52 protein-coding genes, 8 tRNA genes and 4 pseudogenes (2 of these 64 cut by a window edge) are annotated in these 57,671 nt (G+C 44.8%); 19 read left to right on the forward strand and 45 right to left on the reverse strand.

Annotated features, from left to right (window positions below; genetic code table 11):
• From OYT88_RS15535 to agaF, 6 genes are all read right to left on the reverse strand, one after another.
• Window positions 1–56 carry the beginning of a PTS system mannose/fructose/sorbose family transporter subunit IID gene (locus tag OYT88_RS15535; protein WP_274401256.1) on the reverse strand. The gene continues 817 nt to the left of window position 1, outside the view, so the window shows 56 of its 873 coding nt (coding positions 1–56); its start codon is at window positions 54–56; its stop codon lies beyond the left edge, outside the window.
• The gene (agaW, locus tag OYT88_RS15540; protein WP_274401257.1) at window positions 46–852 is read right to left on the reverse strand and encodes a PTS N-acetylgalactosamine transporter subunit IIC; all 807 of its coding nucleotides are present in this window, start codon (window positions 850–852) and stop codon (window positions 46–48) included. Before agaW ends, OYT88_RS15535 begins: the two co-directional genes overlap by 11 nt.
• 43 nt (window positions 853–895) lie before the next feature.
• Window positions 896–1,135, reverse strand: a complete 240-nt coding sequence (locus tag OYT88_RS21085; protein ID WP_527194299.1) for a PTS sugar transporter subunit IIB — start codon at window positions 1,133–1,135, stop codon at window positions 896–898.
• Window positions 1,136–1,170: 35 nt separating this feature from the next.
• Window positions 1,171–1,386, reverse strand: a complete 216-nt coding sequence (locus OYT88_RS21090) for a PTS sugar transporter subunit IIB (RefSeq protein ID WP_338000559.1) — start codon at window positions 1,384–1,386, stop codon at window positions 1,171–1,173.
• 52 nt (window positions 1,387–1,438) lie between these two features.
• On the reverse strand, window positions 1,439–2,611 hold the full coding sequence (locus OYT88_RS15550) for an AgaS family sugar isomerase (protein ID WP_274401258.1): 1,173 nt from the start codon (window positions 2,609–2,611) through the stop codon (window positions 1,439–1,441).
• A gap of 267 nt (window positions 2,612–2,878) precedes the next feature.
• Complete coding sequence (gene agaF / locus OYT88_RS15555; RefSeq protein ID WP_274401259.1) at window positions 2,879–3,313, reverse strand: PTS galactosamine/N-acetylgalactosamine transporter subunit IIA; 435 nt, start codon at window positions 3,311–3,313, stop codon at window positions 2,879–2,881.
• Between the two features lie 603 nt (window positions 3,314–3,916).
• Here agaF and OYT88_RS15560 point away from each other — a divergent pair.
• On the forward strand, window positions 3,917–4,102 hold the full coding sequence (locus OYT88_RS15560) for a hypothetical protein (RefSeq protein WP_274401260.1): 186 nt from the start codon (window positions 3,917–3,919) through the stop codon (window positions 4,100–4,102).
• Window positions 4,103–4,175: 73 nt separating this feature from the next.
• On the opposite strand, the gene OYT88_RS15565 is transcribed toward OYT88_RS15560, so the two are convergent.
• The 4 genes from OYT88_RS15565 to OYT88_RS15580 form a co-directional block, all read right to left on the reverse strand.
• Window positions 4,176–4,892: a GntR family transcriptional regulator gene (locus tag OYT88_RS15565; RefSeq protein WP_274401261.1), complete on the reverse strand. Its 717-nt coding sequence runs from the start codon at window positions 4,890–4,892 to the stop codon at window positions 4,176–4,178.
• Between the two features lie 1,271 nt (window positions 4,893–6,163).
• Entirely contained in the window at window positions 6,164–6,412 is a 249-nt protein-coding gene (locus OYT88_RS15570; protein WP_274401262.1) for an Imm59 family immunity protein, read from the reverse strand.
• A 16-nt stretch (window positions 6,413–6,428) separates the two neighbouring features.
• Entirely contained in the window at window positions 6,429–6,707 is a 279-nt protein-coding gene (locus tag OYT88_RS15575; RefSeq protein WP_274401263.1) for a hypothetical protein, read from the reverse strand.
• Between the two features lie 399 nt (window positions 6,708–7,106).
• Window positions 7,107–7,379, reverse strand: a complete 273-nt coding sequence (locus tag OYT88_RS15580; protein WP_274401264.1) for a hypothetical protein — start codon at window positions 7,377–7,379, stop codon at window positions 7,107–7,109.
• A 106-nt stretch (window positions 7,380–7,485) separates the two neighbouring features.
• Between OYT88_RS15580 and OYT88_RS15585 the strand changes: the two genes are divergently transcribed.
• The 5 genes from OYT88_RS15585 (at window position 7,486) to OYT88_RS15605 (ending at window position 10,828) form a co-directional block, all read left to right on the forward strand.
• Window positions 7,486–7,659 (forward strand): transposase, encoded by a 174-nt coding sequence (locus tag OYT88_RS15585; RefSeq protein WP_443217526.1) that lies wholly within the window; start codon window positions 7,486–7,488, stop codon window positions 7,657–7,659.
• A gap of 31 nt (window positions 7,660–7,690) precedes the next feature.
• Window positions 7,691–8,881: a restriction endonuclease subunit S gene (locus OYT88_RS15590; RefSeq protein ID WP_274401265.1), complete on the forward strand. Its 1,191-nt coding sequence runs from the start codon at window positions 7,691–7,693 to the stop codon at window positions 8,879–8,881.
• Window positions 8,882–8,975: 94 nt separating this feature from the next.
• Entirely contained in the window at window positions 8,976–9,902 is a 927-nt protein-coding gene (locus OYT88_RS15595; RefSeq protein WP_274401266.1) for a site-specific integrase, read from the forward strand.
• A gap of 237 nt (window positions 9,903–10,139) precedes the next feature.
• On the forward strand, window positions 10,140–10,487 hold the full coding sequence (locus tag OYT88_RS15600) for a hypothetical protein (protein WP_274401267.1): 348 nt from the start codon (window positions 10,140–10,142) through the stop codon (window positions 10,485–10,487).
• A 2-nt stretch (window positions 10,488–10,489) separates the two neighbouring features.
• The gene (locus tag OYT88_RS15605; protein ID WP_274401268.1) at window positions 10,490–10,828 is read left to right on the forward strand and encodes a hypothetical protein; all 339 of its coding nucleotides are present in this window, start codon (window positions 10,490–10,492) and stop codon (window positions 10,826–10,828) included.
• A 107-nt stretch (window positions 10,829–10,935) separates the two neighbouring features.
• Here OYT88_RS15605 and OYT88_RS15610 read toward each other — a convergent pair whose 3' ends face one another.
• The 5 genes from OYT88_RS15610 to OYT88_RS15630 form a co-directional block, all read right to left on the reverse strand.
• Complete coding sequence (locus tag OYT88_RS15610; protein ID WP_274401269.1) at window positions 10,936–12,162, reverse strand: restriction endonuclease subunit S; 1,227 nt, start codon at window positions 12,160–12,162, stop codon at window positions 10,936–10,938.
• Window positions 12,163–12,164: 2 nt separating this feature from the next.
• Window positions 12,165–13,784 carry a type I restriction-modification system subunit M gene (locus tag OYT88_RS15615; RefSeq protein ID WP_274401270.1) on the reverse strand — a complete coding sequence of 540 codons (1,620 nt, stop codon included), beginning with the start codon at window positions 13,782–13,784 and terminating at the stop codon, window positions 12,165–12,167.
• Window positions 13,785–14,032: 248 nt separating this feature from the next.
• Window positions 14,033–17,128 carry a type I restriction endonuclease subunit R gene (locus tag OYT88_RS15620; RefSeq protein ID WP_274401271.1) on the reverse strand — a complete coding sequence of 1,032 codons (3,096 nt, stop codon included), beginning with the start codon at window positions 17,126–17,128 and terminating at the stop codon, window positions 14,033–14,035.
• 483 nt (window positions 17,129–17,611) lie between these two features.
• Complete coding sequence (locus tag OYT88_RS15625; protein WP_274401272.1) at window positions 17,612–18,106, reverse strand: immunity protein YezG family protein; 495 nt, start codon at window positions 18,104–18,106, stop codon at window positions 17,612–17,614.
• Between the two features lie 9 nt (window positions 18,107–18,115).
• A complete protein-coding gene (locus OYT88_RS15630; protein WP_274401273.1) occupies window positions 18,116–18,712 on the reverse strand; it encodes a DNA/RNA non-specific endonuclease in 597 nt (198 codons plus the stop codon).
• 1,110 nt (window positions 18,713–19,822) lie between these two features.
• Between OYT88_RS15630 and OYT88_RS15635 the strand changes: the two genes are divergently transcribed.
• Window positions 19,823–19,993, forward strand: coding sequence for a hypothetical protein (locus tag OYT88_RS15635; RefSeq protein ID WP_274401274.1), 171 nt, complete (start codon window positions 19,823–19,825; stop codon window positions 19,991–19,993).
• Between the two features lie 295 nt (window positions 19,994–20,288).
• Here OYT88_RS15635 and OYT88_RS15640 read toward each other — a convergent pair whose 3' ends face one another.
• Entirely contained in the window at window positions 20,289–20,723 is a 435-nt protein-coding gene (locus OYT88_RS15640; protein WP_274401275.1) for a hypothetical protein, read from the reverse strand.
• A gap of 17 nt (window positions 20,724–20,740) precedes the next feature.
• Window positions 20,741–22,519 (reverse strand): hypothetical protein, encoded by a 1,779-nt coding sequence (locus OYT88_RS15645; protein WP_274401276.1) that lies wholly within the window; start codon window positions 22,517–22,519, stop codon window positions 20,741–20,743.
• Window positions 22,520–23,600: 1,081 nt separating this feature from the next.
• Between OYT88_RS15645 and vanR the strand changes: the two genes are divergently transcribed.
• Both vanR and vanS read left to right on the forward strand, forming a co-directional pair.
• Window positions 23,601–24,308, forward strand: coding sequence for a VanR-ABDEGLN family response regulator transcription factor (vanR, locus tag OYT88_RS15650; protein ID WP_443217522.1), 708 nt, complete (start codon window positions 23,601–23,603; stop codon window positions 24,306–24,308).
• On the forward strand, window positions 24,286–25,434 hold the full coding sequence (gene vanS, locus OYT88_RS15655) for a vancomycin resistance histidine kinase VanS (protein WP_443217523.1): 1,149 nt from the start codon (window positions 24,286–24,288) through the stop codon (window positions 25,432–25,434). Before vanR ends, vanS begins: the two co-directional genes overlap by 23 nt.
• A gap of 23 nt (window positions 25,435–25,457) precedes the next feature.
• On the opposite strand, the gene OYT88_RS15660 is transcribed toward vanS, so the two are convergent.
• From OYT88_RS15660 to OYT88_RS15700, 10 genes and pseudogenes are all read right to left on the reverse strand, one after another.
• Window positions 25,458–26,144 (reverse strand): VanZ family protein, encoded by a 687-nt coding sequence (locus OYT88_RS15660; RefSeq protein ID WP_274401279.1) that lies wholly within the window; start codon window positions 26,142–26,144, stop codon window positions 25,458–25,460.
• A 152-nt stretch (window positions 26,145–26,296) separates the two neighbouring features.
• A pseudogene (vanX, locus tag OYT88_RS15665) lies at window positions 26,297–26,903 on the reverse strand (D-Ala-D-Ala dipeptidase VanX).
• A pseudogene (vanA, locus tag OYT88_RS15670) lies at window positions 26,900–27,939 on the reverse strand (D-alanine--(R)-lactate ligase). Before vanA ends, vanX begins: the two co-directional pseudogenes overlap by 4 nt.
• Window positions 27,940–28,106: 167 nt before the next feature.
• Window positions 28,107–29,090 carry a D-alanyl-D-alanine carboxypeptidase family protein gene (locus tag OYT88_RS15675; RefSeq protein ID WP_274401280.1) on the reverse strand — a complete coding sequence of 328 codons (984 nt, stop codon included), beginning with the start codon at window positions 29,088–29,090 and terminating at the stop codon, window positions 28,107–28,109.
• Window positions 29,091–29,541: 451 nt separating this feature from the next.
• The gene (locus tag OYT88_RS15680) at window positions 29,542–29,955 is read right to left on the reverse strand and encodes a MerR family transcriptional regulator (RefSeq protein ID WP_274401281.1); all 414 of its coding nucleotides are present in this window, start codon (window positions 29,953–29,955) and stop codon (window positions 29,542–29,544) included.
• Window positions 29,956–30,016: 61 nt separating this feature from the next.
• Window positions 30,017–30,772, reverse strand: coding sequence for an SDR family NAD(P)-dependent oxidoreductase (locus OYT88_RS15685; RefSeq protein ID WP_274401282.1), 756 nt, complete (start codon window positions 30,770–30,772; stop codon window positions 30,017–30,019).
• A gap of 803 nt (window positions 30,773–31,575) precedes the next feature.
• Window positions 31,576–32,260: pseudogene (locus OYT88_RS20980) on the reverse strand (IS1634 family transposase); the annotation flags it as partial.
• Window positions 32,261–32,413: 153 nt separating this feature from the next.
• Window positions 32,414–34,315, reverse strand: a complete 1,902-nt coding sequence (locus OYT88_RS15690; RefSeq protein WP_274401283.1) for a beta-glucoside-specific PTS transporter subunit IIABC — start codon at window positions 34,313–34,315, stop codon at window positions 32,414–32,416.
• A gap of 2 nt (window positions 34,316–34,317) precedes the next feature.
• Complete coding sequence (locus OYT88_RS15695; protein ID WP_274401284.1) at window positions 34,318–35,607, reverse strand: glycoside hydrolase family 140 protein; 1,290 nt, start codon at window positions 35,605–35,607, stop codon at window positions 34,318–34,320.
• Between the two features lie 181 nt (window positions 35,608–35,788).
• The gene (locus OYT88_RS15700; protein ID WP_274401285.1) at window positions 35,789–36,799 is read right to left on the reverse strand and encodes a LacI family DNA-binding transcriptional regulator; all 1,011 of its coding nucleotides are present in this window, start codon (window positions 36,797–36,799) and stop codon (window positions 35,789–35,791) included.
• Between the two features lie 129 nt (window positions 36,800–36,928).
• Here OYT88_RS15700 and OYT88_RS15705 point away from each other — a divergent pair, with 129 nt between their 5' ends.
• The 7 genes and pseudogenes from OYT88_RS15705 to OYT88_RS21095 all read left to right on the forward strand — a co-directional run.
• Window positions 36,929–38,359, forward strand: coding sequence for an L-fucose/L-arabinose isomerase family protein (locus OYT88_RS15705; protein WP_338000560.1), 1,431 nt, complete (start codon window positions 36,929–36,931; stop codon window positions 38,357–38,359).
• Between the two features lie 42 nt (window positions 38,360–38,401).
• Complete coding sequence (locus OYT88_RS15710; RefSeq protein WP_274401325.1) at window positions 38,402–39,223, forward strand: transketolase; 822 nt, start codon at window positions 38,402–38,404, stop codon at window positions 39,221–39,223.
• Window positions 39,220–40,161, forward strand: a complete 942-nt coding sequence (locus tag OYT88_RS15715; RefSeq protein WP_443029765.1) for a transketolase family protein — start codon at window positions 39,220–39,222, stop codon at window positions 40,159–40,161. The genes OYT88_RS15710 and OYT88_RS15715 overlap by 4 nt, the downstream gene beginning before the upstream one ends.
• Before the next feature lie 9 nt (window positions 40,162–40,170).
• Entirely contained in the window at window positions 40,171–41,634 is a 1,464-nt protein-coding gene (locus OYT88_RS15720) for an FGGY-family carbohydrate kinase (RefSeq protein ID WP_274401287.1), read from the forward strand.
• A gap of 2 nt (window positions 41,635–41,636) precedes the next feature.
• The gene (locus tag OYT88_RS15725) at window positions 41,637–43,097 is read left to right on the forward strand and encodes a 6-phospho-beta-glucosidase/6-phospho-beta-galactosidase (RefSeq protein ID WP_274401288.1); all 1,461 of its coding nucleotides are present in this window, start codon (window positions 41,637–41,639) and stop codon (window positions 43,095–43,097) included.
• A 67-nt stretch (window positions 43,098–43,164) separates the two neighbouring features.
• Window positions 43,165–43,902 carry a transaldolase gene (locus OYT88_RS15730; protein ID WP_274401289.1) on the forward strand — a complete coding sequence of 246 codons (738 nt, stop codon included), beginning with the start codon at window positions 43,165–43,167 and terminating at the stop codon, window positions 43,900–43,902.
• 631 nt (window positions 43,903–44,533) lie between these two features.
• Window positions 44,534–44,690: pseudogene (locus OYT88_RS21095) on the forward strand (thiamine pyrophosphate-binding protein); the annotation flags it as partial.
• Window positions 44,691–44,954: 264 nt separating this feature from the next.
• On the opposite strand, the gene glmS reads toward OYT88_RS21095, so the two are convergent.
• From glmS to sigW, 6 genes are all read right to left on the reverse strand, one after another.
• The gene (glmS, locus tag OYT88_RS15735) at window positions 44,955–46,760 is read right to left on the reverse strand and encodes a glutamine--fructose-6-phosphate transaminase (isomerizing) (protein ID WP_274401290.1); all 1,806 of its coding nucleotides are present in this window, start codon (window positions 46,758–46,760) and stop codon (window positions 44,955–44,957) included.
• 481 nt (window positions 46,761–47,241) lie between these two features.
• Entirely contained in the window at window positions 47,242–48,600 is a 1,359-nt protein-coding gene (gene glmM, locus OYT88_RS15740; RefSeq protein WP_274401291.1) for a phosphoglucosamine mutase, read from the reverse strand.
• A gap of 112 nt (window positions 48,601–48,712) precedes the next feature.
• The gene (locus tag OYT88_RS15745) at window positions 48,713–49,993 is read right to left on the reverse strand and encodes a CdaR family protein (protein WP_274401292.1); all 1,281 of its coding nucleotides are present in this window, start codon (window positions 49,991–49,993) and stop codon (window positions 48,713–48,715) included.
• Complete coding sequence (gene cdaA / locus OYT88_RS15750; protein WP_274401293.1) at window positions 49,986–50,807, reverse strand: diadenylate cyclase CdaA; 822 nt, start codon at window positions 50,805–50,807, stop codon at window positions 49,986–49,988. The genes OYT88_RS15745 and cdaA overlap by 8 nt, the downstream gene beginning before the upstream one ends.
• Before the next feature lie 242 nt (window positions 50,808–51,049).
• Window positions 51,050–51,451 (reverse strand): anti-sigma factor family protein, encoded by a 402-nt coding sequence (locus OYT88_RS15755; protein ID WP_274401294.1) that lies wholly within the window; start codon window positions 51,449–51,451, stop codon window positions 51,050–51,052.
• A complete protein-coding gene (gene sigW / locus OYT88_RS15760; RefSeq protein WP_274401295.1) occupies window positions 51,438–52,025 on the reverse strand; it encodes an RNA polymerase sigma factor SigW in 588 nt (195 codons plus the stop codon). Before sigW ends, OYT88_RS15755 begins: the two co-directional genes overlap by 14 nt.
• Before the next feature lie 186 nt (window positions 52,026–52,211).
• On the opposite strand from sigW, the gene OYT88_RS15765 reads away from it, so the two are divergent.
• The 3 genes from OYT88_RS15765 to OYT88_RS15775 all read left to right on the forward strand — a co-directional run bounded on the left by OYT88_RS15765 (window position 52,212) and on the right by OYT88_RS15775 (window position 54,457).
• Window positions 52,212–52,364 (forward strand): aspartyl-phosphate phosphatase Spo0E family protein, encoded by a 153-nt coding sequence (locus tag OYT88_RS15765; protein ID WP_274401296.1) that lies wholly within the window; start codon window positions 52,212–52,214, stop codon window positions 52,362–52,364.
• Window positions 52,365–52,607: 243 nt separating this feature from the next.
• A complete protein-coding gene (locus OYT88_RS15770; RefSeq protein ID WP_274401297.1) occupies window positions 52,608–53,264 on the forward strand; it encodes a TetR/AcrR family transcriptional regulator in 657 nt (218 codons plus the stop codon).
• Entirely contained in the window at window positions 53,261–54,457 is a 1,197-nt protein-coding gene (locus tag OYT88_RS15775) for an Acg family FMN-binding oxidoreductase (RefSeq protein WP_274401298.1), read from the forward strand. Before OYT88_RS15770 ends, OYT88_RS15775 begins: the two co-directional genes overlap by 4 nt.
• A 146-nt stretch (window positions 54,458–54,603) precedes the next feature.
• Here OYT88_RS15775 and OYT88_RS15780 read toward each other — a convergent pair.
• From OYT88_RS15780 to OYT88_RS15835, 12 genes are all read right to left on the reverse strand, one after another.
• A tRNA-Ala gene (locus OYT88_RS15780) sits at window positions 54,604–54,676 on the reverse strand.
• 8 nt (window positions 54,677–54,684) lie between these two features.
• A tRNA-Gly gene (locus OYT88_RS15785) sits at window positions 54,685–54,759 on the reverse strand.
• Window positions 54,760–54,862: 103 nt separating this feature from the next.
• Window positions 54,863–54,948 (reverse strand) — tRNA-Leu (locus OYT88_RS15790).
• Window positions 54,949–54,961: 13 nt separating this feature from the next.
• Window positions 54,962–55,037, reverse strand: a tRNA-Lys gene (locus tag OYT88_RS15795).
• Window positions 55,038–55,058: 21 nt separating this feature from the next.
• A tRNA-Tyr gene (locus OYT88_RS15800) sits at window positions 55,059–55,143 on the reverse strand.
• Window positions 55,144–55,167: 24 nt separating this feature from the next.
• Window positions 55,168–55,243, reverse strand: a tRNA-Thr gene (locus OYT88_RS15805).
• A gap of 7 nt (window positions 55,244–55,250) precedes the next feature.
• Window positions 55,251–55,323 (reverse strand) — tRNA-Val (locus OYT88_RS15810).
• A 4-nt stretch (window positions 55,324–55,327) separates the two neighbouring features.
• Window positions 55,328–55,399, reverse strand: a tRNA-Glu gene (locus OYT88_RS15815).
• 300 nt (window positions 55,400–55,699) lie between these two features.
• The gene (locus tag OYT88_RS15820; protein ID WP_274401299.1) at window positions 55,700–55,855 is read right to left on the reverse strand and encodes a hypothetical protein; all 156 of its coding nucleotides are present in this window, start codon (window positions 55,853–55,855) and stop codon (window positions 55,700–55,702) included.
• A 101-nt stretch (window positions 55,856–55,956) separates the two neighbouring features.
• Complete coding sequence (locus OYT88_RS15825; protein WP_274401300.1) at window positions 55,957–56,718, reverse strand: M15 family metallopeptidase; 762 nt, start codon at window positions 56,716–56,718, stop codon at window positions 55,957–55,959.
• A gap of 209 nt (window positions 56,719–56,927) precedes the next feature.
• Entirely contained in the window at window positions 56,928–57,089 is a 162-nt protein-coding gene (locus OYT88_RS15830) for a hypothetical protein (protein ID WP_274401301.1), read from the reverse strand.
• Window positions 57,090–57,233: 144 nt separating this feature from the next.
• Window positions 57,234–57,671: the 3' portion of an AAC(3) family N-acetyltransferase gene (locus OYT88_RS15835; protein WP_274401302.1), read on the reverse strand. It continues 372 nt past the right edge of the window; the window shows 438 of its 810 coding nt (coding positions 373–810); the start codon falls outside the window, past its right edge; its stop codon occupies window positions 57,234–57,236.

Below are 57,671 nucleotides of genomic sequence, written 5' to 3' on the forward strand. Positions count from 1 at the left end.
GTATCAGGAATCTGAAGTTGATTAATATCCTTTGCTGTTTGTTCTTCAGATGCCATTGCTGTAGCCCCCTTCATCATTATCTGTATTCACTGCAGGCACAGCCTGAGGTGTATTTCCATCATGACTTGAACCTTTGAAGTAATCATATACAGCGATGCCCACTCCAATAATCGCGACCGCCAGAATCGGCAGACCGGCATAAGCTGCCATAACAAGTCCGAATGCAAAGAATGGCACGTACTCATTTTTCCACATGATCTTCAGCAGCATGGCAAAGCCAACAGCGGGCATCATTCCACCGGCAACCTGCAATCCTCCGAGGATCCATTTAGGAACTTCCTGAACCCAGACAGCAGCTTTGTCTGCGCCAAAGAATATGGGTAAAAATGAAATAATAAAATATCCGACAAACAGAATAGCGGGTTGGATCCAGGCCATGCGATCCAATTTTCTTGTATCGGCTGCAGCAGCAGCTTTGTCCATAGTGTGCATGACAGGAGAAAAAGCTGTGAACAGCAAGGTTATAATCCCTTGAACGGCAACCGCGAAAGGAACGGCGATCCCAACAGCAACCGTTGGTTTAACTCCTGTCAATATGGCAAATGCCGTTCCAATGATACCGCCGATAACCACATTAGGCGGCTGTGCCCCCGCAAGCGGCACCATTCCTGCCCAAACAAGCTCTAATGTCCCGCCGACAATCAGCCCTGTTTGAAAATCCCCAAGAATTAAACCAATAACAGCCCCGGTGACAATCGGCCGATGGATGTGAAATAATCCATTGTACAGATCAATTCCTGCAATACCGGCCCAGACGGCTATTAGTATTATCTGAATCACTGTGACATGCATTTTTCCAGCCTCCCAAACCAAAATCTAGCTCTACCTGTAAAGTTCACTGCACCTTTTTAAGCAAAGTCATCAGATCTGTCGCGTGTTCATTTGGAATTCCTTGAACTTCCAGTCGGATTCCCATGCTGTGCAAGCGATTGAATATTTCAACATCCTCTTCTGAAACTGATACAGTTGCCGACAATTGCTTCTTACCTTCCGCAAAATGAAGATTGCCGATATTAAGCTTTTTGATCGGGACACCGCCTTTAATCAGCGTAAAGGCGTCTTGAGGAGTTTTCATGACCAGTAAAATTTTTTGAAACGGTGCGGCTTTGCTTATGATTCGGATCGTCTTGTCCAAGTGAAAAAGCGAATGCCTACTGTGTCCGGAATCACCATTTCCATCAGATTCTGCTGAACTTCATCCTTAGCCACCGCATCGTTGGCGACTATAAGCAAATTTGCACCGATCGTGTTGACCCAGGTCATGCCGACCTGGCCGTGCACTAATCGATTGTCAATTCTTGCGACTAAAATATTTGGTGTTCCCACGCCGAAGCCCCCCATAATTGATTTCTATGCCCGCACCTTTGCAGCCGGCCGGTCATTCCGCTGAATACGGATACAGAGTTACACCCTTCACAACCCGATTAACCGTTCCATTTGAAGACGGTGTATCCGGTTTGTTGCCCACCTTAATAGAACTGAGCAGAGCTAAAGTCTGTGCAAATAAGATGTCCGGCAATGCCAGATAAACGTCAGGAAGATCCGGGTCGCCTGTTTCAAAAATAAAACTGTCGCCCGTGAAATTCTTACCCTTCCTGATACCGACAGCTACAGTACGCTTAGCAATCTGATCCTTACGGATCTCTTCCAAAATATCGATATCATACTGGCGGGTATAACGATCATTGCTAAGAAAGTCGAATACTAAGGTCTGTTGATTGATAAAAGATTTTGGCCCATGCCTAAATCCCATGGAAGAATCGAAGATCGTCGCTAACTTTCCCGCGGTCAACTCTAATACCTTCAACTGAGCCTCACGTGTGAGTCCGGCTAAACTTCCCGAACCCAAATAAGCAATTCTATTAAAGTCTTCATCTACCAAAGCCTGAATTTCAGATTCACGATCAATCAGTTCATGGGCCATTTCAACGAGTGTGTCAATATATTTTTTCTTCTTTTCCATATCGAGCTGATCAAAAACGAGCAGCGCCGTCAGGGTCATGCATGAAAAACTGCCCGTCATAGCAAAGCCCTGATCATTCGCTTCAGGCTGTAACAGAATTAAATTCTCAGCTTTGTTCTCCATCCGCTGAACTAACTTTCCTCCCGCATAACAAGTGATTGTAAGCTGGTACAGCTGCTTGACAATTTGCTCGGCCAGTTCAACAGCCGCTACACTTTCCGGAGAATTTCCGCTTCGCGCAAATGAAACCAAGAGTGTAGGCGTATCGGCCTCAAGGTAATCGTAGGGGGCAGAAACAATACTAGTCGATGGTATTGATTCGAAACTAAAGTGGCTCCGATCGCCATTTTTTGTTAAATAAGGTACTATTGTGTCTCCGACATAAGCAGACGTACCTGCCCCAGTAAAGATTACTCGAACACAGCCACTCGTTTCGGCTTTAATCTTATCTATAAAATTAGCAATATTTGAATTATTTTTGACGAAGTTCTGGAATGTTTCCTGCCAAAGCTCCGGCTGCTGTTTAATCTCTCTTGTCGTTATTTGTGCACCCATCGTGGTGAGTTCTGTCTCATCTGTATCAAACATTGATATATTCCTCCCAGTTTTTAATTTATCTATTAATGGGTAAATAATATTCAGCTCGTTACCCTTTCAAAAAGTGACGGGAATTCCTGTTTCTAGGATTTGCCCTTATCCGCGCTGTCTTTCTATGACCAAATCGATACCCACCTTTTTTCACACTTAAACTGACTCTGCAAACTATCACAACCAGCTAAAACAAGAATTGAATTGAATTTCTTTCTGAAGGGAGTCATTTGTACAAATCAAGAACAACTTTGTACATAAAATCATTCAAATGCCCTCTTTGCCCTCTTCTTCATTGTTTTGTTTCTTATTGCAGCGTTGATGAAAGCGGACAATACCGCCTTGGCCTGCAGTAACGGCAACCTTGATGAATCGTTCCATATTCAGGCTGCGCTGAAAAACTATTTCCATGAGCATTGGAATATTAGTTCCGGACAGAATTTCAATGTTCTGATGTTTAAACTTACTCGCCGCAGCCTGATTAAATGGAGTCCCTCCCGGAATGTCGGTGAAAAAGATTATGCCTTCACACGAATCCATTCTCTGAATCGCTGTTTCAAATTTCTGATGCAATTCGTCCGCGGTCATCCCCTTTGTAAAATCAATCGGAACAAATTTTTCTTGCTCACCTCCCAACAATTGGATTGTTGAATAGATACCGCTCGCAAAGTTTCCGTGTCCTGTTAAAACAATGCCTATCATTTTCATGGCTCCTTAAGGATCATTAAAAAGTCTGTAAAGAATGGATCTGTATTCTATGCTTATTGGTACCAACCACAGTACCATTGTAAGCGCAATTATAGTATGTGTCAACTTGATCATTAAAAATATATAGCAACCATTTTATCGAGAAATGATGATTATTGAATGAACATCTCTTATTTATCAGTAATTTAAAGGCTTGATTCTTAACAGGTCTATCTTTTTTAAATCATTTTTCAATACTTCCAGTACTCATTAAATATGTTTTCATTTGGTACCAGTTATCCCATTCTACACTGATGTACCTAAAAGTGTAAGAAACAAATTTATAAACGAGCGGTTGCATGCGGATTACTCAAAAATCAATCTTTGACATAACATCCGCGGCTATTTTCAAGTTATTAAGATCATTGAAAGCTTAATCAAATATTTTCGGAAAATATAACAAGTGAGCCAAAACGCCGCATCAGACCTCATTGGTATAATTATACAATGGCTCAAAAAGGCCTTAACGTCAGGATTTCTCATGGCCCTCGGTATAAGGACATGGGAATGCCGGTTTAATGAGATTGATCAAGTAGGTGAAATTGATGAATATTGATAATGAAGCAATGGTACATCGACAGCCCTCAGGCCCAATCGGGCACACGGATTGCAGCTATTTTATTAAAATCCTGGATTGACGGCCATCTTAATGTTGAGGCGTTCTCACTAATTGTTGCATTCGGGCAGAAACTATCGGAGAAAAAACGTTTGCTGTATTCTTTTAATATCAAACATGAGGATTAATTTTAGAAAAAAGCATTTGAAAATTGACAGAAATACAAGAGCATATTTTTTCATTGGTTACGCTCTTAAAAAATTATTGATCAGGCATGTGACGAACACTATAAACGAATTGATCGCTCCGAGCTACACTCAGTGTATACTCAATGATCTGGTTTTTTTGATCAAATGAAGTACGTGTTAACTTTAAACAAGGAGAGCCATCGGGTACCTCTAACAATTTCGCATCGTTCCCGCTGACAATACTGGCACGAAAAGTTTCATCCGCTATGTGAACTTTCTCCCCATAGTCTTCTTCAAAAACCTTATAGAGCGCACGATAAGCCAATTTATCAACCGAAAGGCCTAAAAATAGATGCTGCGGCGAGTACGTCCGCTCAACCATCATAGGCTGATCATCAGCAATCCTGACACGTTTTAATTTATAGATACGTTGGCCCAATGAAACGTTCAGCTTCTCAGCAAAAAACTTATTTGCAACGATCGATTTAAGATACAAATTTTTCGTTTTGGGTTCATGTCCCAAACTGCGCATCTGTTCGCTGAAACTATAAGCAGCGCTTAAGTTAGTCATCTGCCGATTCTGATTCGATACAAAGGTCCCTTTACCGTGACGACGGTAAATATATCCCATAATTTCCAGCTCATGCAGAGCCTGCCGTACGGTGTTACGGCTCAGTCCATATTGTTTAGAAAGATCACGTTCTGAAGGAAGCTTTTCATTGGGCTGCATTTCATTATCAATTTTCTTCCGCAGCAAATTGACTAACTGATCATATAAAGGACTTATCATATGCATATTAACCTTTCTTTTAGTGGTACCAACCACAGCTATTGTAGACACATCTCAATAGTATGTCAACAGGGCTCTACTCAATGCTGACAATTAATCTTACTTTGAGGATGTTATAATACCAGTACTGATGCAGAGGGGGCGTCTCATGCTTGGGAAACCTTATTTCCCCACTGATCTAATCGAATACTGTTAAAAACACGTCCGTTATTCAGATCCACTTCAATTTGCAAAATGACATTAACCATATAAAAATTGATCGGCCTGTTAGAGCGATGCAGGAATTTAATTTGATGATTCGAGATGACATAAATGTTCGTAATTGAGGCGGTCAGGCTACTAGAAAAATCCTTTATTATCCTGAATTTCCGAAATTTATAACGAGGGAATTCAGGTTGTAAAAGGTATCGTCGATCTGGTGGTTGACCGCATCGCCGGTCTCTTGTTTTTGATAATTGGATTTTGAGCCACTCTGATAACATCATCGTGAGCCATCCTTGACTTGTAAATTGGAAATTATGGGATGTCTTGACATGGAGCCTCTAGAGGCATGACTGCTCTCGAAAAGCGTCGCACAAAGGTTTTTCGAGCAGCGGCAAGTTTATCATGCCTCCCTCTCCATGTAAAGACGATGCTCCAACTGGAAATGGAGTGGCTCACGGTTGTATGAGCGAGATGGCGCTATTTCAATTATCAAAAACATCTCTACCGTAGAGGTGTTGGTTTCTGGTAATTGTGGTCCAATTTGTCTAGTTTGCCAATTATTTGTTTTTAATTGAATTCTTTTTTCGGTGCAAACTCCCACCGTTGATTCATTCTAAAAAATAAATATGAGTATCCCTTTAGCTCATTTTCCTGCTGTGCCGTCAAATGATGATCGACTTTTCCTGAGACCGTCAATCGCTCGAAAGACGAAGAGTCCTTTCTCAATCAATAAACTTACAATTTGATAGATCAGGTGCAACGGAATCGGGCGTAACGATCGATAAACGGCGCCTGACGGTTTATAAGCCAGGTACGGCCGGATACATAAGTTGAAGGGATCCCCATTAAAATAAATGGGACTGTCTCATAGGTCAATTTTTTTACTATGAGACATCCTCATTAAATGTTTTCGCCATTGAATAAAGGACAAACAGTCTCAGGATATGGTTTACCGATCTTACTTACCATGACAAGCTGAAAAAGTTGAATAACAACATTGCGATTAAAAAAGGGCAAATAAGTTGAAACTTTTGCTCGACCCTTTTGCTGAACAGCTTTAATTCAATTTATTTTTTAAATAATTTTTTCTCTGTCATTGCTCTTTTTATAAAATTATCTAACGCTTTTTCTTGACTATCAAATTTTTTTACTGAGCCCGTGACTACACTCGCTCTTTCATCAGTTACATATACATACCAATTTTTCCCTTCTCCTTTAATTCCTACTTGGTTTTCTTTCAAGTGTTTTTCATCAAACCAATTCACATGTTTTAATTTCTCATCAGCAATAACTTTTTTTGCTTCATTTTCTAACATAATTTAATGTTACCTCCTAGTTAATTTCTCTTAATAAACCAAGTTTTTCTAAGTAATCCACAGTCAAAGGAAGTTCATATTGGACAGCTCCACCCTTGGCTGCAAACCCGGAAGCCACTTGTCCACTTTGGGGGATCAATTTACTGTAGTCCCCATTATAATACCTAAAAACCATAGTATCGATAGAATCTTTGAGTTCTTGATCTTTACAATTCGAAATTATTTTCTCTATATCACTGAAATTTCCAGTAACTTCATATTGATGATACTTAGCTGCATCTTCAATATATGGCAATGATCTTTGATCATAACTGTACGGTACTCAATCTTGGACTGGCGAAGTATATCTCCCATCATTCGGTCCATATCTATCAACTACTTCTCCTAGTTTTGGAATGTAGGGTTCTTTTATTGCATTCCCTGACTCGTCTAAGACATATCCACCATTTGGAACTTGCGACCAATCAATACTTCCATCAGGGGTTAAAACGTTGGAATCCTTTGGGATCCGTATTTCTTCCGGCCATTTTCCTGTCTGTCTAAATTCTTTTGCTAATTTACTATCTATATGACTCAGGTATGCGTCAAGTTCTTTTGATGAACATTTCGATCGACTTAAAAGTTTCTCTGTGTGAGTTCCAGCTTCACTAACGCCATTAACACCCTGAACGTCCTCTATCTTACTATAATTAATCTAAGGATTGACACTTTCCTTAGACGCCGTCTGCCGGAATGTACTTTTGACATCCTGAATTATACTCTCTGCGCCGGCAAATTCCGGCTGCAGGTCGCCCAGAGTCGTCACGCCCTTTGTGCCCATACGGTCGATCGCGCTGAAAGCACCGGCGGCCTTGAAAGCAGGGATTACGTCTAGCACGCCGAAGACGCCCTTCGTGACCCGCTCTTCCGTGCTCAGATTTCGCCCGGAGATCAGGCTCATCCCGGTGGCCGCGTCGGTCAGCTGCACCCGCGGCGATTCCGGCCGGCGGGCAGGCGATCGTCAGGATGACAGGAAATGGCAGGCCTTTTGAACCCCCTGCTTTTTAAATGATCCGATTCTTCGCATTCAAGTAATTCTGGATAATCATCCAGCCCATGCTTCAAAAGAAACGCCTGCTTACCTAGAAGCCGTACCGAATCGATTTAAGTTTGTTTTCACCCCAACGCACGCTTCATGGCTGGACATCATTGAATCCTTTTTCGCGAAAATGAGCAAAAGCTGCCTGCGTCCTATTCGTTCAGAGTAGAGCGTATATTTTCGCTTGGGAGCAGCGTGAGTTGGGAGAATTGATCGAAGAATATACTGAAGTAGTACCTGGAACTACAGGCATTCCCGTCGCTACATCATCCAGAAAGGGATTATTTTTGCAGGATGAGTACTTCAATGGGGGACGAACAGGAATAGATGAATCGGTCGATTTTCATCGTGTACCGCAAGGATATATCACCTATCGGCATATGTCAGATGATTCAATTTTCCACTTTAATCAAAATGGCTTGGGGACTGACGTGTTAGTATCTAAAGAATATCCAGTGTTCAAGTCAAATGATTTATCTGACCAACGTTTTATTCTTGCCAATCTAAATAATTCATCATCATTTTTAAACTTCTCAATGATGCAAAAGAAGGGCGGAACTCGTGTCCGTTTGTATTTCGAAATATTAAAAAAGTACGGTCTAAAAATTCCAATAATTGAAGAACAAACTAAAATCGGCACCTTCTTCGAGAAACTTGACAGCCTTATCGCTACAAATCAACGGAAATTGAAAAAGACCAAAGCACTAAAATCTGCTTACCTTTCTGAAATGTTTCCCTCAAAAGATGAAAATAAGCCAAAACTGAGATTTGCTGGATTCACTAATGCGTGGGAACAGCGGAGGCTCGATGCGGTGTTTGCCCCTATACCCAATAACACGCTTTCAAGAGCGAACTTAAATTATACAATTGGTAAGATTAAAAACGTTCACTATGGGGACATTCTCATCAAATATGGGGCTGTGACAGATTGTAGAAGAGATGAGATTCCTTTCATAACAGGGGGAGAAATTTTTGATTATCGGAGCCAACTTCTCCAAGAAGGAGATATTTTAATAGCCGACGCTGCCGAAGATGAAACAGTCGGGAAAGCTACTGAAATAGCAGGAATTTCCAACATTCCCGTGGTATCGGGACTGCATACTATCGCTTGCAGACCAAAAGTGAAAATGCAACCTTGCTATTTGGGATACTATATGAACTCGCCCTCATATCATCAGCAATTATTACCGCTAATGCAGGGAATCAAAGTGCTTTCGATTAGCAGAACGAATCTTGCCAAGACTACAGTATTCTATCCGATTTCAGAGCAGGAGCAGTCGCAAATCGGAAGACTTTTTGCTGGTTTAGACCACCTCATCACCCTTCATCAGCGTAAACTAGAAGAATTGCAAGAACTGAAAAAAGCTTACTTACAGCAGATGTTCATATGATTGTGATTTGGATTAAACTTGTTTCCGCGTTTGTGTCATCTTCTTTATACTAAAATAGCGGCTTATGTCGCTATTTTTATTTGGAGGTGTGCGGATGGCACATAAGAATCAGTTTTTCCATGCATATTTTCAGGAATGGATGCGGCTTTATAAGCAAGGCGCAGTTCGAGATGTAACGTATCGAAAGTATGAAATGTCGCACAAACACCTGAAGGCCCTAGCGCCTGATTTGAAACTTTCCAATTTGAATCGGCAGTCCTATCAGGCGTTATTAAATGATTTTGCACTTAATCATGAGCGGCAGACCACGATGGATTTTCACCATCATTTGAAGGCAGCCATTCTGGACGCTATTGATGAAAGCTTAATTAAGCGTGATCCCACGCGTAAAGCAGTTATTAAAGGGACTGTGCAGCGATCACACAAAGTAAAATTCCTTCACCAGCGTGAATTAACACAACTGCTTGAGAAGCTTGAATTAAATCAAAATGTTTCGTGGGATTATTTTATTCTACTAATTGCTAAAACCGGCCTGCGATTTGGCGAAGCGCTTGGCATTACGCCCTCAGATTTTGACTTTTCGAAGCAACAATTAATCATCAATAAAACATGGGATTATAAATCCGAACAAGGTGGTTTCGCGCCAACCAAGAATCGTTCATCAATGCGAAAAGTCCCTCTGGATTGGCAAGCAGCAATGCAGTTTTCACAGCTTATCCGGCATTTACCAGAAGATCAACCTATTTTTATACGAGAGGGACAACGGGTTTATAATGAAACAGCCAACGACTATCTCGAAAGGTTATGCAAACGTGCAAAAATTCCGATCATCAGTATCCATGGCTTACGCCATACCCACGCATCGCTTTTACTCTATGCCGGCGTATCCGTTGTCTCTGTGGCAAGACGTTTGGGACATGCCAACATGAGCACTACACAGAATACTTATTTACACATTATTCAAGAACTGGAGAGCCAGGACAACGACAAAATTATGCGTTACCTTACTTCATTGATATAACAGAAAAAGCACAGATACATACTTTTATGTGTACCTGTGCTTTTAACTAAAACTTGAAAATGGAAAAAGCGAATGCATTTAATTCCTTACAACATTTGCATTTATCCATCATGGTGGGCTTTTGATTACTCCGTTTTTAGAGTGATTTATTACTTAACATTTCACTCGTTCATGTGTATAATTCATATGAAAAGCAAATAATAAGGGAAGATGAGAGCAAAAATGGAGGGTTCAACAATGATCAAGCCAAAGTTCAGTGAGGATCAGATTGTTCCGGCTTCCGTCGCTTCCAAAACCCTGGGAACTGTTCGCAGAAAAGCAAAACAGGCTCCGCAGTTCATTTCCGAAAATAATAAAATCGAATCAGTCATACTGGACTATCATCAGTATGAAGATCTGATTGTCCGGCTGCACAAATTAGAAGATGACCTGTTTTACCAGGAAGTGCTTAGGCGTATTGAAGACGCAGACTCTGGTAAGACGAAGCCAATCCCGTTAAAAGACAGTATGTCTAAAAAAGAATATGAAGCCTATCAAAAGATGGATCCGGATGATATTCCTGACAGCGAGTTGTTTGAGGACTAATAATGGCTAGGTTCAAGATCGAGTATATCAATGCACAGGCGGAAAAAGAATTCTATAATCTTGACGGTTCTGTGCGCATAATCATTCAGAAGGCTTATCGACGATTAGAATACAGGGCAGATGAAATAGGAAAACCATTATCCGGCAATCTTTATCAGTGTAAGGAAATAAAACTCAGACATATCGGCATTCGGATTGTTTTTCGATTAATTGGCTGGCAGATACAGGTTGTGCAGATCATTGCCATCAACAAACGGGAAGATGATCAGGTGTTCGGGATAGCTGAGGATCGAATAAAAAATAGATTAAATTTTCCGACTACTAACTTAAGAGATGATTGAGGGTTTTCCTGCCCATTTTTTATCCGGACTGTAGCAGCAGCACACTTTGCTGTGATTAAATACCAAGAGCACAAGCACGCTATCTTTTAAAGTGCTTGTGCTCTTAATCAAATAAACATCTGTTGCAGATAGGCTTTCTTTAATTTTTTAAGATGATCGAGTTTATGTTGGTTTGCAATGATAAGATTGTCGAATTTTTGAAATAGCTGTCCAATCTTGTGTTGCTCAGATATTGATGGGATATTAATTGAAATTCCAAAGAAGGCGGACTTGTTAATATTTAATAATCCATCCATTCGTGCTCCTGAAGTAACTAGCCTTCCTAATTGGCGATCCGGGAGTTTAGACGAGAATAGATAATCAATAAATGTTGCATCTGATTGATCTGTAGTTTCAAAACTATGATAAATTCTAGGAACCAGTGCTTTAGCGTACTCTTTTAATTCAAAGACAGCTCCGAATTTTGCCAACTTTGAATTACCGTGATTATAGGAAAGCTGTCCCTTGGAAAGTAATGTATAGTTCTTTAACTCCAAACCAGCAATCACTTGTGAAAAACGATCTTTTTGATTCATCCAACCATTTTCAGCAGAAATTGTAAGTATAGGTAAATTAGTTTTACCGTTATTGCCCGATACTTCACGGACGACTTCTCCCAACTTACGCCGCTCCCATGGTGCAGAGTATCCTTTAAATCGAAGTTTTTGCTCAAAAATTTGTTGTAAATAGCCCTTTTTCAGTAACTTCAGCTTATCAAGTCTTCGCTGATTTGTAGCGATAAGGCTGTCAAGCTTCTCGAAGAAGGCGCCTATTTTGGCCTGTTCATCTTTTAAAGGCGTGATATTAATAGGCGTCTTTTTACCACGTTCAATGGTGTAATGAGAAATTGTCCCAATATGTGCCGTCTTCTTAATATAGTCTTGAACTAGGTCACTTATGAACGAATAAAACAAAAAATTACCGTTAAGTGCGCCTTTATTTTTAAACCAAATTAGATCAGCATCTTTGAAATATAGTGGTTTATCGGTCTTTACAAGCATAGGAACACCGATAGACCCACCACCAGTGACCAACAAGTCTCCTATTCTCAACTTACCACTTTGTGCAACCAGCACATCATAATGTTCTTGAGAAATAAAGACCTTTTCATTTTCTTTATGATTGAAAGCTGCTACGACATCGCTAGAGCGTAAAAATGGAACTCCAGATTCTGTCCATTCTGAGCGATGTACTCGCTTAGCAGATGAAACTTCCATCAATTCTCCCAACTCACGCTGCTCCCAAGCGTTCGTAAAGCCTTTAAAACGGAGTTTTGGATAGTTTTTCTTCGGCATGTTTACTTCTCCGTCCCCTTGTCTGTTTCGACTAATTGAGCCTCCATGGCAGCGAATTCTTTCTCTAGTTTGGCAATTTCCGTGTCAATGTCGGCTATGTCTGCCTTCACTTGCGCCAAGTCAATCGGTTCTTCTTCTTCAAATGTATCGACGTAACGCGGAATGTTCAAATTGAATTCATTTTCCTTGATTTCATCCAATGTGGCCACGTGTGCATATTTTTCAATATCTATACGGTTTTTGTAGGCTTCGACAATCTTGCTAATATCTTCATCGCGCAAGATATTCTGTTTCTTTCCTTTTTCAAAATCCTTACTGGCATCGATAAAAAAGATATCCTTAGTTTTGCGGCTTTTCTTGAATACTAGAACCGTTGTCGGAATACCTGTTGAATAAAACAGACCTGCCGGCAGGCCGACTACGGCGTCTAGCTGATTTTTTTCGATAATCGTTTTTCGTATCTTGCCCTCGGCCGCACCGCGGAACAGAACACCGTGCGGCAAGACAATGGCCATTGTCCCGTTATCGTTCAAATGGTAAATGCCGTGTAAGACAAAAGCAAAATCAGCTTTACTAGCCGGAGCCAATGCGCCATAATCCTTGAAACGCGGATCCTTGAGCTTTTTAGGATTATTATCCCACTTCATTGAATAGGGCGGATTCGCAACAACAGCGTCAAAGCTGCGCGGATGATCAACACCATGTGCATCCGTTCCGTCCGGCCAGTCTTCTTCTAATGTATCCGCGTTACTCAAAGTCATATTCTGATAATCAATCCCATGCATCATCAGGTTCATTCTTGCGAGATTATAAGTCGTCGTATTTAATTCTTGTCCGTGAAAACGGACCTTACCCGGCTTCTCTCCATGCGGCAGTTCACTCTTGACTGTCAGCAATAGCGAACCCGAGCCCATGGTTGGATCATATACGGTAAAGGGCTCGTCATCATCCGGCGCGCCCAGGGCTACGAGTTTAGCCAATACTTTAGAAACCTGGTGCGGCGTATAGAATTCACCGGCCTTTTTACCGGAATTACCGGCAAATTGAGCGATTAGATATTCATAAACGTCACCCAGGATGTCGTGCCCCGCTTCATCGTTATAGTCAAAACGGTCTACTAATTCAACGATACCGCTCAGAGCCTTTGCACGAGCCGTTGTGCTGTTCCCGAGACGCGTATTGCCGAGATTGACATCGGTAAAAATTTCACGAAAGTCATTCTCGGCACGAACGTTGATCACAGCATTCCTGTTGAAATCATCAAACATATCCTGAAAATCAGAAGGAGCAATTTTATCATTATGTACTTTTTCAACAATAGTTGCCCAAGTGTTCTCCGGTGAAATTGCGTAGCCCAGGACACCGGCGATATCTTCCAGATAATCTTGCAAATCTTCTCCGGCCGCTTCCGAACGATAGGCGTCATTGACAGTCTGCCCGTCCTCAGGTGACAGGATATCTTCTGACACTAAATAGGTTTCCTGGTGTTCGGACAGATAGCGGTAAAACATAAATCCTAGAATATAGTTGCGGAACTCGCTGGCATCCATGTTTCCCCGCAGTTTATTGGCCATCGACCACAATTCACTCGTAATATCACGTGCTCTATCAGCTGTACCCATACTTACCTTCTCCTAGTGTAAAAAATCTAGAAGTCTTCCAATTAGTTATAGACTTCCAATTATTTAGTATATACTATCTGATAATCTGTAAAGAGATTTAGCCAAAAATTTAGTTGGCATACTACCGGACTCGCTGTTCGCATTTCTCCGAACAGAAGTGTTAAAGAAGTACCCCAAGGTCATAAAGTGACGCTGAGGCACCCCGGTTTGGTCAATATTAAAGAAACTTTTCTGCTCATCAAGGCCTCTTAGTATTTTTTCTTGATTTTATCGGCGAACGTTGTAAATGCATGACGCAATTCATTGCGGTATTTGACTTTGCTTAAATGATGCACCTCATCAAGCTCCGCATCTTCCTGATAAAATGCCTGCCCTTCCCGGATGATCGTATTGAGCTCTCCGGTCTGGTTTAAATCATCAGCCCCCTGTGTGTGCTTATCAATCAGTTCATTTATTAACTGAGTATTCTTAATGTCGACAAGCCCCCATTGCCGTTTAAATCCTAATATTTCAGCACGTTCATGACGGGCCGTATTACTACGGATCAGCTGTTTGACATGGGACACCTGAACGGGATATTCAGAAACCTCTGCTGAGCCGTCAACCAAGGCGCTTGTTGTTGCCTTAATCTGTTGCGCGTATTTTTGATCCTCCAATTGATCGGCCAGCTTATCAACTTCTTGGCGCGTTGACTGAGCGCCTACAAGATCATTGATATGTACCTGATTAGCCAGTTGGGCAATGAGCTCCTCAAGATAGTCGTAATTGACTTCAACGTCTTTCACGTGCTCCATGCGAAGCGTTAGGTCTTCAATATCGAGATGGCGTTTCTTCGCGATATGCTCCTTCAACTCGTTGGCAAAAGTGGTTGTCAGTTTAATTTCATCATCACCGCTTATGCCCAGTTCTTGTAATAAGGCTTCCGGATTCTGATCATCATACCGGTCATCCTGCTTTAATTTAGCCATCGTCCGGTTATAATGATGCAATAGTTCATACATACGTTCTTGTTGGGATTCACTGCGCGGCAGATTTTCAAAACCATTAGATAAATCATTTAAATCTGAAACTATTTGTTTCATTTCCGACATCAATTCATCAAAAGGTTTTTCCAGAATACCGTCACCGTCATCAATATCCAGTTCTGTCTGAACGTTGGCTGAATTTCGATTGGCATATTTGGCCAGCGCCTCTTTCATCAGCTTTTCCGAATTTTGGGGCCAGCGATAGTTTACAATTCGGCCAAACGGCTTATCTTGCATGTTCTGAACACGATTGGTTCGCGAATAAGCCTGAATTAAAGCAGCGCCTTTAAGTGTTCGATCCACATACAATGTGTTTAATTCCGGAGCATTAAACCCTGTCAATAATTGATCCACAACAATGACCAAGTCCAGGTAACGACCGTCGTCAGCCGTTTTGTTTAAACGCGAGACGACACTTTCTGTATATTCCTTAACCTGGCGATCATCAAAATGGCTGCCGAATGTTTCGTTATAATCCTGTGTCGCGCGGTGCAGCGATTCATTCGTTTCCAGCTGATGATCCCCATTCGAAGTATCCTGACTAAATGTAATCCCGATCTTCAGCGGACGTTCCATGGCTGCGTTCTGCTTTTTAAATTCATCGTAATACATCATCGCCATCGGCGTAGAGGCTTTACCGCCGCCGACATGTGTTGTAAACAACGCATTGTATTTATAATTATTGGAACGTTTCTTCCAATTTTTCAGTACATCCGCAACGACCAGACTGACGTGTTTCGGATTCATATCATAGACACTTGGCACGATGGTGTCGTCCATATCTTCCGGCGCCAAATGCGCAATGCGCACCTGGACTTCTTCATCATTCCATTGCGGATAACGGTATTGAAAATATTGAGGCAGATAGTCTTGGCGCATGACCTCATCGGATAAAGTCGTTTCAAAATCAACTTTAAAACCTAACACATTGCGATCGGCAATCGCATCGCGAATGGTATACGCATGCAGTAAATCTCCGAAAATTTGCCGGGTAGTCGGACCATTGTTCGTATCAAAGACCGGAGTCCCCGTATAGCCAATCCATGCGGATTTGGGAAAGGCTTCTTTAATGCGCTTTAACATGTCGCCAGACGTCGAACGATGGGCTTCGTCGACTATAAAAACAACATTCTTATCTAATTTTGGGAAGCTTTCACGGCGAACCAGACCGTCCATTTTCTGAGTCGATGTGACAATAATACCGGATTTCTTGGATTTCAGTTTTTGCGCCAGGACTCTTTTATTAGCGGTTTCGTCAACAACACCGTTTTTGCCGTCTTCACCGGAATCAGGATCATAAGCCTTGTACTCATCGACTGTTTGATTCGTCAGCGCAATACGATCCACTAAGAATACGACTTTATCAACATTAGGCAGACGTGATGCCAGCCAGGCGGCTTTAAAGGAACTAATCGTTTTACCTGAACCTGTTGTATGCCAAATATAGCCGACTTCCTTAGCGTCCATACCAAATTGATGTTCGCGCAATTTTTGAATGACACGACGTGTCGCATATACCTGATAAGGTCGCATCACCTTAATCATTTGCCGATTCTTGGTACCGTCCAGAATCATGTAATTCGTCGCCATCCGGTGCGCCATCGGAATGGACAACATCTTATTAGCAAACTCTCGCCAATCACGAACGGGAACGTTATCCTCTTCTCGTTGCCATCGGAAGGCAAAATCCGTATTAAACCGGTCAGCCGTTGTATTTGCCATGTAACGTGCATCGTGCGGTGTTATCGCGACTAAAATTTGGACAGTCGAAAAAATATCAGTATATTGTTTTTCCTGAATATACTGGTGCATCTGATTTAGGGCCTCTTTGGCGTCATGACCATCGGCTTTTTCTTCAATTTGGATAATCGGTAAACCATTAATCAGTAAAGTGACGTCAAAACGCCGTTCCTTCTTCCCTGATACGACAGCTGGTCGCTTAATTTGTGTTACGATTTGATAAACCGTATTTCCGGCACCGATTTGATCTTGATCAAATACTGTCAGGAATACGTGCCGTCCGTCATCCAGATCCACTTCGATTTGCGAAACGCCGTTCAAACCATATAGAAATTGACCGGCCTGATAGGGCGTCATTAAACTGATAATCTCGGACTTAACCTGACCGAATTCCGTTTCAGATAACGGTTGATTTAGTTTGTCAGGGTTATTTTTTTCAAGAATTTGTTTAAAGTTAATCCATAATTGCGCAGTCGTTTTAATTTCAGGAGTAAAACGCCACTGTTTCGTACCGCCCAGGTTAGCGAGATGTTCTACTAACTTACTTTCAAAGACTTGTTCGTTATGTTCTGCCGACATTTTTTCTCCCCATTTATCTGTTTTGAGTAATAATTACTTACTTTAATTGTAAATGATAGACGGATCATTTTCAGCACTAAAATTACAGAAAATTACTATTTAAAGAATATGCCCCTTGGCATAAAATCTGATATTTTCAGTTATAAAGATTCAAATAGCGGCATTCGAAATAGTGCATGTCCGCATTGATTTATCGGTCGTCGGTAAGTTTATCGATCGTTATACACGATTTTTCGGTCGTAATGCACGGCTTATCGGTCGTCACAGCAAGTTTTTCGGTCGTCGTGCATGGGTTATCCGTCGACATGCATGGTTTACCGGCTTGCCCAGGCGGCCGATCACGTTGAAAGTCGTCGTTTTTTCTAGCTCATTTCTTAAGGCCTTATTTTCGTACGGGTAAAGTACCTTATTAGTAAAAGGGACATCAAGATCAAGTTTTTGAACTCAATCTCAATGTCCTTTTTACTTTTCAAATACGACGAATCATGAAGAATGCTCTCTCTCATACTCCTCCATCTTTTTCATCATTTGCATATCAATGTTGTTTGCATCGACATTACCAATCTTTTTATATTGAAAATAATCTTTTCTGTCAGTTGTGCCAAATTCTGATTGGCTCCAGTCCGCATAATCATATGATGCTTTCATTTTCCCTTTAAAGTCTACTATCATTGAAAATGAATACCACAGTTGTTGCTGATTTTCTTTAAAAACATCTTGGAGATTTACTAATAAATCGAACAGTCTGTCTTCCAGTTTTTCATAAATTTTTCTATCCACATTAAAATCATCCGGTATAAAATAGCAATAAAAATATTTGTCAGGATTATCAAGTAATGTATAAAAGAAATACACTTCCCCTTCCCCGTTTTTAAGTTCTCCATTAAAATAAAATTTTCCCCAATTTGCTGGTATCATATTATTAATTAAAGCAGCTATTTCTCTATAAATTTCATTTAATTTTAATTCAAATCCCACTTTAGAACCTCATTCATTTTTTATTCGCCTAATTGGTAGTTTACCATCAATGTTATATGACACTTTAAACATATCAGGCCTTTTTGAATTGCCAGGATATCCTATATCTATCTGGACATTTCTAACAGATTTATTATCTTTTATTGTATTGGCCCATTCTTGTTCCATGCTGTACCAGTCGCCACCAGACCGGTTAATATTTTTACTCTGAGGCAAAAGATTATCGATATCACCTGAGCCTCTAAATTGTGAAGCAATTAAGTGTCCACCATCATCTGTTGGTAATCTATCACTTCCTCCAACACTTCTCTGTGCATATGGATTTCTTTTTGCTGCTCCATATTCTAATTTATCTACCTCTACATTCTTGATTCTTCCTAAACTACCTGTTTTATAATTATATCCGACTTCTGTTGCATATTTAGAATTAGACAAAAGTTTCTTTTTACCATTTTTTCCTTTAATAATGTGCTTACCATATTGTACTTCTTTAATTTGTGGAACATCATCCGACTGCTTGGAAATTCCGCTAACTTTTTTAACACCCTGAACATCCTCTATCTTACTATAATTAATCTGAGGATTGACACGTTCCTTAGACGCCATCTGCCGGAATGTGCTTTTGACATCCTAAATCAGACTTTCTCCGCTACCTGTATCACTGACCCCTGAAGCGCCGCAAATTCCGGCTGCAGGCCACTCAGGGAAATCTGGTCTCCCGCCGCGTCTTGTTTCACGCTGTCTATCCCTAACGGCTTACCTGTTTTAGATGGATCAGCCGCCTTCCGGACGCCTGGCCCATCGTTTTCGTCAGGCCGCCCAGGGTCGTCACGCCCTTTGTGCCCATCCGGCCGATCACGCTGAAAGCGCCGGGGCGGCCTTGAAAGCGGGGATCACGTCCAGCACGCCGAAGACGCCCTCCCTGACCCGTTCTTCCGTGCTCAGCTTCCGCCCGGAGATCAGGCCCGCATCGGTCAGCTACATCGCCCCATAGGCGGCACCCGCGGCGATTCCGGCCGGCGGCCCGGAAGGCTTCGTATTTTTTTTCAGTGAAACAGCCATCAGGCCGCTGCTGTTAAAGAGATCTTCGAACGTGATCGACTGTTTCGTCACCTGCACATAGGCGGCGACGGAGGCAGGCGGCCGGCCCGCCTGGCATTCTTTGACGTTCAGCGTGTTTGGGGTGTGATACCGGTGATCGACAGCTGCGATATTTCCGCGACAAACGCGTCCATTTGTTTGTAAAAGGGATCGTCAATCTGGCGGCTGACCGCGTCGCCTATCCATTGGGGTCACTTGCTGACCATTCTTAGTACTGACTGCATCCTGGTGAAACGAAAAATCATTTGGATCTGCGGTATGAGGTGGGACATTGAGCACGTCTTTAGGGCAAGTCAAACTCTTTCGCAGGCTTCAAAAAGAGTTTTAGAACTGGTTGTATGCTCTCTTGAATAGTGTAGGCGCTAAATAATAGACCTTCTCATGATTATGGAGTCAGAAGATAATTGCCTCTATCAATTCATCAGGAGAATAACCCATGATAAGAGCGGAGCGGACAATCCATCTGGAAAAAATGAATGAATGATTTCGAATCGAGTGGGCTAACGGGTGTCCAGTGATGCACGGATCAGCAGATTCCCCTAAGTGAATTGGCTGCACTAGTTGCTTTCAATGCGGCATTCTGCGCATTCAAACGCTCAATGGATGACCGATGATGTGAAAAATCAGGAAATGAATGTTCTATTCATTCACTTGGACCCGTCGAAAATTGAACCTTATGCCGGATTCGACCCGGATCTGTTTACGGATGCCATCCGTGCTTCGTGCCTTGTGATTTGGAAATCCGCGATCAAAACCGTCTATCTGCCAAAGGGAAGTTACAGATAACGGCCATTATCTTTTCAAGGCTCATCCTCTTTGCACAACGCGACCGTTGCAATTCAGGGAAACGGATATTGGGTACCCAGTTCCACGAGTTTTGTGACCAAATATGCGAACTGGATTAGGCTGCTTGCACTGACTCAATTTGCAGATCTTCTTCAGAATGCTTTATCAGGAACAAAAAAAGAGATCAGAAAATAGGTCACACGCTAACTCCGCCAGTGGATTTCAGGATTACCCACTATGTCAAATCCACCCGCCTGAACTGAGCTTTCGACAGTTAAGAATAATCCAAACATAATTAGTATCTATATCTTATTGAAATACACACATTACCACTCTTAGGGTCAACATATGATGTTACCTTACCCCATTGTAAATTGTATATTACCTCATTATCTCTAATAATGTCTGGAAAACCTAATAATTTCTTTAACCAATTATCATGACTATCTTTTTTTAATTTAACCTTATAATTTGACCAATTAGCATAACTATTACTTAAATTTTCATCTGCATTTTCAAGTTCTACATATTGAATATTCTCTTTTTTAAACCCTACTATTATCCAAAATTCTATATCATAAATGCTATATTTTTTACTAAATATGAATAGATCTTCATTGCTATTATATGGCATTAAATCATCTTTAAAATAGTTAATAAATGAATTTTTATCTAATTGCTTATCAATACTTATATTATTTACAGGCAATTTTTCTTCTATTCTATTCAATGCACTTTCTCCTTTCCTTAAAATCCTCTTCCACCTAATGCTTTGATTTTTTCAATAATTTTTTTATACTCACTAAATGGCATTTCTGTATTAGTCAACTTTATTTCTGTCTCAGACAATCTTTTTAAGTACTTATTATGAATCATTTCTTTTAAATCTGGCATAAAAATCTGTTCTAATCCACCTCCCCCAAACTGGGTATTATTTTTCGCTATCCCATTGGCACCAGTAATATCCACCTTTAATTCATAACCAACCATCTTATCCCTAAATACAGCATTAGACATTCCTTTCCCCCAATAGGGTTTAACCTGCAAGCCTTCAAATACTTTATGTGCATCAACCCCAACATTATCTAAAACTTCTTTGGTTGTAAAATATCCTGTAGGAAATGGCTCGCCAGCATATAAAACACTGCCTTTTGGATATATTTTATCAGTACAAGCATCTATCCCAAAATATGGATCTCCGCCCTGCCATTCTGCAGCTTTTTTTGATGGACTATAATCCTCTAACATCCTACGTAACTTAGGAGTATTAATTCTTTGATGTAACTCTTCTGAACTAAGCTTACCAAATTTATTTCTTAAATAATCGATTCTACCTATTTCGGAATCACTTTCTTTAATACCACTGCCCATGCCCTTGGTTATACTACTTATATTTTTGGAAGAGATGTATTGAACTGGCTGTTTAATGTTTCTTAGATTATCGACGAAGCTCTCTCCGTCGCCTGCGCTTCCAACCCCCGAAGCCCCCGTAAACTCCGGTTGCAGGCCGCTCAGGGAAAGCTGGTCTCCCGCGTTGGCCGCGGCTTGTTTCAAGCAGTCTATCCCTGCACAGCTTACCTGTTTCAGCTGGATCAGCCGCCTTCCGGACGCCCGGCCCATCGTTTTCGTTAGATCGCCCAGGGTCGTCACGCTCTTTGTGCCTATCCGGCCGATTGCGCTGAAAGCGCCGGCGGCCTTGAAAGCGGGGATCACGTCCAGCACGCCGAAGACGCCTTCCGTGACCCGCTCTTCCGTGCTCAGCTTCCGCCCGGAGATCAGGCTCGTCCCGGTGGCCGCGTCGGTCAGCTGCATCGCCCCGTAGGCAGCACCCGCGGCGATCCCGGCCGGCGGGCAGGCGATCGTCAGGATGACGACTGCCGCTCCGATGCCGAGGTTCACCCAGAATTCTTGGTCCATCTGCTTGTCTTTGATCGACCGGTAGTCGAAGCCGCGGCTGTACTGGATGCTCTCTTTGTACTGATCGAAAGTCACGTCTCCCGCCTGTTTTCCGGCCGCGGCCCGGTAGATTTCGTATTCCTTTTTCAGCGAGGCGGCCATCAGGCTGCTGCTGTTCAAGAGATCGTCGAACGTGATCGACTGTTTGGTCACTGGCTCATAGGCGGCGACGGAGGCGAGCGGACTGGCTGCTTGGTATTCCTTAACGTTCAGCGTGTTTGGGATGTGATACTGGCTGATCGAAACCTGCGCCATTTCCGCAATAAAGGCGTCCATCTGTTTGTAAAAGGGATCGTCGATCTGGCGGCTGACCGCATTGCCGGCCTCACCCGTAAACGTGTCCAGTTTCCGGTAGTCCTGACCCAGTTTGTCGAGCGCCCCAGCCTGGCTTTTGTACGAAAACCAGAGGCGCCGGTCCTCGTCCAGATCATCAATCGCATTTTGGATCTGCTGAAAGGTCCGGTCCACCTGGCGCATGCGCTCCAGTACGCCGCCCCAGGATGAAATTTGAGCGATCGCCCGGCCCATGTCGTCCCATGAACCGCTCCGGTAGGAAACATCCTCTCCCATGCTTTCCGTCACCGCCCTTCATTGATCGAGACGGCGAGCATCAACCATTGATTGTCCATCTTTACCGCCCCTTTATTTTGGGTACTTCGTTCGTTCCGAAAAAGCGGCTCTATTGTTTTGCAGAGACGATTTCATTTCACCTGAAAAAAAAACCGAAACTCTGCCAAGAGCTTCGATTTCTGATTTCTCTTCAAGCATTCATTTGTATTATAGAAAAGTGTGACAAAATATTGAACAGGGAAAAGTTCCTGGATTTTCATCTCTTTTCACGCTATTCAAACCTTATTCGACAGGTTCCGACAGGAAATGGCAGGCCTTTTGAACCCCTGCTTTTTAAACGATCCGGTTCTTCGCATTCAAGTGATTCTGGATAATCATCCAGCCCATACTTTAAAAAAAACGCCTGCTTACTTAGAAACCGTTCCAAATCGATTGGAGTTTGTTTTCACCCCAACACATGGTTCTGGCTGGACATCATTGAATCCTTTTTCGCGAAAATGAGCAAAAGCTGCCTGCGCCAAATTCGTGTTGCTTCTAAAGACGAATTAAAGCAGCGCATTGAACTTCATCTTCAGGAGATCAGCCATAATCTCGTTCCTTCGATGGAAGTATAAAATGGAATCCATCACCCAATGAGAACCGTATATTAATATTATTTAAGAAACGATCTGCTAGTAAAAATCACCCATCTATATAAGTTGCGACACAACCCGCCTTTTCCCTTTGCTAAACACTTGGTATTTTCACTATCAAAGCTTATTGCATATATACCCGTATGTTTTATTTAATGTAAATACTTGAAAATACAGAAAGCTTTTATCACAATCATGTTTCAGATTTAAGGTTAAGGGACAGTTTGCCGATAGGGCAGACTGTCCCTTGGATATTCTTTAAAGACTCGGGGAATTTATTGCTTAAAACACTTGCCATTGACAAAATTGATATTTTATATTTGTGTGTAAAGGGCTGTCAGTATTGCGATATTCAGAAAATCTTAAGATATTAATAAGTAAAAAACTATAAAATGAATTTTTGCTTCGCGGTATGACAATTATGGGGATATGTTCTTAAAAGAAAGAAGATGGCGCTTTTGGCTGCAAATATTTTAATCGTTGATGATGAACAGGCTATTGCCGATTTGGTTGAAGTTTATTTGAAAAATGAGAATTATAATGTCTTTAAATTTTATAACGGCAAGGATGCCCTTAACTGTATTGAAAATGAAAAACTGGATCTCGCCATTCTGGATGTCATGCTTCCCGATGCAGACGGTTTTTCTATCTGTCAGCAAATCCGGGAAAAGCATAATTTTCCGGTTATCATGCTGACAGCCAAAGAAGAAGAAATCGATAAGATTACCGGGCTGACTTTGGGTGCGGACGACTATGTCACGAAACCGTTCCTCCCTTTGGAACTTATTGCCCGTGTCAAGGCGCAGCTGCGGAGATTTACTAAATATAATTCTTCGGAGCCGAATCAGGAAGAACACTTGATTGCCTTTTCCGGCCTGGTATTGGACATGGCTACCCATGAATGTATGCTGAATGAAAAAAAGCTGTCTCTCACTCCTACAGAGTTTTCTATTCTTTGGGTCCTTTGTTCCAATCGCGGACGGGTGGTCAGTTCGGAAGAATTGTTCCATGAAGTATGGGGAGACAAGTATTTCACCAACAGCAACAATACAGTCATGGTTCATATCCGGCATTTAAGAGAAAAAATGCACGACAGCGCAGAACATTCCAAATATATCAAAACGGTATGGGGGATTGGCTATAAAATTGAAAAGTAACAAAAAGAGTAATTACACAAACCTAAAAAGAAAGGTTTTTTTGCAAATGGTTCTGATGACAGCTGCCACCGTCGTGACTGTTTATCTATTGCGTAATATCCTGCGTGGGCAGATTGGAGATCAGATCGTTCGATTTTTAGTCACCGCTTTTCATTTTAACAATCCAGACGCACTGACAATTTACCAGCTGGTGATTCGCAACAATATGGACATGATCTTTTTTGTCGTAACCCTAATATTTTTAGTTATCCTTTTTCGACTTTCCGTTTCCTGGTTCACAAAATATTTCGATGAAGTCAGTGCTGGAATAGATAAACTTACTGAGGAATCCGATGATGAAATTACATTATCGCCGGAATTGGATTTTATGGAAAACAAGCTTAATCAGATAAAAAGCACCTTGGAAAAACAAAAGAAAGCCGTACTTGATGCCGAGCAGCGCAAGAATGATTTGGTCGTTTACCTGGCGCATGATATCAAGACACCGCTGACCTCCGTTATCGGATACTTAAGCCTTCTGGATGAAGCCCCTGATATGCCTCCTGAACAGAAGGCGAAATATGTCGGCATTACCTTGGAAAAAGCTTATCGATTGGAGCAGCTTATCAATGAGTTTTTTGAGATCACAAGATTTAATCTTCAAACGATTGTTTTGAATAAAGAAAAAATCAATTTACTGTTCATGCTCCAGCAGATGGCCGATGAATTCTATCCCATGCTGGCTCCGCAAGGAAAACAGGTGTCCGTCAATGTGCCTGACACATTCACTTTGTGGGGAGATGCAGACAAACTGGCCCGTGTGTTCAACAACATTCTGAAAAATGCGATAGCCTATAGTTATGAAAACAGCATGATTGACATTTCCGCTCAGCAGCAGGATAAAAATATTATGATAACTTTTACGGATCAAGGGAATCCTATCCCGCAGGAAAAACTGGAAACGATATTTGAGCGTTTTTTTCGGCTGGACACATCCCGTTCTACCCATACAGGCGGCGCCGGGCTCGGACTGGCTATTGCCAAAGAAATCGTAAACGCGCATGGAGGCAATATTTTCGTGCAAAGTAATACAGAAAAAACAGTCTTTACTGTCATACTTCCGCAAAAGCAGGAAAAGGATGCTTAAGTCAGATAGCTTGCCATTATAAATTAAAGTAGAGATCTTAAAAATGGGTAATACACAAAGAACATACCGGCAAATGCGCCAGCCATATAAAAACATGCCTCTTCACGAAGGAGCGAGGAAATTCTTTCGGTACCGGTACTTTGGACAGAAACCTTGTCCTGCAATTTTGATAAATGGCCTTTCAGCAGCCTGAAAATCACCCATCCGATGAATGCTCCGAGCGTATTCATCAGTAGATCATCAATATCCGTTATTCTTCCATTGAACAATTGACTCAATTCTATGATAAGAGAGAATGCAATACCGACTAATACTGTCTTCCGTAACACTCCATACTTTTTCCAAATACATGGAAGCATGAATCCAAGAGGTACAAAAAGCAATATATTTTCAATGTACGGGCGGACACCCTCTGTAATCCAGCGAAACGGAATCAGGTTAATCTCATCCGCCGGGACAGCCAGCCCCTTTGTTGTTATGATTCCAAAGCTGTTATAAACAATATCCCTTATGGAAGGAATTTGAGTAAAACTGAGCACACCGGTCAGATAGTACACAAAGATATATACGATGACAATATGTCCGATTGACAATTTATAGCCGATTTTTTTGCTTTGAGCGGCCAGCAGTATCTGGTATGGAATCAAGAATGGCAGAGTGCTGATCAGCCATGTAATCGACATTTTAATAAATATTAGATTAATGATCATTCAATTCATCTCTGTTGTAATCATTTATTGTAGGAATTGTTCTGAAGCGCTGTAATCGGCAAACGGCCCCTTAGCTTTAAACCTGAAGTTTTATTATGATATAAGTTTTCTTAAGTGTTTTACATTTTTGACCATTTCTTTGGCCGGCTCAGCTATGTGATGGGAAAATTAAAATAAGTGTTTGGATAAGGTTCGTGTTTCAGTGTGTAATGCCACCACTCGCGATCGTATGGGACAAAACCGCAGGCCTCCATAATAGAGCGAAGGCATTGGCGGTTTCTCGCTTCGACTGGCGTGATGCCTTTTGCTCCGTGATGTGAGACTGAATCCATCAAATCAAAGCCGCCGCCCATTGGAACAAGTGTGCCGGCAGCTAAATGATAAAGCGTTAAGTCAATGGCACTGCCCCGGCTGTGGGCCGACTTAGCGGCCGCATATCCTTTTTCAACGGTCTCGGTTTTGTCAATATTCGGATAATGTTTTTGTTTCGTCCGGCCGTCTTCCGGCTGTTTTGACCCGCGCAGAAAACAATCTGCGGCGCATTGCGGGCGATAGCCATCCCAGAGAAGCAAGCCAAAACCGAAAAGTGCAGCGTTTTCCCGTGCTTTTTTCAGGGCTGCACCAAAGCTTTCGTACCGACGATTCGACTGGCTGCATAGCCGCCGCCGGTTTGCCGGTAAAATTATCCCACGCGGCGTATTTAGCATCCCAACGGATTCCTGATATAAATTCGTCTGCAAAGACAAAATTATTTTTCATCGTCTTTTTCCTTTCAATGTCAAGGACACAATCCGGTCGATCACTTCGGTAAACGGCAGGCCCGCGGCCGCCATCATTCTCGGATAACGGCTGTACGCGGTCATACCGGGCAAGATATTCACCTCGTTAAGTATAATTTCCCCATCTTCCTTCAGGAACATATCCACCCGCGAAAGTCCTCTGCACCTCAAGGCGCCATATACGGCTTTGGCTGTCTCCTGAACGAGCAGGCGCGCCTCTGCCGGGATGCCGGCGGGAACGATGACTGCTGCGTTTTCGGAACCGTTTTCAGGCTTATACTCCTGATGGATTTTGAAAAAACCGTGAGATAGACAAATTTGATCGACCTCGCCTGCAATCAAACCCATACCGTCTCCCAATATCGCACAGCCTACCTCGCTGCCGGTGACAGCCTCTTCAATCAGCACCTTCGGGTATACTGTCTTGCGGTTTCCAGCGCGCTCAGCAATTCTTCTTTTCGGTGTACCTTACTGACGCCGAAAGATGAACCCGAACGGGCCGGCTTTACAAAAACGGGATAAGTAAGCCGGTCGGCATCACTAGTCTCGTCCGCCATGATAGTCCGGAAATCGGGTGTGGCGATTCCCGCGCTTCCAGCGACGATATAAGTAAGAGATTTGTCCATACACAGAGCAGAACTTTGGACATCACAGCCTGCATAAGGAATACCGGAAAGCTCCAGCAAACCTTGCACCGCACCATCCTCGCCAAGTCTGCCATGCAGAACGGGAAACACCATATCCAAATGGATCGTTTTATATTGTCCCTGCTCCAGAACAAGCAATCCGTGTACGCTTCTGTCCGGTGACAGCATTGCCGGACGGCAGCTGCCTTTTTCCCAATTTTCATCAGGACGGCGGCAAAGCTTCCAAACACCCTTTTTCGTAATCCCGATAAAGAACGGTTCATATTTTTCGATATCAAGGTTTTCTGCAACCTCTTGCGCAGATTTAACGGAAATGGGATGTTCTTCGGAACAGCCTCCGAATATAATTGCGATCTTCAGCCTATCCATGCTGCTTTCTCCTTTCAGATTCAGGCGATTGATAATAGTATCCAGAAACAGGCGGCGTGCGGAGTAATAAGCCTGTCCGATGCGGCAAGTTCATCTTATCGGAATCAGGCAGGCGATGTTGAAATTTTGGCTTATCAAAATCTTAATGAATTCTTATGAAGAACTTGTTATTTCCCTATGCTGTCGTATACAGTTAATGCATCGGTAATATCATACTGCTGCGAATGATGATTTCCTTTCGCACCGGCTGAAATCAGGATATATTCTTGGTTACCCACTTGAGCGAGGCTTGCAAGACACAGACCTGCTTCATCGGTGTAGCCGGTTTTCCCTCCTAAGATTTTTCCGCCCGCGATGCTCTGATTGTTCAGTTCTTCAAACAAGGTACTGTAAAGGGTTATTCCGTCAGGGTGCTTATTCGTTGGCGGCACGAAATGGCGTGATGAAGTAAAAATCTCGCGGAAAGTATCATTTTGCAGAGCATGGCTTAGAAGAATAGCCAGATCTTTGACTGTTGTGTAATGGTTTTTATTCTGAAGTCCTGTTACATTCGCAAAATGGGTGTTGTGCATGCCGAGCTCTGCCGCTTTTTGATTCATCATCTCTGCAAAGTTCTTCTCCGACCCTGCAATGTAATCGGCGAGTCCAACACAGGATTCTGCCCCGCTGGGAAGCAGAGCCCCATATAAAAGGTCAATCGCCCTTACATTCTCATCTGGCTGGAACCCCGCCATAGATGCATCTGCTTCTGACAGGCCCTGAAACACAGAATCGGTCAGTGTGATTTTTTTCTTCAAGTCAGGTAAATTTTCTATCGCAACAATAGCCGTCATCATTTTCGTCAAAGAAGCCGGATAGATTTTTTCCTCACTATTTTTCTGCATTAAAAGGGTATGATCTTTTAAACGAATCAGAATCACATTAGGGCTGTTCAGCGTGTTGAGAGATAAAGAAACAGAGGAATCAGAATAATCGTATGCTATCTTTAAAGAAGGATATGACAAAGTTTTATCGTCATATCCTTTCTCAAATATTTGCCGGTTTCCCGGAATAATGATGGATTTATAAACAAAAGCAGCAATAACAGCCATCAGCAGAAGTGCTACAAATATGCGTATTCCTGACTTTTTCCTTTTTACTTTTCGTCTCATAATAACCAGCTCCTTATTCTGTGCAGATATTATTCAACCACAGAACAAGGAGCTATGTTGGAATTCCATCTTATGGACTTCTTAAGATTTTCCTGAAATGTTTATGAATCATCAATTAGCCGGTTTTCAGACGGTGATTTTCTTCAAAAAACAATGATTTCGACTTAGGTCCGATCATCATGGATCGATAGTTATTTTCCTCTGTCCTGCAAACAGGCGACTGATCCTGCGTCCCTTTGGATAAGCCTTTGATTTTATGAGATTTTCGGCCGGATCCTGGCCTCGTGCCGGTAATCGATGTGACATGCCGCAATGTCTGTCAGAAGGCAATGATTTCAATGAGCATACAGTTGAAGATAACTTCTTTGTGTTCATGATACTTTAGTAACTCTTGCGATGATTTATGGCAAAGTTTCATCCGATAAGCAGCTTTTTTGCAAGTAAAAACTTTTTATTCGTCGAGGTCACAGCGGGCATGACTTAAATCCGGATTTAAGAGGGCTTCATTGTAGTGGTTAATTTTATAATCAATAATTTTCTGTGTCGCCAGTAATCGCGAGATGTCGATCTGAATTCTTTCCTTCTGTTGCTTTAAAATCGTCATTCTCTTTGGGATTGACGCCGGTCCTGCTTCAGCAAGTCGGAGGTAACGCTTAATCTCTTCTAACTTCATTCCGGTTGTTTTCAACCTTGTCAAAAATATCATGCCTTCCAGCTGTTGTTTGCTGTAGATCCGATGTCCGTTCGGCTTTCGATCCGCATAAGGAATCAGGCCGATTTTTTCATAATAACGGATCGTCGCTTCCGACAGGCCAGAAAATTCAGATGCCTGCCTGATGTTGAACGTTTCGGATGCTCTTTCCATGATAGGCCTCCTCAACCAAGGTTCACGCTGCTTTCCGCGTACAATCCCTTCGTCAACGTTATCATCCTTTTGTGATATAAGGGAAGAGGGGATCGCGCAATTCAAATTGATTGGTTTCCCCATTCACGAGTCCGACGGCTTTATCGCTATCATAGAGATCAAGCAGAAATTGAGCCACCCTTTCCGGAGTATGAATCTGACCGAAGCTCGCTTTGTAATCGAAGGTCTCAACATTCATGGCCCTATGCGCAAATTCCGTTTCAGTGACGGCCGGAGCCAGTACTTTCGCCCTCATCGGGCTTCCCTCGGCCAGCAGCTCTTGCGCCAGCCCCTCCGTAAAAGCACTCACGAAGAATTTCGTCGCACAATAAGTGACGAAATTCCCCACCATTGTGTACCCTCCGTCCGAAGAAACATTGATTAATTGTGTCCCCTCTTTAGCAGCATAATCCCTGACAAACAAAGACGACAAAATGGTCGGGGCCAAGTCATTCAATTTTAACATATTCTCAACTTTCGCCAAATCTTGTTCAGCAACGGAAGCATACTCTCCAAATCCGGCATTGTTAATCCACGTTTCTAATTCGTACGCCTTCGTACGTGCATATAAATGGCGGACTTCGTCACTATCAGATAAATCCGCAGTGAAAACAACGACATCAATATTGGGATTAATTTCATGAATCGTTGATTTTAACTCTTCCAGCTTCTGCTTTCTCCTTGCGGTCAGGATGAGATCCTTGTTTCTTCCGGCAAAGGCTAAAGCCGACGCATAACCGATCCCGGAACTTGCTCCCGTAATGACGACATAAGGCATGATACACCCTCCTCATGATTAATGATGTTATACCAATCATCCTAACACTTCAAGTTGACTTTAATTCAAGTGATTCGGCGAAAAAATTAATTGTATGAATCCTGCTCTTATTTTTGGGGGCAACGAAAGTCGGATGATTATGGAAAACCAAATCGTGTTATTAATGAAGCAACATCAATTGTGTTATATCAAAAATGGGGACATGAAAATGCAAAGGCGCGAAAACTTTCCGGAAAGCCGTAAAACTATTGTCCTTCATGCCCTATGGATAAGGTAGGGAACGCGCTGTTACAGCAGCAAGGGAATCGCCTCATGGTGGATGGCAGGTTTCGTTGATTCACCATGTAAAGCCACTAAAATTGATCCGAAAAGCCGAAAGAGAAACTCGGTACAAAATTCGGCCGGTTGAAATAATGACCCCTCTTCTTTGATTAATACTGGGATATGAAATTGTCAGGTTTAACCATGCTTATAATTTGTTAATCCACCGCCGTCTCGATTCTCAGCGCAATATCGTGCAATTTTATCTTCCGCCCATTGATTCGTTCGCTTCGGTAAACAATCACCCTCTGAACAGAAAAAAACTGCTGCTATGATTCACTCATAGTAACAGTCTCAGTAGACAACTTTTTTGTCCGATGCAATAAATATTATATATTGATAAATACAAATAAAGTTGTTTAATTTCGGAGTTCCCAACCCGCAATACTTTACTGTTTAACTTTCCCGTTATTAAATAAAGTTGTTTAAAAATAGCTATTAAAAATTGTAATAAGTTCTAAAATCATTATAAAAGTTGATTTTCCCGGCATCTTGCGATAGGCTACCGGCAGACTGGAGATTTCCCCGTAAAGGAGCGCCAGGCTGATCTGCGGCAACGGATTATGATCCTTGTTTTTTTCCGTACTTGACCTGTTTCAGCACTTTGGAATAGGACAAAACGGAGGTTGTATCGTAAGCCAAAACTCTTCAGGGACGCGCCGTTTGCTTTGGAGAAGAAAAAATGGTGTTTGGCGTTCTCAGTGATGGATCCAAGCAGTTCACTATTTCTCTGGGAGGGCAGATTTTTCTCATAAGGATGCACATGGGTCTTCACCCAACGGGGGAAAACGACTCATCGGATTGCGATCCTCCAGAGCCAGATAATAGGCTGGGGAGAGAATCTGTTGGTACGATTCTGGAAAGCATTGGGCCGAGTCATCTGTGATTCCAAGTTCGGCGCTGATGGCGTCAAACAGGCAGGTCGCCCCCAAAAAACGGCGCTGATAAGATGTCGACGGTATCGGATCGTGTTTCTTGTTTTTTTAGCTGATGATCTCTTTCAGGCCATCGGCATATTTTTTGGACGGAATGAATTCGCCCGTTACCGGGTCCAGTTTGCCGATGCATTTCCGACGACTCCGTGTCTGTTTTTTTCCTTTATTCCAATACCGATTCATATACATAAGTGATGCCGTGTTTTTTGTTCTTCAAATGGACCCATGACATCTGTATCCCTCCAAAACATGGTATAATTATATCGCGTTTTGGCAAAAAAGCCTGAATTCCTTGATTTAAAAGGAATCAGACTCGGTTATCGGTATAAATGTCTACGCCGTACAGAACGAACCACGATGGAACAATTGAACCTGATCCGAATTTTCAGACGTTAATCGGATTCAGCGCTAATTGCGCTCTTGGCGTGACGATAAGCAACTGTGTGCCAGCTTCGAGATTACCTGAATCTTCTTTTATGTTAACCTCTCCAAGATCCTTTTGGTTCGTAACAACAACGATGACTGTTGGGTCGTAGCCCGATTTTTGTATTGCATCAATGTCGATGTTTTCCAGGAGCTGTCCTTTCTTTATTTTATCTTGGGCCTGAACATGCATATCAAACGGGGTACCCTTGAGTTCAACAGTGTCCAATCCAATGTGAATGAGAAGTTCTACTCCTGAATCCGAACGAAGGCCGATCGCATGTTTAGTAGGAAAGACAGAGACCACAGTTCCATCAAATGGAGCAACCACTTCACCTTTAGAAGGTACGATTGCGACGCCCGGCCCCATGAGACCCTTTGAGAAAACCTCATCATTGACCTTTTGAAGTGCTTCAACTGTGCCGGCAACTGGTGAATCGATAGAAATATCCTCATCAATATTCACCTTTGGTTTCTCAGCAGCAGGTTCCTTTGCTTTTACACTTGGAACCGTAATCAGGGTAAGTACCAAAGCCACAGAGAAGGCTATGACCAAGGAAAGTACGAACCCGATGAACTCAGAATTAATACCGGACTTATTGATGAACATCGGAATCCCGAAGACACCACCAGTTGCAAAGCCACCATACATTTTAGCGCCTGCCCAACCGGCTATGGCACCACCAAAGGCGGATCCGATGGAAGCCATTACAAATGATTTTTTGTGTGGAATAGTAACACCGTAAATAATAGGCTCAGTGATCCCAAGAAAGCCCGAAATGACGGCAGTGAGCGACAATTCTTTGAATTTTCTATCCTTCGCCTTAATGAACATTGCCAATGCTGCACCAACTTGCCCAAAGACTGTGCAATACAGCATAGCGTTGATCGGATCAAATCCCTTCGTAGCAATGTTGTTTAAGAAGATAGGGATGAATGCCCAGTGCAAGCCAAGAAGAACAGCACCCTGCCAAATACCGGCAAGCAGGAAACCTGCCAGTGCTGGGAAGACTCCATAGATAGCCAAAACGGCATCGGCAAGCCATTGACTAAGTATACTTGTGACAGGACCAACAACAAGGTAAGCGACCGGAACCACGATCACTAAACTCAGCAGTGGAACAAAAATCAATTTCAAAGCTTTTGGTACAATTCGATTCAGTATCTTATCCACGACGGAGAGGAAATACACCGCAGCAATGATAGGAATAAGGGTTTGTGCATAGCTCATTAAAACAACTGGGATTCCGAGAAATGTCAGGTGTGTGCCTGCGTTGTAAGCTGCTACCATTGTTGGATAGACCAAAGCACATCCGACGATTGCCCCCATGTACTGATTTGTCTTGAAGACCTTTGCCGCAGAAAAGCCAAGTAACACAGGTAGAAAATAGAAGAGGGCATCGGCAGTTGCGTAAAGGATCATGTATGTGCCAGACTTTTCGGTCAAAGCGTGAGTAAGCGTCAAGAGGACTAAGAAGCCCTTCAAAATACCCGCTGCAGCTAAAGGACCTAAAATCGGCGTGAAAAGGGAAGACAATAGCTGAACTGCAGAATTGAAGAAAGATGTTTTTTCTTTTGGCTGGTCTGATTCAGTGCTTTGCTCTGCCTCTACTGCTGCAGTGTCAAGATGCGGGGTGATCTTATCAAAGATGTTTGTAACATTATCACCAATAACCACTTGGTACTGGCCACCGCTTTGAACTACAGTCATAACTCCGTCAAGATTTTTGATCTCATCGGTTTTGGCTTTCGACTTGTCCTTTAAGCGAAACCTCAAACGGGTGACACAGTGGATCAAACTTCGAACGTTTTGCTTGCCGCCGACATCCTCCAGAATCTTATTTGCAAGTTTTTGGTCGTCCATGGCTAATTTACCTCCTTTATTTTGCTGAGAATAATAAGTGAGTCTGCTTCTGCTCTGCTCATATTCAACACCGACTCATCTTTGAAACTGAGATTTGAAATCTGGCGCGTTTGAAGATCCACACTCTGTGCGCAATAGTGAGCTGAATCGATCCCTAAGTTATTCAACTTGAGGGTGGCATTAGTTGGTACATAGATAACGAACAGCGCTTTTTCTCTGTTTGAAGCTACTCGAATACTTGGCTCATCGTTGACATTTTGGGATACCGGAATGATCTCACTCCCCTCAAAAAGGCTACTGACGGTTTCTTTTAAAAATGAAATGTCATTAGCGCCCTTAAAGTGCAAGGCATCACGCCAATCGAAAGGAGTTAGAAAGCCTTCACCTTCGACGATGCCAAATGACTGTCCATGCCTATGCCAGCTCCAGATCCCATGCGCACCATAAGTGAGACCGGCGTCAGCCCCCGACAATATGGAACTCCAGGATGCCTTTCTTACATCGCGAGCAGAATATCGGCCATATTTGTTGCGACTATAGCTAATGTTTTCATAACATGGTTCGGCGTTGACAATGGGACCAGCAAAACCTTTTTCGCGTAATTGAACAGGAATCTGATAAGCGGTCGCCTGTCCGTCAAGATTGTGGCCTGATTGATAGCTGAAAAAATCGACACTATTTAAAAATTCTTCGGGAAGATCGATGAATCGACCTTTGATGTGAAAAGAATATATTGCTGAAGGGTCATTCTCTTTTACTACTTTGAAAGCTTTTGAATAATAACGAACAGTTTCGTCAGTCGGAAAGTCAGCGTCGCCGCTGACAAAGTAGATTGGCTGGAATTTCTTGAACCGCTTTGTTACGTAGGATGCGTACTGTCCGATGTCCTTATAGGGGATCTGATTATTCAGAGCAAGAGCACTCGCCCATGTACCCGGAACGTAGTTTGCCCAGAGCAATACCAGAGCTGGAATCATGTCATGGTCTCGCACCATCTGCAACATTAGATCGGCCCTATCGAAATATTCTTCATTTAACTGGCTAAAATCATAATTGTATTGATTTCCCTCGTGGGTGACGGGGAAGGGTTCATAACCAAGATCTGAGCCACTGGCATCCCATTGTCTGAGAATGTTGATCTGAACCGCATTAAATCCTTGGGCTGCTCGGAAATCTAGATAGTAGTTCCATTCATCCAACGTGATGTTCGTAAAGGCGCTCCAGCAGGTGTCTGCAAGATAGAAGAAAGGTTTTCCATCTTTTACAAAATTGGTTCTTTCTACTGTGAGCATAATTGTCACCTCCAAGTCGATTTTGACAAAAAACAATTTGTAATTCATGTATTCGCTTTCTTGATCGACTTAAAATTAACACACTATTTTGCTCTAGTCAATCTAATTTTACTAAACAATTAATAAACTAAAAAGAGAGGCCGCTGACCCCTCTTTTTTAAATATTGTGGCAATGAGCTGGTTACAAGGACTCGCGTTTTACCAAAGTCGTTGCAATCAACGTTTTTTGTGGATACCAAGCTGCATTGGATTGCTGTTTGAGCAACTGATGCAAGGCCTGATCGGCGATTTGCTCAATTTCAACGTGGATGGTTGAAAGTTCAGGCGAGATCAGGCGTGCTTCTTGAATGTCATCAAAGCCCATTACCGCCAAGTCTCTTGGAATATTTAAACCAGCTTTTTGAGCGGCTTTGATCAGACGGATCGCAATGTAGTCATCTTCGCAAAAAATGGCTTCAGGCATATCATCACCCAACGCGTTGAGATTTAACCCCTTTGGATCTACGTTGGTGGGGGGAACAAGATAGAAATGCTGATTGGCCACAATGACACCAGCTTCCAGAAGTGCCTCCCGGAACCCGCGCCGTCGCTCGTTGAAGTTCGACATGGGTTTATCGGAAGCAAAATAGCCGATATTTCGATACCCCTGATCCAGCATATATTTTCCTGCCAATCGGGCGCCTTGATAATTGTCCATCGTGACGAAATCAGCAACAACATCTTCAAAGTAAGTGTCGAGAAAGACCACTTTTTGCAACCGTCGCTTGATCATCAGTGTTTGTTCCCGCGTCAGATCCGTTCCTAGTACGAGTACACCGCTATTGCTGGCTGCAGCGACCTCATCAAGCTTTTTAGGCAACTGGTTCCCTTGAATGGTCATGGTACGGAGGCTGCTATTCATCTGGCTTACAGTGGCCGATAGGGCGGAGATCAAGCTATTGAAAAAGGGAAGACTACGATAATTGTCTTGAACGACTCCACTGGTTGTCACGACCAAAAACGTGACTTCCCCGATCGTGTTGTCAGGGGTGCGGCGCGTCTTACGGAGTGGAGTGTATCCTTGTTCTGTAATGATGCTGATGATTTTGTTCCGAGTTTCTTCACTGATCCCGGGCTTGCCATTGATTGCCAGCGAAACAGCCGACTTTGATACGTTGGCCATCCTGGCGATGTCGCTCATTTTCAATCTCATACTCATCCCTCCGCTTATTGCAACTAGAATAATACTAAATTAAGACGAATTTTGCAAAACATCTTGTGTTAAGCTAAATAAACAAATACAATAGTTTTGTAAACTAAATAATAAAGTTTAGGAGGAATCATGATGACTGACAAGATCAAGCTTGGCTTTGCTCCCACCCGTCGAAATATTTTTTCTGCAGACGCGGCGATCGAATTCGCTGACCTTACCCGAAATAAACTAAATGCCATGGATGTTGATTTTGTTGATATCAAAGACATTAACGAGGACGGCTTGTTATATGACGATGCGGGGATGAAAAAAATTGCCGCCAAATTCAAAAAAGCAGGCATCGACGGTTTATTTTTGGCCAATGAAAACTTTGGAACGGAATATGAATGCGCACGTCTAGCTAAACAATTTGATGTACCGGTTTTGCTTTGGGGACCAAAAGACGAAGCACCAGCAACTGACGGTTCCCGTTTGCGGGACACACAGTGCGGTTTGTTTGCAATCGGGAAAGTTCTTAGACGATTCAAGGTACCATTTACTTACTTGGTCAATGCTGATATCGGGGATTCAAAATTTGAACAAGGTGTTCTGGATTTCATCAAAGTTTGCAATGTCGTGAAGACCTTCAAAGAAACTCGTATCTTGCAGGTCGGCCCCCGGCCTTTTGACTTCTGGTCAACTATGGTCAATGAAGGAGAGTTATTGGAACGATTTAACATCTCATTATCGCCAATACCTCTGACAGAGCTTGTTGAAAAAATTCATGAATTGCAATCAAACAATGACTCTGAGATCGCTGAGACAGAGCAAAAACTGCGGTCGATTGCCGATGTGGAAATAAGTGATAAGGATTTGAATATGGTATCATCATTAAAGGTTGCCTTGAGCCGAAAGATGAAAGAATACGGTTGTAATGCAGGTGCCATCCAGTGCTGGACCGCACTTCAAGACGAGATCGGGATTCTGCCTTATGCTTCTGAATCCTTGTTGCAAGATGAAGGCACGCCGGTCACCTGCGAGACAGACATCCATGGTGTGATCTCAGAGCTTCTTGTCGAGGCCGCGACGATGGGTCAGGAACGTGCGGTTTTCGCCGATGTCAATTGCCGACATCCTGAAAATCCAAATGGGGAATTGCTCCAACATCTGGGCGTTTTTCCGTATTCGACAGCAAGGAACAAACCGAAGCTTCCGAAATCTCACTTCGTCTTTGACTATCCGGGCAGTGTTGGCTTTCAGGCCAAAGACGGCACATATACGCTCTGCCGCTTTGATGGAGACAATGGAAACTACTCACTGCTGCTGGGTAACGCGAAAACTTGTGACGGACCATACGAACAAGGTACGTATCTCTGGCTACAATTTGTCAATTTGAACCGCTTTGAGACCAAGCTGGTTTATGGCCCATACATTCATCACATTGCCGCAGTGCGGTCAGACGTTGTGCCAATTTTATATGAAGCATGCAAATATTTGGATATTTCACCAGATTTTTATGATCCGATCGAAGATGATGTCAAAGCTTATTTGCGCGGTGACATTAAGAGCATCGTGAAATAATGGGAGGTGATCAAGTTGATCAATGAAAAGGCATCACTAGATATTCAATCCTTGAAGTTAAAAGCTGCACAGATGAGGTTAGCAACTTGGAATATGATTTTTCAAGCTAAGACCGGTCATACAGGCAGCGATCTTTCTTGCACTGATATTTTGGTTGCGTTGTACTACGGCGTGCTGAATCAAACTCCAAAAACATTCAGTGATCCTGATCGAGATCGTTACATTCAATCAAAAGGTCATGCAGTCGAGATCTTATACAACGTCTTGGCAGACCGGGGGTACTTCCCAAAAAGCGACTTATTTCGGTACTCACAGTTTGATTCTCCTTATATCGGTCATCCAACCAATCATATCAACGGGATTGAAATGAACACTGGATCACTGGGACATGGGCTGGGTCTAAGTGTCGGAATCGCAGTTGCAGGAAAGCTGGATAAGCGAGACTACCATGTCTATACCTTGATGGGGGATGGTGAACAAGCCGAGGGGTCAGTCTGGGAAGCTGCGATGGCTGCTGGCAACTATCAACTTGATAATCTGACCGCAATCATTGACCACAACCGACTGCAGATCAGTGGCCCAACCACCGACGTTATGAACAGCGAACCATTAGCCGATAAGTATGAGGCTTTCGGATTTTCAGTCACGGAAATCGATGGGAATGACATGACGGCGTTGGTCGATGCTTTAACTGTCCCTAACGAAACCGGCAAACCAAGACTTATTCTAGCCGATACAGTAAAAGGCAAAGGGATCAGCTTTGCGGAAAATCAGGCAGGGTGGCATCATCGAGTGCCTGACGAAGCCCAGTATAAACAGGGCGTTCAAGAGCTGGAAGCAGTGATCGGAGGTTTGGAAAAATGATGAATCAAGCAAAGATTGGTGAAGTGATTTGTGACGAAATGATTACTGCTGCGAGTCGTGATCATAATCTTTTAGCGGTAACCAGTGATTCTCGCGGTTCAGCTTCGTTGACGCCATTTGCCAAGGAACGGCCAAAACAACTAATCGAAATGGGGATCGCCGAGCAAAACGCCGTGACCGTAGCAGCTGGTCTTGCTCATAGCGGCAAACGACCTTTTGTATTCTCTCCGGCAGCTTTTTTGACAATGCGCAGTATAGAACAAGTCAAAGTCGACGTGGCTTATTCAAATAGTAACGTCAAACTGATTGGCATCTCCGGCGGCAACTCTTACAGTGTCTTAGGTGCCACGCATCATTCTCTTCAAGATCTGGCGATTACACGAGCGATACCAGATTTAGAAGTGTACATGCCAGCAGATCAAGCACAAACGCGTGGTTTAATGCAGTATCTGGTCCAATCTGATCGGCCAGCTTATGTGCGAATCGGGAAAAGGGCGCTACCCAACATCTACGACAATGAAAAACGTGCCTTTTCAAGGCCGGGCCAAGCTAATATCTTGTTCGATCATGGCCATGATGTTGCGCTGGTTGCAATGGGGGAGACCCTCAGCATAGCAGTTGATACTGCTAAGATGCTCAATCAGCAAGGCATCCATGCCAAAGTTGTCGATCTGGTTTCCTTAAAACCGCTCGATCATCGTTTATTGAGTCGCGTAGCCACTCAGGTGGATCTGATCGTGACCATTGAAGAACACAGCATATATGGTGGCATTGGTTCAGCAGTAGCGGAATCTTTAGCCTCGCACCAACATGCCCCAATCCAGATTGTCGGGTTTCCCGATGAACTAGTAATTGCCGGTACTCAAGATGAAGTGTTTGCTTATTATGGAATGGATGCCCAATCGCTTACACGAAGGATTTCGGATTGGATGAAGTAGGTGGAAAACATGACTGAATTGACGCTTGCAATCGATCAAAGCACCCAAGGAACCAAAGTATTGCTGATCGATCACAAGGGAACCATCAAGTACAAAACCACACGAACTCACCGCCAATTGATCAGTCCAGAGGGCTGGATCAGCCACGACCTTACTGAAATTCAGGCAAACCTTAAGGCATTGGTTCATCTAGCTTTAGCTCATGCTAAGGGAGCGACTGTCACCAGTGTTGCTATCAGCAATCAGCGTGAGACAGCAGCTGCTTGGTCAAGAAGTTCCGGAGAGCCGCTCGCTTTGGCCATTGTCTGGCAAGATAACCGCGCGAAAGAACTAGTGGATGAGTTGGTTGCTAAACCTGAATCAGGAACGATCAAGATGAAGACAGGCCTAAATTTATCACCCTACTTTACGGGCGCCAAGTTTGCCTGGCTGCTTATACACAACGCTATGGTACGGACTGCCCAGAGTCGAGGAGATCTTTGTTTCGGGACGATTGATAGTTGGCTAGTTAGTGTCTTGACCAATGGAGATTCTTTCAAGACAGAGCCAAGCAATGCTTGCAGGACGCAATTGATGGATTTGAATACAGGGACATGGGATCAATCTCTTTGTGATTTATTCGGCATTGACCAGAACGAGCTACCCCAAATCATTGATTCTGATGGTATCTTTGGAAAGACTGATCTTTTCGGTGAACTCAATCATTCGATTCCAATCACTAGCGTTCTGGGAGATTCTCAAGCCGCCCTTTACGCAGAAGGCTGTCACTCGCCTGGCCAATTTAAGGTGACCTTTGGAACCGGTAGTTCAATCATGTTAAATACTGGCGAAGAGAAGATACGCTCCGAAACGGGCCTTAACACTTCAATTGCATGGCGCAAGCGTGGTCAGACCACCTATGTCCTGGAAGGTAACGTGAATTATTCTGGGGCAGTGATAACCTGGCTAAAAAATAACCTGGCGATCATTGGCGACCCAGCTGAGACTGATTGCATGGCGCAGGCGGCAGATCCAAACGACACCACCTGTCTTGTCCCAGCCTTCAGCGGACTGGCGGCACCGTATAATAGGCCAGAAATGAAAGCGGCTTTTGTCGGCATGACAATGCTGACTGGAAAGAATGAATTAGTCCGAGCCAGTCTTGATGCTGTTGTTTTTCAGATCGCCGATATCGTTCAATTACTTCAAGATCAGTCTCCAGATCTCGAGCCGATCATCCACGTTGACGGTGGAATGATTTGCAACCATTACTTGATGCAGTTCCTTGCAGACATTGCACAACGCCAGGTTATCATTTCACCTGTCCAAGAACTGAGCGGTGTTGGGGCAGCATTGAACGGTTTTGATTCATTTCCGACTAAAGAAACCCACACCGAAAGATACTCGCCAGAAATCTCAACAGACCTTGCCGAGCAACGAGCGGGCCATTGGCGGAAAGTAATTACACAATTACAGACAACGGAAGGAGTTTAAACATGAGCACCTTTCCAGATGGATTCTTATGGGGCGGCGCGACCGCTGCCAATCAACTTGAAGGCGCATATGACCGCGACGGGAAAGGCTTATCAATCGACGATGCCTATCCCGGTGGCAAAAAACGGCTCAATTTACTGAAAAGCCCAGATTTTGACTGGACTATCGATGAGAGCAAATACGACTATCCAAACCACGAAGGTATCGATCACTATGACCATTACAAGGAAGACATCGCGCTGTTCGCGGAGATGGGCTTCAAGTGCTACCGCTTCTCGATCGCCTGGACTCGTATCTTCCCGAACGGCGATGAGACCGAACCAAATGAAAAAGGTCTGGCATTCTATGACAGCCTCATCGACGAGTGCCTGAAGTACGATATCGAACCGGTGATCACCATCTCTCATTATGAGATGCCGCTGAAGCTGGCTAAAGAATACGGCGGCTGGAAGAACCGGAAGCTCATAGATTTCTTTGAGTGCTTCGCAAAAACGGTCCTGACCCGCTATGCATCCAAGGTGAAATATTGGATGACCTTTAATGAGATCAACTCCGCCTTCCACTTCCCGGCAATGAGCCAAGGCTTAGTTCAGGCAAATGGCGGGGATGATTCAACTAATATTTTTCAGGCTTTCAACAATCAATTCGTGGCCAGCAGCAAGACCGTCAAGATCGGCCATGAACTGGATCCGGACCTAAAGATCGGCTGCATGATTCTTTACGCGACGGCGTACAGTATCGACGCGAACCCGGTCAATCAGCTGGCGACCTTGCAAAGTCAGCAGGCCTTCAACTTCTTCTGTGCTGACGTTCAGGTGCGCGGCCAGTATCCGACATACACCAAGCGCCTTTACAAGCAGTATCATGTTGACGAAAGCCGGCTCGAAATCACGGACGACGACCTCGCTTGGATCAAAAAGTATCCAGTCGATTACATCGGTTTCAGTTACTACATGAGCAACGCCGTCGACGTGACATCAGACAACTCGGACAAGACTGGCGGCAACATGCTCGGTGGTGTAAAGAACCCGTTCCTAGAAGCCAGCGAATGGGGTTGGCAGATCGACCCGATCGGTCTGCGTATTGGCCTGAACGAACTCTATGATCGTTATCAGATACCGCTCTTCGTTGTTGAAAACGGCCTGGGCGCCAAGGATAAGGTCGAAGCTGACGGCAGCATCAATGACGACTATCGGATCGACTACCTGCGCAAGCACATCGAAGCTATGGCCGCTGCGGTCAATGAAGACGGTGTTGATGTGATGGGCTATACGCCATGGGGCTGCATCGATCTGGTCAGTGCCTCGACCGGTGAGATGTCGAAGCGCTATGGATTCATCTATGTCGATTTGGATGATGAAGGCCACGGTACGCTGGCGCGATCCCGGAAAAAGTCGTTCGTTTGGTACAGAGGTGTGATTGCTTCAAATGGGACCGAGCTTTCAACTAATATCAATTACTGAGTAACTAAAAACCCTCGATGAAATCAATCGTGGGTTTTCTAGTGACCAAAAAAGGAGAGATAAGTAGATGGGGAAGTTAAATGTTAATGTCGAGATCTATGCGGACGGTGCAGTAATTGAGGACATGATCGCTGCTTATGAATCTGGCTTTGTTAGTGGATTTACCACAAATCCGAGTCTGATGAAAAAAGCAGGTGTAAAAGACTATATGGCATTTTCTAAAGAAGTCGTTGAAAAAATTCCAGATCTGCCGCTATCTTTTGAAGTATTTGCCGATGATTTTGAAACGATGGAAAAAGAAGCGGAAAAAATCCACTCCTTCGGCAAAAATGTATTCATCAAAATTCCAATTACCAACACCAAAGGAGAATCGTCCATTCCGCTGATTAAAAAGTTAGAGGACAAGGGCTATTCGCTGAACATCACCGCGCTCTTGACCGTCGATCAAGTGGAAGATGCAGTAGCTGCTCTAAATCCTAACGTAGAAAACATTGTCTCTGTTTTTGCCGGTCGTATTGCTGATACCGGACAAGATCCGATTCCTTACATGAAGAAAGCAGTTGCTATTTGTCAATCCAAGAAGGGTGCCAACTTGCTTTGGGCAAGCTCCCGTGAACTGTTTAACGTTTACGAAGCTGATCGTCTAGGCGTGGATATCATTACCTGCACACCGGAAATCATTACGAAGCTAAAGAAAGTCGGAAAACCTCTGGAAGAAGTTTCATTGGATACAGTCAAAGGATTTAATAAAGATATCAAGTCACTGGGATACTCAATTCTAACAGAAAAAGAATCTTCAAAATAAAAGGCTGCAGTTAGTCTTGTGGTATTAAGTCAAGTTCTAAATAGGATTTATTTTTTAACTTTTAACTGATGTTTCAAAAAGGGACAACACTAATCTAAGTCTTAAAATTTCCAAATATCTGAAATCGATAAAGAGGCGGACCTTACTGATTATCGGTGATGCGGCGTCCAAAGGCAGCACCTTCAACTCCGCGTCTTCATGAAAGAATATCGTTGGGTGAAAACTGTAAATGGACGTGGACTCCATGCCGATCACCCACGTTTATAGGGAGTGGCTGAGCTGAGTTTTAACACAAGCTCCTTGATGGCATAAGCTCGGATACTCTGTGATGTCCCCTAATTACAGCTGCATGAACGCCACCTCGCGATCAGTAGACAAAGACCGAAAGGCCCAACTCATCCTGCCCCCGATGAGTTGAGCTCGCAACCGCTACATCTTATGCGTCAGCATATCCGGCAGCTGCACGGGCAGCAGACTAATTACGTAGAAAGACTACAGGAGGGAAAAGCCTAAACCCGTTGGATCCATTTCAATGAACAACTAGAGGATATCACGCAGTACCTAAGCTGAACAGGGATGACTATTAACTTCGAAACTTATTATACGAGGAAGACTTGCTAGGGCAAAAGCTATTGTGCAACTATCCATAGATACTATACGTACATTATCTATTGATGCCATTGACAATGGCTAATTCCGGTCATCCCGGCCTGCCAATGGGTTCCGCCCCCATGGCGTATATTCTCGAGGTCGGACAGCAAATGATGAATGCGCTGCATAATCCAGCCTTTGATTCGATGAACCTGACTGGGTGATGAAATGTTTTGCATTGTCTACCGTGGCTTATAATTTGTTAATCCACCGCCGTCTCGATTCTCAGCGCAATATCGTGCAATTTTATCTTCCGCCCATTGATTCGTTCGCTTCGGTAAACAATCACCCTCTGAACAGAAAAAAACTGCTGCTATGATTCACTCATAGTAACAGTCTCAGTAAACAGCTTTTTTGTCCGATGCAATAAATATTATATATTTCTATTTCTCATTTTTTTATTATTCCACCGTGACCGATTTGGCGAGGTTTCTTGGTTTGTCGACATCGCATTCGTGCTGCAGGGCTGCGTAATAGGCGATCAGCTGCAGCGGAATGGCTGAAACAAGCGGTGTAAAGGATTTGTGCACTTTAGGAAGCACGATTTTGTCGCCGGGCCGGGCGGTCACGCCCTCCATGCTGATGACGGCGGTGTGGGCGCCGCGGGCCGCGACTTCTTCGACATTGTTGCGGATGCTGTTATTGACGCTCTCCTGAGTGGCAAAGGCAAGAACCGGCGTGCTGTTCTCGATCAGGGCGATTGTGCCGTGTTTGAGCTCGCCGCCGGCGAAGCCTTCGGCCTGAATGTAGGAAATTTCCTTCAGCTTCAGGGCCGCCTCCATGCAGACGTAATAATCAAGGCCGCGTCCGATATAAAAAGCGTTGCGCGTCACCGACAGATAATCACGGGCAACCGCCTGCAGCAGCGCCTTTTCATCGATCATCCGCTCCATCGCCTGGGCAACGAGACTCAGCTCGTGAACCGGATCGAAATCAAGAACGATTCCCCGGCTCTCTGCCGCGGCAACCGCAATGAAAGACAGAACCGCCATCTGGGCCGTGTAAGCCTTCGTCGATGCAACGGCTATTTCCGGTCCGGCGAAAAGCAGCATCTTGTAATCCGCTTCACGGTAAAGCGTCGAACCTTCGACATTGGTCAGCGTCAGCGTCGGATAGCCGAGTTTCTTGACTTTGACAAGCACCGCACGGCTGTCGGCCGTCTCGCCGCTCTGTGAGATGAAGATGAACAGCGGTTTTTTTGAGAGAAGCGGCATATTGTAGGAAAATTCGCTTGAAATATGCACTTCGGTCGGAATCTGAGCGACCTGCTCGATCAGCTGCCTGCCCACCAGGCCGGCATGATAGCTCGTGCCGCAGGCAATAATGTAAAGCCGGTCCGCTTCGTTAATCGCCCGGGTAATGGCCGGATCGATCGTAATCGATCCGTTTTTCCCCCGGTATTTCTGAAGCAGCTTTCTCAGCACAGCCGGCTGTTCATCAATTTCCTTCAGCATGTAATACGGGTAGGCGCCTTTTTCCGTATCGCGGGCATCAAATGAAACGGTGTACGGATCGCGGGTTTTCACATGGCCGTCAAGATCCTTAATCACATATCCGTTCCGCGACAGCAGGACAATTTCTTCATCCATCAGTTCGACATAACGCTTGGTCTGCTGAATCATCGCCGTTGCGTCACTCGCCACAACATTGAATCCGTCGCCTGCGCCGATCAGAAGCGGACTTTTGTTTTTCCCGACATAAATGAGATCGCTGTTTTCCGCATCAAGCATCGCAATGCCGTAGGAACCGTCGATCAGCTTCAGCGTTTTCCGCAGGGCTTCTTCCACCTCAAGGCCGCCGTCGACAAAATGTTCGATCAGCTGAACAACGACTTCCGTGTCCGTATCGCTTTTCAGAGAGACTCCTCCGAGATAACGGTCGCGCAACTGCGCATAGTTCTCGATGACGCCGTTGTGAACGATGGTAAACCGTCCGGAAGCGCTCTGATGCGGGTGGGCGTTGCGCCGGCTCGGTTCGCCGTGCGTCGCCCAGCGTGTGTGTCCGATGCCCTGAGTGGCCTGAATGGACGGGTCAACAATGGTCCGAAGCGCCGCGATCCGGCCTTTTTCTTTGAAAACATGGACGCTGCCTGCAGTCTGGAGTGCAATGCCTGCCGAATCATAGCCGCGATATTCCAGATTGCTGAGCCCGTTCAATAAAATGTCGCGTGCATCCTTATTGCCAATATAACCAACGATACCACACATTGGGTTCCCCTCCATGTGAGGCAAGAAAGCATTCCGGGGCAGTCTTGCCCCACTTGTTTTTTTATTGTCATAAATGCCTGCTGTCCGGCCTCTGTCCAGAAAGTTGCCTCTCTGTTTTGTACACGGATTAACGGTGCAGGCTGTTTCCGAGAGGCATCCGCCGAGTCTTTCGATAAACCTCTTCCTCGTCAACTATTCCGACTGCTCATCATTTCCGGGAATAGTCCAGGCGCTTTATATTCAGTTCATCCGCCCTCTCTTTCCTTCTTGAGTCAAACCTTTCGGCCAATCGGCCGCACAGAAATTCTACTTAAAAAAAATATATCTGTCAACAGACTTTCCCGCGGGCGTCTCCCCCGGCAAGAAAGCATATTTGCTATCCGCCGGCCGGATCCTCTCGCTTGCTTTGCATACTTTAAATTATTCAGATCGGTTATTCTCCGTGCCGGCCGGACATACCCATATATTATAAAATCAGAAATCAGTCCTGAATCTTACCGCCGATCTCTTTTTCGACAGTCTGGGCGATGCGTGCAACGTACGCGCTGCATGCTTCTTCGGTCGGCGCCTCCGCCATGATCCGCACAAGCGATTCGGTCCCGGACGGGCGGACGAGAACACGGCCGTCACCGGCCATTTCCGCCTCTACTTCACGAATGGCCTGGCCGACCGCCGGATTATCAGTAACATGAAATTTATCGGCCACCCGCATGTTTACCAGTTTCTGGGGATAGGTCCTGATATCGGCGGCCAGTTCGGACAGCTTTTTCCCCGTCGCCTTCATGATGCTGACGAGCTGCAGTGCGGACAGCATGCCGTCGCCCGTCGTCGAATGATTGAGAAAAATAATATGTCCGGACTGCTCGCCGCCCAGCGCATAGCCGCCCGCCCGCATTTCCTCCATGACATAGCGGTCGCCGACTTTTGTCTGCTTCGTTTCAATCTTTGCCGCTTCCAGGGCTTTATACAGGCCCAGATTGCTCATGACCGTCGTCACGAGCGTATTTTTGCTTAATTGACCCTTCGACTTTAAATAAGTGGCACAGATATACATAATTTTATCTCCGTCAACGATGTTTCCAAGCTCATCGACCGCAATCAAACGGTCACCATCGCCGTCAAAGGCCAGGCCGCAGTCAAGCCCTTTCTCTACGACGAGCGCCGCAAGCGCATCCGGGTGTGTCGAGCCGACTCCGTCATTAATGTTCTTCCCGTTCGGCGATGTGCCGATCGGCACAATATCCGTTTCAAGATCGGCGAACAAATGCGGGGCGAGTGCACTGGTCGATCCGTTGGCACAGTCGAGCCCCAGGCTTAAGCCTGAGAAATCGTCATCCTGAATCGTGTCCTTCAGGAACTGCAGGTATTTCTGGCTTCCTTCAAAATAGTCGCCGGCGGTACCGAGATCAGTGCCGATCGGCCGCGGCAGATCGTCTGTATTTTTTGCGAGAAGCATTTCGATGGTTTCCTCTACTTCGTCGCTCAGCTTAAAACCGTCGCTGCCGAAAAATTTGATGCCGTTGTCGGCCACCGGATTGTGCGAAGCCGAAATCATAATGCCCGCGCTGGCATCCATCGCTTTCGTCAGGTAGGCTACGCCCGGAGTCGAGATGACGCCGAGACGCATCACTTCGACGCCGATCGACAGTAATCCGGCAATCAGAGCTCCCTCAAGCATATAGCCCGAAATCCTCGTATCGCGCCCGACCAGGACCTTCGGGTGCTCCGTCGTTTTCGTCAGAGCATAGCCGCCCGTCCGTCCGAGCCTGAAAGCCAGTTCGGGTGTCAGATCCTGATTCGCGATACCCCTTACTCCGTCTGTACCAAAATACTTTGCCATTTTGATCGCTCCTATCTTTCCACTCGTCCAAATTCGTCTCTATTTTGAAAAATCCTCCAAGAAAACCTGATTTGCCGGCAAACGATTGGCTCGCATTGGTAACCGGCACGTCCTAGCTGATGCTGACACCGACGCTTCCGGGAGATGCATGGGCACTCAGTCCGTTCGGAACGGTCACGTCGACCGTTACCTGATGCCGGCCCGTACCCAGTCCGCTGAGATCGACACTCGCCTGTATATCTTTTGCCGTTAGATTATTGAGGTCCTGAGAATTCCCCGTAACTGAAACATCGACGTGATTCGCCGAAGTGAACGTTGCATTTCGGCCGGAACTAAGCCCCGTCATCGTAAGGGGAATCGATTGAAAATTTTTTGACCCGTATTGCCCGCTTGAACTGAAAGCCGAGCTGGCGCTGCTGCCGCTGCCTGTTGATGAAGATGATTTTACAATATGCACCGTCACGTCGACCTTCGCGGGCGAAACCCGGGTCGCGCCGGACGGAACCGGTACATCTACTGAAAATGTTTTATCGCCCGACAGCCCGTCGACGGAAACGGAAAGCGGTGAAATGCCTGTGATCGTGCTCAGCGTATTCTCGTCGGGCGCAATCACATTGACTGTATTCGCCGACAGATCAATCGAGCCGACTGAATAGCCCGATGCAGGCGTGCCGGTCGTTACCGCCTGAATGCTCAATTGTTTGGACACCCGTGTGACCGGCACCTGCACGTGAACGGCAGACGGTTCAATGGATACATCGACCTCTTTGCCGGTACTATCATATGCATGCAGCGTAATCATTCTGTCAACTGTTGCACTGGCATTTTTGACACTGACAACCCCTTTGATAAATGCGATGGAATTAACTGTATCCTCTCCGCCGGTTACGGTCACGGCTCTTGGATCAATCACCGGGTCGCCGACAAGCAAGCCGGCGCCGACCTTACTCTTGTCCAATATGTCGACGGCTACCGGAAGCTCCTTGCTGGTCTTTTTCTGTATGGTGACCCGTACAGATGACGGGACAGGCGTCACTTTCAGGCCGGTCGGGAAGCCCTGTGTCTGAACCTGTACGTCATAAGTGCCGGATTTCATATTCGTCAGATCAATGAAAGCGCTTTTCATCGTCAGCAGCTTCGCTTTCAAAATGAGATCGTTTGATCCGTTCAGACGGAGGTTTACGGACCGCGGAGCGCCGCTGACCACATATTGATTTGAATTATAGCGGACATCCAGCCCTTCCGTAATCATCATCTGCTGCGTCTGATTTGTAATGACGCTGGACGGCGTTGAAGAAGGCGTCTGCCCCGCATTCACAATGGCATAAAGCATCAGCGCTATAACAAAGGAAATAATCTTGACGAGCCAGTTTTTGCGCAGCAGTTTATCCATTATGCTTCCCTCTCCAATTCCATCTTAAAGAACCTGTGTTCTTTTCAGATTTGTTTAGTTCAGTCTGCAGGATTTCCGTCAGCCGTTCTTCAGAAATGTCGCGGAACATTTCGCCGTTTTTTGTGACCGTAATGCCGCCTGTTTCCTCCGATACAACCACGGTGAGAGAGTCGGTGACCTCGCTGACCCCCATTGCCGCACGATGCCTTGTCCCAAGTTCTTTCGAGATGAACGGACTTTCAGAGAGCGGCAGATAACAGGCTGCCGCCGCTACTTCATTTCCCCGGATAATAACCGCACCGTCATGAAGCGGCGTGTTCGGGATAAAAATATTAATCAGCAGCTGGGAAGTCAGATTCCCATGTAGAGGGATGCCCGTTTCAATATACTCATTCAGCCCCGTTTTCCGTTCTATGGACATCAGCGCCCCGATCCGGCGCTTGGCCATATATGAAGACGCCTTGACAATGGCGTCGATCATCTGTTTATGCTGTTCTTCAACAACCGTCCCCCGGGAAAAAAGCCGTCCCCGGCCAAGCTGTTCGAGCACGCGCCGCAGTTCAGGCTGAAAAATAACAATAATCGCAAACAGGCCGTATGTAATCGCATTGTTCAGGATCCATTCGAGCGTCTTCAGCTGAAACAGGCTGCTCAGAAACCAGACACCGACGATAACCAATATACCTTTCGCAAGCTGAACGGCCTTTGTGCCCCGGATAATCAGGATGACTTTATAGATCAGATAGGTGACGATCAAGATATCAATGATATCCGTCAAATAGTTTAAAATGTTAAAATGGGCCAACCAAGACATGGCTTTCATCCTCCAAACAGCCGCTCATTTTCATTATCCAATAATCCCGCGATCCCGATCCCGTGCCGAGTGCCATTGTACCGCCCATCATAGCATAGATTGTCTTCGCGGGCATTTCAACGGCTGCCGCCTGTTCAGTACATTTTCATAGTTTATGCCATAATCCATAAAAAAATGAAAAGCCCTTCGTTTCAGGGCAGCAAATCAGCCGGAACCGATGTATTGCCGGCCTTTTATTCGTATCAGGAACGGTCACCGGGCATTTTAAGCAGTATAAACTGACCGTTTCCGCTTTTTTCCCGATCGGAGGCCTGACGCCTCGCTGCAATCATCATGAGCGACATCGGAAGCGCACAGATTGCCATCCCTGTATACAACGGATGGCGGGCCGCCCAATTCCGAACCGCATGACGATGATCGGCGGGAAGTTTATCAAGAACATTTTTCGTAAAATTTATCGGCACCTGTGGGTGGACCAGCTGGTTGAGCAAATTTGCATACTGCCTCAGCTCATTAAAATGATCACGGCAGCTGCTGCAGCCGGCGAGGTGGGCGTCAAGCAAACATTGTTCTTCTTTCGTCGCTTCGCCGTCCAATACTTTATTCATCAAAGAGACATATTTTTTATGTTCACCGCTCGCCATTTTTTTCACCTCTGAAAGCAGTCATATTTTTTCTCAGCATTTCACGGCCGCGATGAATTCTTGTTTTCACCGTTCCGACAGGAATACCCATAATTTCACTTATTTCTTTCAGGCTGAGATCCTCAATATATTTCAGAATGACGGCCGATCGATACTTTTCAGGGAGAAGGCTGATCTCGTGCTGAATAATTTTCTCCATCTCGGCACGGATGATCCGTTCATCGGGCAATATTTCCCCGCCGCTCAACAATTCTTTCAGTACAATCCCGTCAGCACCCGGTATTTCGGCGTCAAGCGAGACACTCGGTTTCTTCCTCCTCAATGAATCAATTGAGAGGTTGGTTGCGATGCGAAAGATCCACGTGGAAAAGCTGCGGTTATTGTCAAATTGATCAATATGTTTGTATGCCCGGATAAATGTTTCCTGAGACAGATCTTCAGCTTCCTGGCGATTGCCGACCATTCTCAGACAAATCGCAAACACACTGTTTTTATATCTGTCGACGAGTTCTGCAAAGGCCTGATGATCGCCTTTTTTAACCCTCCTGATCAGCCGTTTCTCCTTCTGTTCCATCTTAACCTCTCTTTTGCATCAATATGTCATACGAAAGAATACCGAGTCAAGTTTCACAAATGAAACGGCGCCGGAACTCATGACAGAGGCCCGGGACAGTCATTCAGAAAAACCGACATCGTTTGTTTTATTTTTTAAATGAACGGGTATTTGAATATAACTTAAACAGAATATGGAGGCGAGCCGATGAACAGGAAGGATCTCAGTAAAAAAATCGAAAAATTGCGCGACCGCCTTGTCCTTACCGCCATTAAAGAGCCGCTGTCTTCCCCGAAAATCCAGCACATGAGCCGCCGCCTTGACAAGTTACTGAATAAATACGAGCAATTAATCAGATAATCGCAATTAGAGAAGGCACGGCCCGCCCGTGCTTTCTTTTGTCGTGAACAAAATCGAACGCAGCAGGGTTTCCGGTTACTATTTGTTACTCAAATTATACCATAATAATACGGGACGGATATGACCATATTCGACATGTTACGACGTTCCTCACAATATTGACAGAAAGAAGAATTTAGTGAACAATAAAGTAAACCGGCAGTTTACTTTATTGTTCACTCATCGCTATCGGAGGTGGCACCAGTGAAACTTGAAGAGGAAAAAGCCATGCGCAGAGATAAAATAATCGGCGCCGCGGAAAAGCTGTTCTTTTCAAAGGGATATGAGCAGTCGACGATGGATGACGTAGCCCGTGAAGCACATTTCAGCAAACGTACGGTCTATGCCTATTTCACAGGCAAAGAACAGCTTCACTTTGAAGTGATGATCCGCGGGTACAGGCAGCTTATTGCTTTGCTGAAAAAGGAAGAGAAGAGCGTGAAAACCGGCCCCGCCGGTGACAGACTTGAGCGGATGACCTATGCCTTTTACCGATTCAGTACCGATTTTCCCGATTATTTCGCTGCTGTCTTCTCCTATGAAAACGGCGAGAGCGATTTTCAGAAGGGGATCCCCGATCAGTCAAGAGAAGAATGCTACAGGCTCGGTGAGGAAGTCTTCGATATGCTGGCCGGCCTGCTTAGAAAAGGCCAGGAGGAGGGGAGCTTCAGGAATGATCTGGATCCTGTAGAAACGGCGATTGTCCTGTGGTCCTGTATGGTCGGCGTATTTAATACATCGAAGGTCAAAGCCAACTATATTCAGAATTATCATCACATATCGGCTGGGGATCTGATTTCAGCTGCTTTCCAAATGATGATCCGTTCGCTTCGAAACGAAAACGGAGGTTTTCATGAATGAAAAAACAGGGAGTGAAAAAAACAATGCTCATCATTCTTTGCAGCCTGGGCACCGTCATTCTGGCGGCATTTCTTTTTCTTCTTCTGATCAGCGGCATTTTCCTTCCGCGGCATTACCTGGAACCGTGGAATAAAAATTATGCGCTGAAATTTGACGATCCGCGCATTCAGCTGGCGGCATACGGGCTTCTTGCGGCGAACGGCCACAACATGCAGCCGTGGAAAATCCGGCTTGACAAGAGCGACCCGAGGATCTTTTACCTTTACGCGGACAGCAGACGGATGACAAACGAAGTCGACCCCTATGCGCGCCAGATGATGGTCTCTCAGGGGACCTTTCTGGCCTACATGCAAGTCGCCGGCGAGAAAATCGGCTACCGAACGGATATATCCTTATTTCCGGACGGAGCCTACGATGAGAAAAACCTTTCGACAAGCATGGATACAAAACCGGTCGCAAAAATTACACTCGGGAAGACCGGCCCGCAGCAGAGCCCCCTCTATAGTGCGCTGTTTGTCCCGGACACGAACAGAGGGCCTTATAAAGCGGACAGGCTGACCGCCGCACAGACCGGCCGCCTCGAAAGCCTCTCAGAACCGGACGTATCGGTGAAAGTTTATCAGGATCAGGCGGATGTCGCCCGATTGAACGATTATGCGATGAAGAGCGCCGTCGTTGAGTCCGGTGTGAAGCGGGTTATGGATGAATCGGCCGCGATTTTCCGGGCCAACGAATATCAAAAGAATAAATATCGCTATGGATTTTCCGTCGAAGGCCAGGGCACATCCGGAATCATGGTCCACCTGCTTCAGGGGCTTGTCACACTTTTTCCTTCGATGAACAGCGGAAAAGCGGCGTCGGACCTCTTCGTCAAATCGACGCAGGCATCGGTTGACAGCACGCCGGCATATATCATGATTCAGACGAAAGACAACCGCCGTGAGAGCCAGGTGAAAAGCGGCCTGATATACAGCCGGCTGATTCTTGAGGCCGGTCATCTGGGGCTCGCCGTTCAGCCGCTCAGCCAGGCTCTGGAAGAATATCCGGAAATGAAGAAACTTTACAACGGCATACACCGTGATTATGCGGCGGACGGAAGCACGATTCAGATGCTCGTCCGCATCGGAAAACCCGATCAGAATGTGCCGCAGACCATGCGGCGCGATGTGACGGATCTGATCATGAAAAACTGATTGAACGCCCGATGCCGGGGCCTGTACGGTGCTCCGAAAGAGAAAAGCCGCCCCCGGGGGCGGCTTTTCCTGCTCAGTCCAAAAAAGCAGCAGGATTCCCGATTGTATAACCGGGGATCCTGCACCATCTTATGTAAGAACCGGAGTGGAGCCTAGGGGGATCGAACCCCTGACCTCCTGCGTGCAAAGCAGGCGCTCTCCCAGCTGAGCTAAGGCCCCGCAATAAATGGAGCGGAAGACGGGATTCGAACCCGCGACCCCCACCATGGCAAGGTGATGTTCTACCACTGAACTACTTCCGCAAAATAAAAGGCGCCCTCGAAAAAGCTTATCCGATGAAACAGCGCGGACTGCCTGTCCCCGCCTCAAAAGCCTTTCAAAACGCACCTCCGGTTAAACAATCAATGCGGATGAGAGGACTTGAACCTCCACGTCCGGTAAAGGACACTAGAACCTGAATCTAGCGCGTCTGCCAATTCCGCCACACCCGCAAAACAAGATAAATGGTGGGCCATGAAGGCCTCGAACCTTCGACCCTCTGATTAAGAGTCAGATGCTCTGCCAACTGAGCTAATGGCCCGCAGTTAAATAAAATTTATAGTGGTGGAGGGAGAAGGTTTCGAACCTTCGAACCCATAGGGAACGGATTTACAGTCCGTCGCGTTTAGCCTCTTCGCTATCCCTCCATACCGTCGCTGCGCATCGATCAATGGTGCCGGTCAGAGGACTTGAACCCCCAACCTACTGATTACAAGTCAGTTGCTCTGCCAATTGAGCTAGACCGGCGAAATAATGGAGGATATAGGGCTCGAACCTATGACCCTCTGCTTGTAAGGCAGACGCTCTCCCAGCTGAGCTAATCCTCCAAAGTGACCCGTACGGGATTCGAACCCATGAACCCACCGTGAAAGGGTGGTGTCTTAACCGCTTGACGAACGGGCCATGTCTCTCCGCCGCAATCGACGTTCTTAATTATATACAGAATGTGAAGGCTTGTAAAGGCAAAAATAAAAAATCATATATTCTGACTATTGGCATTTCCACAGTTCAGTCTTTCCGAATCTTCACACATGGCCCATTCTATCCTGAATGTAAACTAAACTTGTCTTACAGGGATGCCGCCCATCCTATTATACCCCTTCTATGATTTTAAGGTTGTTTTGGAATATCTGCATCTTTTCTTCCGATGTTTTTCTTGTCTGTATAAAAACAGGAATCCAACGAACGGATTCCCGTTTCCGGTTAAGTATCCGGAAACAATTTCTTCTGCTGTACCATCTGATTCATCCGATTTCTGACTGCCTGTCCGATCCGGTTATTGGGCCTCAATAATTGATAAACAGCCGCACCAATACCGATCGTCGTAATCAGTGGAAGAAGCCTCCGTCTTCGCTTCATGATTCCGCTCACCACCATGAATCATTTTATTCACTCTTTCGTGAACCCTTATAGATTGCCCATAGAGTGGGAATCCATGAACGGCAATCTTTGGCAGCCCGTCAGTGTGTAACAGAAACTTTGCCCAGATATTCCTCAAGGGCGAGGCCTTTTTCAGTGATTTCCTTTGCGGCGGCAGGCCCCACGTAGCGAAGATGCCACGCCTCGTATTCATAGCCCGTTACCGATTCTTTTCCTTTTGGGTAGCGGATGATAAAACCATATTCCGCTGCATGGGCCGCCAGCCAGGCAGCCTCGGCCGTTGTTGCGAAGGCGGGCGTCGCCGCATATTGGCCGTTGATCCCTGAAACATCAACGGCCAGGCCGGTTTCATGTTCGCTTGTTCCGGGCCTGGCGCTGTATGTCAGTGCCTTTTTTTCACCGTCTTCCCGGACATAAGTGTTGAAAAGCGTTGTCTGGGACTTGTAGGAGCGATAAGCCGACACACCCGCAAGCTGAACCCCGTCTTTCTTAGCGGCGGCGAACATGATCTCCAGAGCTTTCGCGGCAACGGGACGCATCTCCGTCAGTTCGGATTTCTCACCGGTAATAAACGGAACATTGACAGATACAAGCTGCTTGGGAACATAATTGTCCGGCAGCTTAAAATATTTATTAACCAGGACAAGTGTGCTGTCTGGATTGGCAACGGTGTACAATCCCTTATGGCTGAGAGACGAAACCGTTTTTACCGCCGGACTTGTCTGTGCCGCAGGTTTGTTCTTCTGAACATCCGTCGGCTTTATTTGATGAACCGTACCCGAACAGGCAGCCAGGCTCAGAAAAACGGCAATGACGCCTGCATAAAACATGTTTGCTTTCATATTTTCGATTCTCCATACCAAGCTTGTCTTTTATCAAATTAGTTTATTCGATTCCGTTCTGCCGGCTCTGTCACTTTTTTCTATAAAAAAGCAATAAAAAAATAATGGAAACGCGCTCTTCCCATTATTTCTACATTTTTTTAATTTATGCATCTTGATAGATCGGAAATACCTTTCTTCCTGTTCCGTCCATCCGGCGACCTGCCCTATTATCCGAAAAGCAGTTTGACATTGACAGCAATGGAAATGGCCAGGACACAGTTGGTCAGAAACAGCTTGCGGTTCAGTCTGGCCGTCTGCTGATCCGTATGATCGCCGCTGCTCTGCTGCGGTTCCTCTGTTTCTATGCGTTCTGTTTTTTTGGCCTCCACTTTCATCATCTCCTGTCAGAGAATGAACTCAATAATCGATTCTGCGCCTGATTGCTTTGATAATTTAATTATGTACTCAAGATGTTGAGGCAAAATAACCTGTTGATTAAATTTTTGTTAATATGAAAAAGAGAATCCGATCTGTTATCCTTTTCGGATTGTCTCAAACGTAAAATCAACAATTGCCCGCTGAGACATCAGCATCGATTTTGCCTGTCCGATCATTCCGCTTTGCAGCGCCTTGCTGCCGGCGCTTTTTTCAAAGGCTTTCCCGATCCTTGAAAACCTTTCCTCATGATAGTTCCAATCGCGATAGGTCACCCACTGTTTCTCGTCATGAATCAGAACCGGGCTCGAACGTCTGATCATCCGCAAACGTCCGGCAAGGCACTCGCCGAGATGCATCGACGTATTGTTGCCGTAGCCGACGCCGAGAAGCAGCACAAAACCGTTGCGATCGTATATCTTTCCTAACGGAGACGCCGGGCCGAGACCGTCGTCCAGTGCGTGCTCCGATATGATTGCACTTGCTCCGGCACCCCAGGCGGCAAAAGAATAGATCGGATGGCTGCTCCGTTTTAC

It is taken from the genome of Sporolactobacillus sp. CQH2019, from assembly GCF_028765345.1.
GTDB lineage: Bacteria > Bacillota > Bacilli > Bacillales > Sporolactobacillaceae > Sporolactobacillus.

Bases quoted from the DNA above. Each gene is read 5' to 3' on its own strand.
- agaW (WP_274401257.1), bottom strand. From the start codon at position 852: ATGCATGTCACAGTGATTCAGATAATACTAATAGCCGTCTGGGCCGGT.
- OYT88_RS21085 (WP_527194299.1), bottom strand. From the start codon at position 1,135: ATGAAAACTCCTCAAGACGCCTTTACGCTGATTAAAGGCGGTGTCCCG.
- OYT88_RS15550 (WP_274401258.1), bottom strand. From the start codon at position 2,611: ATGTTTGATACAGATGAGACAGAACTCACCACGATGGGTGCACAAATA.
- agaF (WP_274401259.1), bottom strand. From the start codon at position 3,313: ATGATAGGCATTGTTTTAACAGGACACGGAAACTTTGCGAGCGGTATC.
- OYT88_RS15560 (WP_274401260.1), top strand. From the start codon at position 3,917: ATGAAGCAATGGTACATCGACAGCCCTCAGGCCCAATCGGGCACACGG.
- OYT88_RS15565 (WP_274401261.1), bottom strand. From the start codon at position 4,892: ATGATAAGTCCTTTATATGATCAGTTAGTCAATTTGCTGCGGAAGAAA.
- OYT88_RS15570 (WP_274401262.1), bottom strand. From the start codon at position 6,412: ATGTTAGAAAATGAAGCAAAAAAAGTTATTGCTGATGAGAAATTAAAA.
- OYT88_RS15595 (WP_274401266.1), top strand. From the start codon at position 8,976: ATGGCACATAAGAATCAGTTTTTCCATGCATATTTTCAGGAATGGATG.
- OYT88_RS15600 (WP_274401267.1), top strand. From the start codon at position 10,140: ATGATCAAGCCAAAGTTCAGTGAGGATCAGATTGTTCCGGCTTCCGTC.
- OYT88_RS15605 (WP_274401268.1), top strand. From the start codon at position 10,490: ATGGCTAGGTTCAAGATCGAGTATATCAATGCACAGGCGGAAAAAGAA.
- OYT88_RS15610 (WP_274401269.1), bottom strand. From the start codon at position 12,162: ATGCCGAAGAAAAACTATCCAAAACTCCGTTTTAAAGGCTTTACGAAC.
- OYT88_RS15615 (WP_274401270.1), bottom strand. From the start codon at position 13,784: ATGGGTACAGCTGATAGAGCACGTGATATTACGAGTGAATTGTGGTCG.
- OYT88_RS15620 (WP_274401271.1), bottom strand. From the start codon at position 17,128: ATGTCGGCAGAACATAACGAACAAGTCTTTGAAAGTAAGTTAGTAGAA.
- OYT88_RS15630 (WP_274401273.1), bottom strand. From the start codon at position 18,712: ATGGCGTCTAAGGAACGTGTCAATCCTCAGATTAATTATAGTAAGATA.
- OYT88_RS15645 (WP_274401276.1), bottom strand. From the start codon at position 22,519: ATGGGAGAGGATGTTTCCTACCGGAGCGGTTCATGGGACGACATGGGC.
- vanR (WP_443217522.1), top strand. From the start codon at position 23,601: ATGGCGCTTTTGGCTGCAAATATTTTAATCGTTGATGATGAACAGGCT.
- OYT88_RS15660 (WP_274401279.1), bottom strand. From the start codon at position 26,144: ATGATCATTAATCTAATATTTATTAAAATGTCGATTACATGGCTGATC.
- OYT88_RS15675 (WP_274401280.1), bottom strand. From the start codon at position 29,090: ATGAGACGAAAAGTAAAAAGGAAAAAGTCAGGAATACGCATATTTGTA.
- OYT88_RS15680 (WP_274401281.1), bottom strand. From the start codon at position 29,955: ATGGAAAGAGCATCCGAAACGTTCAACATCAGGCAGGCATCTGAATTT.
- OYT88_RS15685 (WP_274401282.1), bottom strand. From the start codon at position 30,772: ATGCCTTATGTCGTCATTACGGGAGCAAGTTCCGGGATCGGTTATGCG.
- OYT88_RS15690 (WP_274401283.1), bottom strand. From the start codon at position 34,315: ATGGACGACCAAAAACTTGCAAATAAGATTCTGGAGGATGTCGGCGGC.
- OYT88_RS15695 (WP_274401284.1), bottom strand. From the start codon at position 35,607: ATGCTCACAGTAGAAAGAACCAATTTTGTAAAAGATGGAAAACCTTTC.
- OYT88_RS15700 (WP_274401285.1), bottom strand. From the start codon at position 36,799: ATGAGATTGAAAATGAGCGACATCGCCAGGATGGCCAACGTATCAAAG.
- OYT88_RS15705 (WP_338000560.1), top strand. From the start codon at position 36,929: ATGATGACTGACAAGATCAAGCTTGGCTTTGCTCCCACCCGTCGAAAT.
- OYT88_RS15715 (WP_443029765.1), top strand. From the start codon at position 39,220: ATGATGAATCAAGCAAAGATTGGTGAAGTGATTTGTGACGAAATGATT.
- OYT88_RS15720 (WP_274401287.1), top strand. From the start codon at position 40,171: ATGACTGAATTGACGCTTGCAATCGATCAAAGCACCCAAGGAACCAAA.
- OYT88_RS15725 (WP_274401288.1), top strand. From the start codon at position 41,637: ATGAGCACCTTTCCAGATGGATTCTTATGGGGCGGCGCGACCGCTGCC.
- OYT88_RS15730 (WP_274401289.1), top strand. From the start codon at position 43,165: ATGGGGAAGTTAAATGTTAATGTCGAGATCTATGCGGACGGTGCAGTA.
- glmS (WP_274401290.1), bottom strand. From the start codon at position 46,760: ATGTGTGGTATCGTTGGTTATATTGGCAATAAGGATGCACGCGACATT.
- glmM (WP_274401291.1), bottom strand. From the start codon at position 48,600: ATGGCAAAGTATTTTGGTACAGACGGAGTAAGGGGTATCGCGAATCAG.
- OYT88_RS15745 (WP_274401292.1), bottom strand. From the start codon at position 49,993: ATGGATAAACTGCTGCGCAAAAACTGGCTCGTCAAGATTATTTCCTTT.
- cdaA (WP_274401293.1), bottom strand. From the start codon at position 50,807: ATGTCTTGGTTGGCCCATTTTAACATTTTAAACTATTTGACGGATATC.
- OYT88_RS15755 (WP_274401294.1), bottom strand. From the start codon at position 51,451: ATGGCGAGCGGTGAACATAAAAAATATGTCTCTTTGATGAATAAAGTA.
- sigW (WP_274401295.1), bottom strand. From the start codon at position 52,025: ATGGAACAGAAGGAGAAACGGCTGATCAGGAGGGTTAAAAAAGGCGAT.
- OYT88_RS15765 (WP_274401296.1), top strand. From the start codon at position 52,212: ATGAACAGGAAGGATCTCAGTAAAAAAATCGAAAAATTGCGCGACCGC.
- OYT88_RS15775 (WP_274401298.1), top strand. From the start codon at position 53,261: ATGAAAAAACAGGGAGTGAAAAAAACAATGCTCATCATTCTTTGCAGC.
- OYT88_RS15820 (WP_274401299.1), bottom strand. From the start codon at position 55,855: ATGAAGCGAAGACGGAGGCTTCTTCCACTGATTACGACGATCGGTATT.
- OYT88_RS15825 (WP_274401300.1), bottom strand. From the start codon at position 56,718: ATGAAAGCAAACATGTTTTATGCAGGCGTCATTGCCGTTTTTCTGAGC.